This is a genomic window from Marivibrio halodurans, from assembly GCF_017963645.1.
Lineage (GTDB): Bacteria > Pseudomonadota > Alphaproteobacteria > UBA8366 > Aestuariispiraceae > Marivibrio > Marivibrio halodurans.
In genome coordinates this window covers 112,948-169,141 of the sequence record NZ_JAGMWN010000003.1, presented here as the reverse complement: position 1 = coordinate 169,141, position 56,194 = coordinate 112,948, and the positions used below count along the sequence as shown (strand labels likewise).

Genomic DNA, 56,194 nt, shown 5'->3' with positions numbered 1-56,194 from the left:
GACCGATTTCCCGCAGGGCTACGAGAAGCGTGATTTCCGCGTCGTCGGGAAGCGGCCGGTCCGCCCCGACGGTATCGACAAGGTGACGGGCCGCGCGCGCTTCGGCGCGGATACGGTGGCGCCGGGCATGCTGCACGGCGCGATCCTGCGCAGCCCGCACGCCCACGCCCGGATCAAGTCGATCGATACCGCCAAGGCCGAGGCGCTGGAGGGCGTGAAGGCCGTGGTCACGCGCGACGATTTCCCGATCCACGACGCGGTGAAGGAGGATCGGGGGCTGCTCGACATCCTCGTCAACTGCATGGCGCGGGAAAAGGCGCTTTATGACGGCCATGCCGTCGCCGCCGTCGCCGCGACCGACAAGATCACGGCCCGCAAGGCGCTGAAGCTGATCGAGGTGGAGTACGAGGTGCTGGGTCATGTGATCGACGAGGATCTGGCCATGGCGCCGGACGCGCCGATCCTGCATGACGACCTCGGCTACGACTATGGCAAGGGCAAGCCGTCGAACGTCGCCGGCCGGACGGAGATCGGCCATGGCGACGTGGACGCCGGATTCGCCGCCGCCGACCGGGTCGTCGAGCGGTCCTTCAAGACCGGCGCCGCGCACCAGGGCTATATCGAGCCGCATGCCTGCCTGGCCAATATCGGCGCCGACGGGCGGGGGGAACTGTGGTGCTGCACCCAGGGCCATTTCATGGTTCGGGATACGGTGACGCAGCTTCTCGGCATGGATGTCTCCAATCTCCGCGTCACGGCGAGCGAGATCGGCGGCGGCTTCGGCGGAAAGACGGCGGTCTTCATCGAGCCCGTGGCGGTCGCGCTCTCGCGCAAGGCCGGCAAGCCGGTGAAGATCGTCATGGACCGGCACGAGGTCTTCCGCGCGACCGGGCCGACGGCGTCGGCCAGCCTGTGGGTCAAGGTCGGGGCCAAGGCGGACGGGACCATCACCGCCGCCGACGCGCTTCTGAAGTACCAGGGCGGCGCCTTCCAGGGCAGCCCGGTGGATATGGGCGCCATGGCGGCCTTCGCCTGCTATAACCTGGAGAATGTGCGCGCCGTCGGCTACGACATCGTCACCAACCGGCCGAAGCAGGCGGCCTATCGCGCGCCGGGGGCGCCGATGGCGGCCTTCGCGGTGGAAAGCGTGATGACGGAGCTTGCCGACGCGCTCGGCATCGATCCGATCGACTTCCGCCTGAAGAACGCCGCGCGCGACCACAGCAAGAGTTCCTACGGTCCGACCTATAACGAGATCGGCCTGGTGGAGACGCTGGAGGCCGCCAAGGCGACGGAGCATTACAACAGCCCCCTCGGCCCCAATCAGGGACGCGGCGTCGCCTGTGGTTTCTGGTTCAATTTCGGCGGTCAGACGGCGGTGACGCTCAACGTCAATCTGGACGGCACGGCCGCGTTGTCGGTCGGCACGCCGGATATCGGCGGCAGCCGGGCTTCCATGTGCGCCATGGCGGCGGAGGAACTCGGCATCGATTATGACGATATCTACGCCATCATCGGGGACACGGCCTCGCTCGGCTATAACGACGTGACCGACGGCAGCCGGGCCACCTTCGCCAGCGGTCTGGCCACCATCCAGGCGGCCCGTCAGGTGAAGGAGCGGATGTGCGCCCGCGCCGCCCGGATCTGGGGTATTCCCGAGGACGCGGTGAAGTGGGAGGGCGGCGCGGCCGTTCCCTCCGGCCCGAATGCCGGCGACCACGCGCCCTTGAGCTTCCGCGACATCGCCAAGATGGCGGGGGAGACCGGCGGCCCCATCGCCGGCCACCACGAAATCTCCGCCGAAGGGGCGGGCCCCAGCTTCGCCACACATATCGTGGATGCGGAGATCGACCGGGAAACCGGCCGGATCGACGTGAAGCGCTATACCGTCGTCCAGGACGCGGGCAAGGCGGTTCACCCCGCCTATGTCGAGGGGCAGTTCCAGGGCGGCGCCGTGCAGGGTATCGGCTGGGCGCTCAACGAGGAATATATCTATAGCGACAAGGGCGTTCTGGAGAATGCGGGCTTCCTGGACTATCGGGTGCCCGTCGCCTCCGACCTGCCGATGATCGAGACGGTGATCGTGGAGAAGCCCAATCCCGGCCATCCCTATGGCGTGCGTGGGGTCGGCGAGACCTCGATCGTGCCGCCGATGGGGGCGATCGCCAATGCCGTCTCGGCGGCGGCGAAGGTCCGGGCGACGGAGATTCCGATGTCCCCGCCGCGCATGTTGAAGCTCCTGCGTGAGAACGAGAGCGCGGCCAAGGCGGCGGAATAGCGCACATTATCCCCTCCTCCCCCCTTCATGGGGGGAGGACCGGGGGGGATTTAGAGCGAGCGACCATGGTTCAAGTCACCCTTTGGGGCAGTCTGCGCGACTATACCGACGGCCGGAACGAGGTCGAGGTGGCGGGGGATAACATCTATCAAATCCTCCAGAATCTGGGGCAGGCCGAACCAAGGTTGAAACCGATCCTGGAGAAGGGAGTCACCGTCTCCCTCGACGGGCAGATTTACCGCCAGAACCTGATGCAGACGGTAAGGCCCGATTCCGAGGTCTTCATCCTGCCCAAGATGGCGGGGGGATGAACCGCCTTTGGTCGGGGACGCCTTAGCGCCTCCTTAACGAATCGCTGCACATTATGGGTTCCTATCCCAAAATCCGCTGCGGGAGACGCCCCATGACCAAATATCTCGTATCCGAGGAAAACCCGGACGGCCTGCGCCTGGAGGCAATGTTGCGGGTCTTGCGGGGAGAGGTGCTGACGCGCTGCACGCTCATCACCGATGATACCCGCGCGGAAGCGCAGCAGGTGCTCGCCAACAACATCAAGGTGTTGGAGCTTCTGTCGGAAGCGATCCAACTCGCGGAAAGTTCGACCCACACCCTCGACAAGGCTTTCGGGCCCAGCCACAAGGGCGGGTTGCCGAGGATCGGGACGTAGGGCGCCCGTAGCCCCCTCTATCGGAACAGCATCACCGGGATGCGGCAGGAGCGCAGCATCTCCTCCGTCGTGGAGCCGAGGATGAGCGCGCGCAGGCGCGAATGACCATAGGCGCCCATGACCAGAAGGTCGGCGCCGCCTTCCTCGACGATCCTGGCGATTTCCGTTTCCGGTTGGCCCGGCAGGACCTCCACGCTCGTCTCCATCCCCGAATGACGGAGATGGTAGGCCGCTTCTTCGAGCGCGCGGCGGCTGTCCTTCGTCTCCGCTCCGACCATCAGAAGCCGGCAGGCCAGCCCCCGGAACAGCGGGCTATCGGCGACATGGGCGGCGGCCTTACGGCTGCTGGGGCCGCCGTCGAAGGCGATCAGCACGGTCTCGATCGGCTTGAAGGCGCGGGCCGCGACCAGGATCGGCTTATGGCTGGCGCGCGCGATCCGCTCCAGATTGGAGCCGAGATGGCCGGCCGCGAAATCCGCCGCCTCGCCCCGCTTGCCGATCACGAGGATATCGGCTTCGGCCTCGATATCCGCCAGCGTTTCCAGCAGGTCGCCGAGACGCAGACGGCTCGTCACCGCCTCCACCCCGGCGCCGCGCAGGATCGCCTCCCCATCCTCCAGGATCGCGCGGCCGCGCTTCCGGGCGAGCTTCGCGCGCTCCTCGTCGAGGGCGGATAGCTCCGCCAGCAGGCTCGACCGCGCGCCGAGCTTGATGGCCCCGCTCATGTCGGAGGGGGCGCTCTGCGTCTCCCGCCGGCCGAGGACATGGAGCAGCGTCACCGGCGTATCGTCCCCCAGCCGTCCGGCCAGCCAGGCCACGTGCTCGCACACGCTGGCGGCATAGATGGAGCCGTCCACGAGGGCGATTAGCTTGGTCATGCGGCGTCCTCCGTCAGTGGCCCGTAAGCCGGTCGAGGGCGTCCGGCTCGTCATGCATGGCGAGCTTGTCGACGATCGTCTCGCTCGCTTCGTTCATGCCGACGATCTCCACCTGAGCGCCTTCGCGCCGGAACTTCAAGACAACCATGTCGAGGGCGGCGACGCTTGAGATATCCCAGATATGCGCGCGACCGACATCGATCGTCACATGGTCCAGCGCTTCCTTGAAATCGAAGGCGTTCGAGAAGGTGCTGGCGGAGGCGAAGAAGATCTGCCCCTCCACCCTGTAGGTGCGCGCGCGGCCGTCCGCCGACAGGGTCGAGGTGACGCGCAGCAATTGCGCGATCTTCCAGGCGAAGAACAGGCCGGAGAGCAGTACCCCCACCAGCACGCCGATCGCCAGATTGTGGGTCGCCACCACGCAGACGACGGTCGCCAGCATGACGATGGAGGAGCTTCGCGGATGGCGGCGCAGATCCTTGATCGAGGACCAACTGAAAGTTCCGATCGAAACCATGATCATGATCGCGACCAGGGCCGCCATGGGAATCTGTTTCACCCAATCGCCCAGGACCACGATCAGGAACAACAGGAATATCCCGGCGCAGAAGCAGGACAGGCGACCCCGTCCGCCGGATTTCACATTGATGATCGACTGGCCGATCATGGCGCAGCCGGCCATGCCGCCGATGAAGCCGGTCGCCGTGTTGGCGAGGCCTTGGCCAATGCATTCCTGGTTCTTGTCGCTGGGCCGGTCGGTCAGTTCGTCCACGATGGTCGCCGTCATCAGCGATTCCAGAAGCCCGACCGCCGCCACGCCGGCCGAATAGGGGAAGATGATCCGCAAGGTTTCGAAGGTGAGCGGGATATCCGGCAGCAGGAAGACCGGCAGCGTATCCGGCAACTCGCCCATATCGCCGACCGTGCGCAATTCCAGCCCCAGCGCGAGCGAGACCGTCGTCAGCGTGACGATGCAGATGAGCGGGGAGGGGATCGCCTTCGTCAGATAGGGGAAGAGGTAGATGATCGCCAGACCGGCCGCCACCATGACATAGGTGAGCCAGGGTACGCCGATCAGTTCCGGCAATTGCGCCATCAGAATCAGGATGGCCAGCGCGTTGACGAACCCCGTCATGACGGAGCGCGAGACGAAGCGCATCAGATCGCCGAGGCGCAGCAGCCCCGCGCCGATCTGCAACACGCCCGCCAGCACCGTCGCGGCCAGCAGATATTCCAGCCCATGCTGTTTCACCAGCGTGACCATCAGCACGGCCGTCGCCGCCGTCGCGGCCGAGATCATCCCCGGGCGTCCCCCGGTGATCGCCACCACGACCGCGATCGAGAAGGAGGCATAAAGCCCGACCTTCGGATCGACCCCGGCGATGATGGAGAAGGCGATGGCCTCCGGGATGAGGGCGAGCGCGACCACCAGCCCGGCGAGCAGGTCGCCCCGGATATTGCCGAACCATTGCTCGCGATAGGCGGAGAGAGAGGGCATGCGTCTGACCGATTAATGCGGCTCACGGGTACCATCCCGGTGGGAGGTGGCCCGTCTCGTCGTCGTCGATTGGCGGAAAGCGTTCGCACGGGCGACGGTGCCGAACGGATCGCGCTGGAGGGCGGGTGCTAGCGCGAATTATGCTGCGGTGCAACAAAAAGCCGCGCCCTCGATGGCACGACGGCCGGGCATGCCCGGGAAAGAAGAAAGCCTTCCCCCGTTTCCAGGGGAAGGCTTCCGTGAACGATACCGCGGAACCTGCCTGGGGCAGGCCCGTTCGGAGGGGCGGGCTTACTGCCAGCCGCTGATCGCCTTGACTTCCAGATAGTCCTCGATACCCCAGCGGCCGCCTTCGCGGCCGTTGCCGGACATCTTGTAGCCGCCGAAGGGGCTGCCGCCCGGACGCTGGGCGCCGTTCATCTGGACCATGCCGGCGCGAAGCTGCTTGGAGACACGGCGCATACGCTCCACATCGTCCGTCTGCAGATAGGAGGTGAGGCCGTAGGGCGTGTCATTGGCGATGCGGATCGCCTCCTCCTCGTCCGAGAAGGGCATGATCGAGAGCACCGGGCCGAAGATTTCCTCCCGCGCGATGGTCATCTCGTTGTTCACGTCGGCAAAGATCGTCGGGCGGGCGTAATAGCCGCGATTGAAGCCCTCCGGACGGCCGACGCCGCCGGCGACGAGCTTCGCGCCCTCGTCGATGCCGACCTGGATCAGTTCCTGCACCTTCTCGAACTGCTGGGCGGAGGAAAGCGGGCCGATATGGTTGCCGTCCTCCTCCGGGTCGCCCACCTGGCACTTGGCGGCGGTGGCGATCGCGGCCTCGACCGCGTCGTCATAGACCGACCGCTCGACCAGCATGCGGGTCGGTGCGTTGCAGCTCTGGCCGGAATTGTTGAAGCAATGGATCGTGCCGCGCTTCACCGCCTTGGCCACGTCCGTATCGGCGAAGATCAGGTTCGGGCCCTTGCCGCCGAGTTCCAGCGTGACGCGCTTCACCGTGTCGGCGGCCGCCTTCTGGACGGCCGTGCCGGCGCGGGTGGAGCCGGTGAAGGACATCATGTCTATGTCCGGATGGCTGGACATGGCGGCGCCGACGGTCGGCCCGTCGCCGTTCACCAGATTGAACACGCCCTTGGGGAAGCCGGCTTCGTCGATCATCTCCGCGAACAGCATGGCGGAAAGCGGCGAAACCTCGGACGGCTTCAAGACCACCGTGCAGCCGACGCCCAGCGCCGGAATGACCTTCAGCGTCACCTGGTTCATCGGCCAGTTCCACGGCGTGATCAGGCCGCAGACGCCGATCGGCTCGTGCACGATGTGCTCTTCCGTGACGTCGGGATAGAGCGGATGCTCGAACTCGAATTCCTTCAGGTCGCGGATGAAGGCCTTGATATGGCCGAGGCCGGCGGCGGCCTGCGCCTGGGTGGCGAGCTTCATCGGCGCGCCCATCTCCTTGGAGATGGTCTCGGCCATCTCGCCCATGCGGCGCTTATAAACCTCGTAGAGCTTCTCCAGCAGCGCGATTCGCTCGCCATGCGGCATCGCCGCGAAGCCCGGGAAGGCCGCGCGCGCGGCGGCGACGGCCTTGTCGACATCGGCTTGGCCGCCCAGCGAAATGGTGGCGAAGCCCTGCTCGTCGGCGGGATTGATGACCTCGAAATCGTTCGGCGCGCTCGGCGCGACCCAGGAACCGTCGATATAGAAGTCCGTCTTGCGCATGGGGGGTATGCTCCCTTCGTGGATGGGAAAAGCCAACCGCCGAGGCCGGGATCGGCGCTCGGCGGACTATCCACCCCGCTATATCGGTCATGGAAGGGCGGAACGCAACCGGCGCCGCGCGCTTTCAAGGGGCGGCAGTATCGGCGGAGCCTGTCGGCGTCGAGGGAGGGGCCGCCCGAGAAGATTGGCGGCGGACGGCCCCTCCGGTGTCCGACGGCGGCGAAGCCCGCGAAATTGGGGGGAGACGCGGGACGCCTTGACGAAGCCGGCGGACCGTGGTGGCGGGGTGGATACCCCGACCTGGGTAAAGCGTAATGGAGGTCGCCCGATCGCGTCATGACATAGGTTACGGGTGCCGAAATTTTTCTGCCGCCACCGACCACGACGGGCGATCGCCTCTCGTGCCCTTGGGGCCGTGCCCTCGGAGCCATGTTCTCGGAGCCATGCCCTCGGAGCCGGGGGGCTGGTATATTTGCGCACTTCGCGGTCGGCCCTTATAGTTTCCAGCGCGAACATGAGGGGGATTCTCGCGCATGGATACGGTCGGTGGTCACGCCACCTCTTCACCGATGGGGGTCGATCGGCCGCTTGAGCGTAAGTTGGCCCAGTATCTGGATCTGGACACCTCGGAACGCGCGTTGCTGGATGGGATGAGCGGATCGGAGTTGCGTTTCGCCCGCGCCGCCGCGATCGCCTCCGACGGGGCGGAGCAAAACCACGTCTATGTCATCAAGAGCGGCTGGTGCAGTTGTGCCCGGCATTTGAGCGACGGCCGTCGGCAGATCACGCGCTTCGCCATCCCCGGTGATTTCTTGTGCTTCGATTCCATCGTCACCTCGGTTTCGACGCAGGATGTCGTCGCGATCACCGACGTCACCTTGCTCCAACTCCGGATCGAGAAATTGGGCGAGGTGGCGGCGAAGCAGCCACGTCTCGCGGTCGCCATGCTGTGGATGGCGGCCCAGGACGATTCGGCGCTGGCCGAGCGGGTGACGAGCCTGGGGCGCCGCTTCGCGCTGGAGCGGCTCGCCCATCTTTTCGTGGAGACTTACGTGCGCCTGGATGCCCTGGGCCTCGCGGGTGGGCGGCGCATGCATTTTCCGATTACCAAGGAACAACTCGCCGATGCGATGGGGCTGACGACAATCCATATCTACCGCACACTGCGCCGTCTGACGGAATCGGGCTTGATCCGTCTCGACGGGCCGTGGCTGGAGATTCTCGATCTAGACGGGTTGAAGGAGCAGGGAAAATTCGACCCGCTCTATATCGAAGCCTCCGAGATTCCCGCCGCCACCAATCGCGCCTTGCGCGGCGCGTCCCTGGCGATGGAGTAGGGGCGGCGGCTTCTCTCCACCTGATCTTGTCGGTCGGCGGTCCTTCAATCCATCTCCGCGTTTAGATGGCCGAACAAGGGGCCGGGCGCTGTTCCAGCGTTGGCCTGTTGGCATCCATGCAAGTGGACTGGGCGGTCGCGGTGACGGTATTCCGTGGAAGACGCACGCGATCGAAGCTCAATCGAAATAGAAGCCGCCATTGACCTCCAGGACCTCCCCGCTCACGAAGCGGGCTTTGTCGGACGCGAGGAAGCAGGCGACGTCCGCCACGTCGTCGGATCGTGCGATGCGGCCGAGCGGGGTACGCTCGATGGTCTGTTCAATGATGGCGCGCGGCCAGGAACGGGTCATCGGTGTATCGACGACGCCGGGGTTCACGGCATTCACCCTGATACCGTCGGGCCCGAGGGCGCGCGCCAACGACCGGGTGAGGGCGATCACGCCGCCTTTCGACGAGGCATAGGCGGGGCCTCCGGCGACGCCGCCTACCCGCGCGGAATCGGAGGCGGTCAGCACGATGCCGCCCCCTCCGCCGCGGCGCATGTGCGATGCGGCGGCCTTTGCCAGGAAGAACGTCCCTGTCAGGTTGACCGACAGGATCGCGTCCCATTCGTCCTTTTCGGACTCCTCCCACTTGGTGCCCGACCAGATCGCGGCGCAATGGATCAAGGTGTCCAGGCCGCCCAACTCGGCCACCGCCTCGTCGATCGACTCCCGGCAACTCTCGGTCGATCCGGCATCGAGCCGGTGGATCGAGACACCCTCGTCCCCGCGATACAGTTCATCCAGCGCGTCCACCGCGATGTCGAGGGCGGCAATTCTTCGTCCCGTCGCGCGCAGGGCGAGCACGCAGGCATGTCCAATTCCGCTCGCCGCGCCAGTTACGATTATCTTCTTCAAGGCTTGGGTCTCTCCTGCTCGGGGGTAGTCGACTTGGGCCCCATGCGCGCCGGATATCCGGTCGCCGGCGGGGCGGCCGAGGGGTTAGGAGGCGTCCCTTTCCTCGGTCTCGCTTCGCATCGTTTCCGCCGCGGACAGTACCGCGTCGACGATGAACTGATAGCCGGTGCAGCGGCAGATATTTCCACTCAACCAATCGCGAACCTGACCTTCCGTCGGGTCCTGGGTCTCCTCCAGCATCGCCGCGGCGGTCACGAGAAAGCCCGGCGTGCAGTAGCCGCACTGAAGCGCGTGGTGTTCCTTGAAGGCGGCTTGGATGGGGTGCAGCCCATTCGGACCGGAAAGCCCCTCGACCGTGCGGATCTCGCAGCCGTCCATCTGGCTCGCGAGTGTCAGGCACGACCGGGCCAGCATGCCATCGACCGTCACCGTGCAGGCGCCACAGGCGCCGTGCTCGCATCCGATATGCGTGCCGGTGAGGCCGAGATCCTCGCGCAGGAAATCGGCCAGCGTTCGACGCGCCTCGACGTCGCGGCTGTAGGTCTTGCCGTTGACGGTAATGCTGATCTGCGTTCGCTTAGAGGGCGTGTTCACGGGTCAAATCCTTCCTGGCTCGGGAAGCCGCGTCGGCCAGAACGCGGGTCATGAGTTCTTCCGAAATCCGGCGTCGATAATCGGCGCTGGCATGGAGGTCCGATTCCGGTTCGAGCCTGTCGCAGACCTCCCGGGCGATCTCACGGAGCGGGGCCTCTTCGATGCGGCGGCCGGACAGGGCGGTCTCGGTCAGCGGGAAACGTTCGGGCCGTCCCGACGCCCCGCCGATGGCGATGTCCGCCGAGGTGACGAGGCCGTCGTCGGATAGTCCGACCGCGGCCGCGACCGCGACCAGCGCGAAATCGCCCCGGCGGCGCGATACCTCGTCGAAGGCATAGCCCACGCCCGGCATGGCGGTCGGCAGGTGGACACCGGTAACGATTTCTTCGGGTTCGAGCGTCGTCATCAAGGCATCGAGGAAAAAGGAGTCGGCATCTATTGTCCTGGTTCCCCCCTTGGAGGCGACGGCGAATTCCGCGCCGAGCAGCGTCGCGCAGACCGGAAGCTCCGCTGCGGGGTCCGCGTGGCACATGGACCCTACGATCGTGCCGCGGCTGCGGGTGGCCACATGGCCGATCAGGCCGACGGCCTCCGCGAGCAAGGGAACGCGCGCGCGCAGGTCGGTGTTCGTTTCCATGACGCGTTGCCGCACCATCGGTCCGACCCGGACGGTCCTATCCTCGATCCGCAGGGCATGGAAATCCGGGACCCTGGCGATGTCGATCACGACGGCGGGGGCCGCCATGCGCAGGTTGAGCAGCGGCATGAGGCTCTGCCCGCCGGCGATCGGCTTTGCCTCGTCGCCGTAGCGTTCGAGGAGATCCAGGCAATGCTCGAGCGAGTCGGGCGCGGCGAATTCGAAGACGGGTGGTTTCATGCCGACTTCCTCGTGCTCTTGGAATCATCGTTCCGAAGGTTTTGGAACAGGTCGCTTTCACTGAAGGGGACCGCGCACAGATGAACCCCGAAGGGCTCCAGCGCATTCTCGACCGCCGAACTGATCACCGCGGGAACGGGAATCGTGCCCCCCTGGCCGGCGCCCTTCATTCCCAGTGGGTTGAGCGGGCTGGGCGTCGAGAGATGGTCGATTTCCACGCGTGGCACGTCCATCGATGTTGCGACGAGATAGTCCATGAAGGTGCCGGTGAGAATCTGTCCCTCGGAATCATAGACGGCCTTCTCGAAGAAGGTGTTTCCGACGCCCAGCGACACCCCGCCGATCACCTGACCATCGACGATCAGGGGGTTGATGAGGTTCCCGAAATCCTCGACCGCGATATAGCGCAGGATTTCAACCTTGCAGGTCGCCGGGTCCACCTCGACGAGTGCGGCATGGCAGCCGGTCGCGAAGGTGTTGGTCGGCGGGCTGAAGGAGGCCGTCGTGCTCATGCCCGGACCGAAATCGGGCAAGGGAAGCGGGTTGCCGGATTCGCCGAGGGACGTATGGACGATCTGGGCGAGATCGATGCTTCGCGTTTCGTCGGCTTTGAGCACCACCTTGCCGTCCTTCAGGTCGAGTTCCTCGGGGGACGTCTGAAGCAGCACGGCTCCGATCGCGCAGGCCCGTTCCTTCAACTGGTTCGCCGCGATACTGACCGCCGAGCCGGTGACGACGCCGGCGCGGCTGGCGAAGGTTCCGATGCTGTAGCGGACGAGATCGGTGTTGCCGGTGAGAACCTTCACCTTGTCGAAGGGCACGCCCAGTATGTCGGCGGCGACTTGCGCGAAGGAGGTTTTCTGTCCCTGCCCCTGGCTCGGCGTTCCCATTCGGACGGTCACGGAGCCGTCGGCTTCGATCGACATGCCTACTTCCTCGAAGGGACCGAGGCCCGTGTCCTCGACGCAGCAGGCAATTCCGATTCCGCGATAACGCCCTTCCGTTCGCAGTTTGGCGCAATCGGCCAGAGTATTGTCGTAGTCCAGTATCTCCAGCGCGCGGTCCAGCAATGCCGGAACGTTCCCGCTGTCATAGGTTCGCCGTGTTCCGTCGCGGGAAATGAAGCCGACGTCATAGGGATATTCCTCGGCGGTGATCAGGTTGCGTTTGCGCAACGCCGCCGGGTCGATCCCGAGTTCCTTGCCGACGCGGTCGAGCAATCGCTCGGTCACGTAGCAGGCCTGCGGACGTCCCGCCCCTCGAACCGGCGCCACCGGGGTCGTGTTGGTGTAGACGATATCGCATTGCACCGCGTAGTTCGGAACGCGATACGGCCCGGGAATGTTGACGGCCGTCAGCAGGGGGACGACGGGGCCCCAGGGCGTGTAGGCGCCGGTATCGTGATAGAAGCGGCCGCGTATCCCGAGGATCGTCCCATCCTCGGTGGTGGCCATCTCCAATTCATGAATCTGCGTGCGTTCGTGATAGGACGCGATCAGGTGTTCGCGCCGATCCTCGATCCATTTCACCGGGCGGTCCAATTGGCGCGCGACGACCGGGACCAGGATGTCCTCGGTGTAGGTCAGCCCCTTATATCCGAAGCCTCCCCCGACATCGGGGTTCTGGACCTGAACCTGCCGCTCCGGCAGGCCCAGCGCATTGGCGATCGCGGTGCGATGCACATACGGAACCTGCGAGACGTTCCAGACCACCATGCGGTCCTCGAAACGGTTCCAATGGGCGACGACGCCCCGTGTCTCCATCGCTTGTCCGGCGCCCCGCTGTATCTCCAGGCGCTCCTTGACGACACAATGGGCCTTGGCGAAGGCGCTGTCGGCATTTCCCGTGGCGATGTTGATCAATGCGGCGAGATTGGAGGGCAGGTCTTCGTGAACACGCGCCGATTGCTTGGTCAGGGCCTTTTCCAGATCGATCACGGCGGCCTCGGTCTCATAGTCGACCTGGACCAATTCCGCCGCGTCCTCGGCGATATATCGGTTCTCGGCGACGATCGCCGCGATCGGTTCTCCGACATAGCGCACGAGCCCATTGGCGAGCACGGAGGGCCCCCGGGGGTTCGTCAGCGCCGGATTGGGGTGGCAATCCGGGAGAATTCGGGCCGCTTCGGGCAGATCCTCGGCCGTGAAGACCGCGATCACCCCGTCAAGCGCACGGGCGTCCGATGTGTCCACGGTAATCCGCGCGTGCGCGGCCTGGCTTCGGACAACGACAATATGGGCCATGTTGGGAAGCGTGATGTCGTCGATATAGCATCCACGTCCCGTGATAAGCCGGTCATCCTCGGCGCGGACTTGGCGTTTGCCGAATTGTCCCATTCAGATTGCTCCGATTCCCGCACCCCGGGCGGCGGCATGGCGGCCGCGCCGTACGGGGTGGATCAGTGGTTGGTGACGAAGTCGAGAACGATCCGGGAGGCTTCCCGCGGCTTCTCGACGAAGGGGATGTGACCGCCGTCGGGCATGACGACGAGGTCCGCCCCGGGGATGTTCTCCGCGATGATTTCGCTGAGGCGAAGCGGAATCAGATGATCGTTCGCGGATCCCACGACGAGCGTGGGGGCCGTGATGCCGCCTAGGCGGGCGGTGAATTTGGGCTCGTCCTTCTGTTCCGGCAATTCCCGGCCCCAGGCGAGCACGGAACGCACGAACTCCAGATACCGTTCCGGGGAGTTGTTTCGGATGATCTTCTGGTTGGCCTGCATCTGCGCATAGCCTTCATCGCTGTTGATGAATTCGCGCGTCATGGTCCAGAGGCCCATGTAATCCGCCACCTCGGCGCTGAAGCCCAGCTTCTCGATCAACCGCTTGCGGAGGTCGAAGTTCAGCACGGCGGCGCGATCCAGTTCGCTGAAGGCGCCAACCACCGTCAGGCTGCGAACCATATCCGGGGCGGCTTCGGCCAGGGCCAGCGCCATCGCGCCGCCGAGCGACGTCCCGAGCACGTGAACCGGTCCGACCCCCAGCTGCGGGATCATCTCCGCCAAATCGGCCGCCCATTCCTCGACCGTGAAGGGGCGATCGCCCGCGTCGGATTGGCCGATCCCCCGTGGGTCGACCGCGTGAACGGACAGAGACTCCGCCAGAAACGGAGTTGCCAGACGATAATACTGATGGTCGAGCCCCAGTCCCGGAATGAGAAGGATGGGCGCGCCGCCCCCCTCCTGATGGCAGAAGAGCTTCGCGCCCCGCGATGTCCAGAACGGCATGATTTCCTCCCGTCTTGTTGATTGAGCGAGATAGGACACGAAAATGTATCATTGTCAACAATCCATATTCTCATAATACGAAGTTCTTCGGAAAAAACGCCGTAAAAGTGGGGATATATGGAAATACACGGGCGAATAAATTGTCATACAAGCATATTGTATGTTGACGTGGTTTCGCACTTCGGCGTAGAAGGGCGGAGCGGTGCGTCGGATGGCCGGCTGCGGGAGGGGATGGTGAAGGACATGTTGAATTGTCATTCGATCGGGGGCGGGGTGCCGCTGGTGCTCTTGCATGCGATCGGCCTGGATCATGAGTCCTGGCGGGACGTGCAGGAGGCGCTTGCGCCCGGGCATCGCGTGATCGCGGTCGACCAGCGTGGTCACGGCGGGTCTCCCGGTGTCGTGGGGGAGCCGTCGCTCGCAGATTATGCCGATGACACCGCGCGGTTGATCGAAAGCCTCGATCTCGGGCCCGTCATCGTCGTCGGCCTGTCCTTTGGCGGCATGATCGCGCAGCACCTGACGATACGGCGGCCCGATCTGGTCAGCCGTTTGGTCCTGTGCGGTTGTCCGGGCCGGTTTCCCGACGATATCCGCCCTGCCTTGGCGGCGCGTGGCGAGGATGCGCGCCGTGGCGGCATGGGGGGCGTCGTCGAGCCGACGCTCGAACGGTGGTTCACGCCGGAATTCCTGGCATCCGGCGGCGCGGAGCGGGTTCGACGCCGTCTTCTTTCCGACGATGTGAGCGGTTGGGCGGCCGGGTGGCGGGCGATCTCGAACCATGATGCCCAAGAGGCCTTGATGGGTGTCGGATGCGAAACGCTGTGCGTCGCCGGCGCGCTCGATAAAGCGACGCCGCCCGCGATGGTTCGCGCGTTGGCCGATGCGATTCCGCGTGCCCGATATGCCGAGATTCCTGGCGCGCCGCACATCATGCATTTGGAGCGTCACGACGCTTTCGTGCGGGTGATCGGTGATTTTGTCGACAAAGGCTGACGAGACGGTCGCTCGACGGGTGGCCGGGGAAAACAAAACAATAGGGAAGGAGCGGTTCCGAAATGGCGTTGGAAATGTCGGGCAGTATCGTGCTTCCGGCGGAGCGTCGGGTCGTCTGGGAGGCTCTCAACGATCCGGAGGTTCTAAAGGCCTGCATCCCGGGCTGCGAGGCGTTGGAGAAGGTGGACGAAACCTCCTTCGAGGCCCGCGCGCGGCTGAAGATCGGCCCGATCCGCGCATCCTTCAAAGGGCATGTGGAGTTGTCCGAAATCGTTCCGCCGAGCGGTTATGTCATTACCGGATCCGGTGACGGCGGTGTTGCCGGCCATGCGTCTGGCTCCGCGCGGGTCGATCTGCACGAAGCGGAGGACGGAACCCAGCTCGTATATTCGGTGGAATCCCGCGTCGGCGGCAAGATCGCTCAACTCGGCGCTCGGTTGATCAACGGCGTGGCGAAGCGCTACGCCGACGAGTTCTTCACCTGCTTCGCCAAACAGATCGGCTGAGGGCGAGGCAAGGGACTCAAGGTAGGAGTCAAGGCAATGACGGATCGGAAAGCGCCTTCGGAAGACGCGCATGACAGTGATGCTCTGTTCGAGAAGGGGCTCGCCATAAGACGCCAGGTGCTTGGCGCGGAGTACGTGGACCGCTCGCTCGGATCGACGAACGCCTTCACCGAATCCTTCCAGCGCATGCTGACGGCGTGGTGCTGGGGGTACACTTGGGGGCGCGACGGCCTCGACGCGAAGACGCGCAGCATGCTCAACCTCGCCATGTTGACGGCCTTGAATCGGTCGTCGGAATTGAAACTGCACGTGCGCGGCGCCCTGAACAATGGCGTGACGCCCGAGGAAATCAAGGAAGTCCTGCTTCACGCCACCGTTTATTGTGGGGTGCCGGCTGGGCTGGACGCCTTCAAGTCGGCCAATCAGGTGCTTGAGGATGCGGGACTCGTGGACCGCAAGGAGGAGCCCTCCTAGCGCCCTTCCGATGTCCATCGGACTGTCGCCCGATGGGGCCCGGCCATCGACTGGGCCAATGGGTATCTCGCGACAGCAACCCAATCGAGAATGAAGGAACAGGAGGAAATGGTCATGTTGATGGAAAAGTGTCTCTCAAGGGTCGGACGCGTGGGGCTCCTGGCGTTCGCTCTGTCCGCCGCCGGCGTCGCGAGCGCGCCGGCCGAGGAGTTGAAGTTTCTTTCGTCGTGGGACAAGAGCTTCGATGCGCGGGTTTATGTCGCCGAGCGCTATGCCGAACTCGTCACGGAGAAGTCGGGCGGCGATCTGACCTTTACCTTCCGGGGGCCGGAGACGGTACCGCCCTTCAAGCAGTTGGAGCCGGTCAAGGCCGGCGTATTCGATCTGCTGTTCACCCACGGCTCCTATCATCTCGGTGACAAGGGTCTGGCGACGATGCTCGACGCGTTGGAGAACTGGGATCCCGAACGCGCGCGGGAGGTCGGGATCTTCGATCTCGTCGACCAATATTATCAGGAACAGAACAACCTGAAGGTCATCGCGCTGAACTCGGCCGGCGTCGACGGGTATCAGGTCGTCCTGAAGGAGCCGCTCGACGAGAACGGCGGATGGGAAGGACGCAAGATCCGCGGCACGAAGTCGTATCAGAACGTCATCGAGGCTCTCGGCGGTTCCGGTGTGGTCCTGCCGGTGGGCGAGACTTATTCCGCCCTGGAGAAGGGCGTCGTCGACGGTGCCGCGTGGCCTTCGACGGGGGTCGTCAATTTCAAGTGGCACGAGGTGGCGGGTTATCGAGTGCGGCCGACATTCGGGGTGGGGATCTTCCCGATCCTGATGAACCTGGATTCGTTCAATGGGTTATCCGCGGAACAGCAGGAAATCATGGTCGAGGCAGGAAAGGCGATCGAGAAGGAAGCGATCGAGTCCGGGCGTCAGGTCGAGCAGGCGGAATATGCGAAGCTCGAGGACTTGGGGATGACGACGGCCGACCTCTCCGAGGAGAACGCGCGCAAGGTGACGGAAGCCTGGGCCAGCGCGATGTGGTCGCAGGGCGAGGAGTGTTGCGGCGAGACCGCGAAGAAGCTTCGCGCCCTCGCCATCGAGCATGACTTCGTCGCAGAATGACGATACGGACTGCGGATAAGGTGCGCTCCGTGGCGGCTTCCGCGGCGTGGGTCCACGACTGGCTTACATGGGTCAGTCGTGGGCTCAGCGCCGTCGCCTTGATGCTCATCGTGGCAAGCTTCTGCTTCGAGGTCGTGGCGCGATATCTCTTTCAGTCTCCGACGAGTTGGGCGCAGGAGGTCGTCTCCTACGGTTTCTGCATCAGCATCTTCTCGATGCTGCCCCATCTCACGCGGACGAAGGCGCATGTCGGCGTCACGATCCTGGTCGACGGGCTGGCCCCGGGAAGACGGTTCTGGGCGGGTAGGGCGATCGCGTTCGCCGGTTTCGTCGTATGCGGTTTCGTCGCCTGGATCGGTTTCGACGAATGCGTGCGCCAGTATACGCGTAACGTCTTCATCGCCGGAATCCATTCGGTGCCGCAATGGTGGCTGACCGCCTTCATCGTCTATGGGTTCGCCCTGTCGGCGATTCATTTCCTCCGTGAAGCGATCACCGGGGATTTCGACCTTCGGTCCGAGCGGGGAGTGCTGTAACGTGGAATGGTGGGTAACGCTCGGCGGCACGTTGGCGCTGCTTCTCGGCCTCTTCCTGACCGGGGTGCCAATCTTCGTCGCCTTCCTCATCGTCAATGTGGGCGGCGTGTTGCTGCTCATGGGGCCATCCGGTTTCGGCATGTTCACGAACAGTGTGTTCGAGACCGCGACGACATCCTCCCTCGCGACGATCGCGCTGTTCATCCTGATGGGGGAATTGCTCTTCCGGTCGGGGACGATCGACGTCGTCTTCGACTCCGTGGATAAGCTGGTTGGGCGTTTGAAAGGGCGCCAGTATCTCCTGTCGGTTTCATTGTCGACGATTCTGGGCGCTCTGTCGGGATCGGCCCTCGGGGTCAGCGCGATGATGGCGCGCACGCTTTACCGAACGATGGTGGGGCGCGGATATGACGGGCGCCTTTCCTGTGGGACGATCCTGGCCGGGGCGAGCCTCGCGCCGATCATCCCGCCCAGTCTTCTGGTGATCATCATCGGGACGCTCGCGAACGTCTCGATCGCGAAACTGCTGCTGGCGGGCTTGTTGCCCGGGCTGCTGCTGGCCGCGGTGTTCGCGGCCTATGCCCTGTTTCGGGTCCATCTGAATCCTGACCTCGCACCGCCGGATACGGGGGGCGCGTCCGTCGTCAGCTTCCGGGAAAAGCTCCGCGCGGCGCTTCGGCTGGGGCCTTTCAGCGTGATCATGTTTTCGGTCATGGGGTTCATTCTGCTGGGGATCGCGACGCCGTCCGAGGCGGCCGCGACCGGCGTGGCCGGGACACTTCTCACGGCGGCTTACTATCGCAAGCTCAATTGGCGGATGGTGTGGAACTCGCTCGTTTCGGCGGCGGGGATTTCCTCCATGATCCTTCTGATCATGGCAAGTTCGGCGATGTTCAGCCAGTTGCTCGCTTTCACGGGCACCACGACGAATCTGGTGGAGTTCGTCGCCGCGCTGGACCTGCCGGGTCCGGTGATGCTGTTCGTGCTGATGTTGGTCCCCTTTCTCTTGTGCATGTTCATCGATCAGATCGCGTTGCTCCTCATCTTGATCCCGATCTATCAGCCGATCCTGACCTCCTATGGTTTCGATCCGATCTGGTTCTGGACCCTGATGCTGATCAACGTCACGATCGGTGGGATGACGCCGCCATTCGGCTACACCATGTTCGCCTTCAAGGGCGGCGCCGGAAGCGATATCTCGATCAACGCGATCTACCGCGCGTCCTGGCCCTTCGTCGGGCTTTTCGTTCTGACATTGATCCTACTGGCGGCGCTGCCCGGATTGGTGTTGTTCCTGCCGGCGATGCTCTAAATTGAGGCGACCGGAGGCCGATACCGTTTCGGCGGCGGATGGGCATCCGGCAGGGAGGCGGGAGGGTGGCAGCACCTGAATGCGGGGCTATCTGGAGGAAGTGGCTTGAGTGACCATCAAACGATGCGCGTGACGACGGTTTCCGCGCCGATACGCCATCAAGTCGTCGAGGCTTTTCGCTCGGCGATCGTGTCGGGTCGGTTCGTTCCGGGCGAACGCCTTGTCGAGCGCGAACTCTGCGATCTGACGGGGGCCAGTCGCACATCGGTGCGCGAGGCGCTGCGCCAGCTCGAAAGCGAGGGGCTGGTGGAGATGGTCGCCAATCGCGGTGCGATCGTCGCGATGATCTCCGCCGAACAGGCCCGTGAAATCTACGAAGTGCGCGAGGCGCTGGAAACCTATGCGGGCGTTCTGTTCGTTCAGAAGGCGACGGCGGCGCAGGTCGCCACCTTGCGTCGCTCCGTCGACAAGATCGCCGACGCCTATGCGAGCCGCGAACTGACGCGGATACTCGAAGCCAAGGACGCATTCTACAAGATCTTGTTCAAGGGGGCCGGAAACGAAATGATCGCCTCGATTCTGACCACCATGAATGCCAGGGTCAGTTTGTTGCGCCGTCTCTCGCTGGACAGTGGCACGCGCTCCGAGCAAAGTCTGCGGGAGTTGAAGGATATCCTTGCCGGCGTGGAGGCCCGTGACGAGGCGGCGACCCACGACGCATGCCGAAAACATGTCCAAGGCGCCGCGGCGGCGGCATTGTCGCGGCTGGTTCGCTAAGACGGGGGCTTATTCGCGGGCTTATAAATGACACGGCCATAGCTTGAGCGCGATGGGCTCGGGCGTGGTGGGGACGTGCTCCGCTGCGTGTCTTTCTCGCCCTATACGCAAGGCCGAAACCGGAGGGACGGCGTCCGTCTTTCGGGGCAGGCCCACGGCGCCGAGCTTCCTGGCTGGCGCGAAAACGGTCTCTGCCGGCTCCCTTCCGAGGGGCGCTGATCACCGCACCGATTTTCCACGGCAAGACGCCACAAAATGCGGCGCATCCCGATTCGTTCCGACACGGGAAGCGCGCGCAGAAAACGCATCCAGACAGCAAAAAGCCCCGGTTTCCCGGGGCTTTTCGATGGTCGGAGCGGCTGGATTTGAACCAACGACCCCTGCCTCCCGAAGACAGTGCTCTACCAGGCTGAGCTACGCTCCGACATGGCCGGCGGGCGGGTTCGCCCGACGGCGGAAGGGCTTATAACGTCTCGCCCGTGGGCACGCAAGCCCGCCCGAGAGCGTTCGGTTCGAATTGTTTCCTCGGCCCGCATTCCCTAGGTTTGGGGTGGCGTGGGGCTGGGTTGGGCGATTGGACGTGGTGCGACCGGGGGCCGGCACGGCGCATGGCAAAGCAGCCTCGGACCCAACGGAATAGAGCGAGGAACGATGACGCAGGAAAAGGGTGCGGCGCCGGAAGCCGGGGGCGCGGATGCGACGGATGATGACCTCGACCGGCCGGTTGGGGCGGATCAGGAGGTTCTGGGTGTCGTGGGACCGGATGACGATGCCCAGGCCGTGCTGGAGTTCTGGTTCGGCGACCTGACACCGCGCCAGTGGTTCACCCGGGACGAGGAGGTGGATCACGCGATATCGGAGCGATTCGGTACGCTGGCCGCCCGGGTCGCCATGGGCGGATTGCCGCATTGGGCGGCGAGCGCGGGCGGCCTGCTGGCCGCCGTTATCGTGCTCGACCAGTTTCCGCGCAATCTCTATCGTGACGATCCGCGTGCCTATGAGTCCGATCCCCAGGCCCGTGCGCTCGCCGACGAGGCGATCCGGATCGGCGCGGACGCCGAGATGGGGCGCTATGGCCGCCAGTTCCTCTACATGCCCTTCATGCATTCGGAGGAATTGCTGGATCAGGAACGGGCGGTCAGCCTGTTCGAGGGGCTGGGCATCGAGGAGGCCTACCAATCAGCCCTGCGCCATCGTGAGATCATCGCCCGTTTCGGCCGGTTTCCGCACCGCAACGTCACCCTGGGCCGTGAGACGACGGCGGAGGAAGCGGCCTTCCTGGAGGAGCCGAACTCCTCCTTCTAGGCTCTTGATATCCTGGGATCTTGGGGTTCTGTGCCCCTCGGCGGCCTATGCCGCGCCGCCTTCCGCCGACCCTGCTCGCCGTGCGTGTGCATCAGCCTGTTTCGCGTCTTTCGCTTCGCGCCTATACTGTCGGGCCGACGGGGCGGTCAAGGACCCCGTTCGCGCGGCCTCGCCCCGATCGCGGGGGCGCGTGGGAGAAAAGGGGAAATACCCCGACGGACGAGGAAACGACCCCAAGGAGGCGAGCCTGACATGAGTGTAGCATCCATCCTTTCGGGTAAGGACGGCGACGTCCTGACGGTCACGCCGGATCAGACGATCGACGCGGCCTCGAAGATCCTGGCGGAACGCAAGGTCGGCGCGGTCATCGTCGTCAGCCCGGCGCGCAAGGTCGCCGGCATCCTGTCGGAACGCGATATCGTGCGTGGTCTCGCCGCCCATGGCGCCGATGTGCTGAAGCAGCCGGTCAGCCGCCTCATGACGGAGGCGGTGACGGTCTGCGACCGCGCGGAATCGATCGACAATGTCATGCGCAAGATGACCGACGGCCGCTTCCGGCACATGCCGGTGGTGGAGGACGGTGAACTCGTCGGCGTCGTGTCGATCGGCGATGTGGTGAAGCACAAGATCGCCAACCTTCAGCACGAGGCGGAAGCGCTGCGCGACTATGTCATGAGTTGAGGGCGTGGCCCGGGGCGGCGAAGGGGCCGTTCATTCCCGGATCAACCCCGCCAGCGGCGTGATATCGCGCGCATCGGGCAGGACCGTCGTGTCGAGCTGCCCCTTGCCGAGCCCCCAGTGATCGCCCAGGACGCGCTTGAAGACCGCGCGGTGATCGACCGTGGGCGCGATGCCGCCATTGGCGGCGCGCTTGTCGGGGGCGAGGCCGGGCCACCCGCCCTTGATACCGCCGATCACCGCCCCGCCGAGCAGCAGCATCGGGCCGGCCAGCCCGTGATCGGTGCCGCCGTCGGCATTGGGCGCGACGGCGCGGCCGAACTCGCTCGTCACCAGGATGACGCTGCGCGCGTAGGCGGGGCCCAGCGCAACGGCCAATGTGTCGAGCCCACCCGCCAGCGCGGCGATCCGGCGTTGCAGCGCGCCTTCGCCGCCATAATGACTGTCGAAGCCCGATATCTCGATCGCCGCCGCGACGGGACCGTCCGCCGCGGCGATCCGCGCGCCGGCAAGCGCGGCGGCGGCGGGGAAGTCGAAGGCCGGCCGTGCGCCCCCTTGCGCGGCGGCCGCATGGTCGGCGCCGAGGGTTTCGGCGGGTAAGTCCCGGCGCTTCACCGCCCGGGCCAGGGCCGGGGCGAAAAGCGTATCATCGATATAGAGGCCGGCGGCCTTCTCCGTCAGCCCCGCGACCGGCGTGCCCAGCAGGGGGGGCGGCGCGACCTCGACAGGGGCCGGACCGGCGAGGATATGGGGCGGATGCTCCCCGGTATCGCTGTCGGACCCGTCCACGTGGCCGAGGGAGAGTGCTGGGCGTCTTCCGGCCCGAGCGTCCGCCCGGGCCGCGAGCGCGCGGTTGAGCCAGCCGCTGCGGAAGGCGGGGCTTCGCAGATCGGTCGTGCCGGTCGCCAGTGTCTGTTGGGCGGCACCGTGATCCATCCGCCCATCGCGACCGCGATAGGGGCCGGCGGCAGCGGGGACGATGGCGAGCCGCCCATCGAGCCAATAGGGCAGCAGGGCGCCCGCCGCCGGGGAGAGCGAGAACCGTTCGTCCAGGGCGATCGGAGTCTCGCCAAGAGCGGCGGAATAGGGCGCGCGCGCGCCCGGTCCCTCCCGCGTTGGCAATAGGGCGAGCCCGTCCAGACCGCCATGCAGCAGCACCAGGATCAGCGGCCGCCGCGAACCGCCGTCCGCATTGCCCGATTGCGCGTCCGATTGAGCGAAGGCCACGCGGCTCGCCAGGAAGGGTGCCGTCCCGGCGGCACCGAGGAGGCGGAGGGCGCGGCGGCGGTCGATATCGCGGGCACCGGTCGTCATCGTGTCTGGAACTCCGGGCTGGCGAAGAGCAGGGCGGCGGCCTCTCGGATATCGAGCGCCACGGCGAGGCGGCGATAGCTGTGCGGCGAGAGTTTCGGCCCCAACGCGTCGAAACCGAGATCGAGCGCCGCCTCCGGCCCGCGCGGATCGGATTGCAGCGCCCGGATCGCGGTGCCCGCGCACCAGTCCAACCGGTCGGCGAAACGCGTCGGCGCCAGCCAGTGATCGGCCGTATCCGGCACCGCCAGGGGCGCGCCGTAGGCGGCGGGTCCCATTCCCAGCATCGCGATATCCCGGATCGCGGCGCCGCCGTCCGTCGGCCGCAGGCCGAGCGCGCGATAGACCGAAATCACCAGATCGTCCGGTCGCTTGACCTTGCGAAGCGCGGGTTCGAAGGCGGCGTTGCTGGTCGCGAGCGTCGCGGCGAGGCCGCCGAGACTGCCGCCCCCCGCCGCATAGCCATCCGCGACCGCCTCGACCAGCGGCTCCGGCGGGTCGTCGGTCACGACCGCGCGGACCAGCAGCCGCGCCAGGCGCCGCCCCACCGCCGGCATGCGGGTGAGGGTGTCGAGCGCGGCCTCCCCCTCCAGCACGCCAGCCGCCTGATAGTCCCGGTCCAGCATGAATTTCGGCCCGTCCGCATGCGCCCGTGGGTCGAAGGCGAAGGGCGCGGGCAGCAGCGGCGCGCGCCGCACGGCGGGCGCGGTCTCCGGCCGGTCGGGCACGTCGCGCAGGCCCCAGCCGGTCAGCATGTTGGCGAGCGCGCGGACGTCTGTTTCGCGCCAGAGGCCCGTCGTGCCGCCGACGGGGCCGATGGTGAAATCCTCCAGGATCGCGCGGGCGAGGCCGGTTTCCAGATTCTCCCGCCGGTCGCGGCCGATCGCGGAGCGGCGGGCGAAGGAGAGGTGGTTGCGGTATTTCAGGATCAATGCCGGATGGCGCACCGCCGCCAGCATCATGTCGTAATAGCGCCGGGTCAGGTTGGGGCGGATGACCTCGCGCTCGAAGGCGAAGGCGAAGGGTGCCGTCGCCGGATCGTCCAGGCCGATACCGAAGAACTCCGCCCAGAAACGGACCAGCCGCTCGCGGAACGGGTTCGGTCCGGTGATGGCGGCGAGCACGTGACGCGCCGCCTCCACCCGCCCGCGCGCCTGCACCTCCTGACGGTAACGGGTCACCGTGGCGCCGCCCGCCGCCTCGGCCGCGCGCATCTCGCGCAGGATCACGGGCGTGCGCGGCAGGTCGTGGATCGCTTCCGGTTCCGGGTCGTCGCGCAGTTGCGCGATCAGCCACCCGCCCGGATCCTCCGCGATGAAGGCGAGCTCCCCGGGGCGCGGGCCATAGCCGAAACGCGTCGCCGCGATCGCCGCGGCGATGTCGGCCTTCGCGAAGCTCTCGGGATAGGCATTCACCATGGTCCGGACGATAGCGCGATTCTGGCGCGGCGAAACGGTCTCTCAAGAAGAGGTACGACGACGATCTTCGCGGCTCCGCCCGCTGATTGTGGCGCGCGCCCGCGCTCTGTATAGTCCGCGCTCCGAAACATATTCCTACCTTGTAACGAAGGGTCAGACGATCATGGATATCCGCAACCCGTACCTGATGTTCCTGGGCGACGCGCCGGACGATCTGGCGGCGAAGGTGGCCGACGGCGTGTCGAAATGGCGCCCGGACTGGTGCAAGGGGCAATTGCGGCTCGACGGCTGCAAGGCGGATCTGGGCCTGCCCGACATGGATCTGGAACAGGGGCGCGAGGCGGGTTGCCAGACGTTGGTCGTCGGCGTCGCGAACCGGGGCGGCAAGATTCCGCCGAACTGGCGGGAGACGCTGGAGAAGGCGCTGGCCATGGGCTACGATATCGCGTCGGGCCTGCACAACAAGCTGGCCGACATCGACTCTCTGGCCGCGTTGGCCAAGGAACATGGCCGCCAGCTCTTCGACGTGCGCCACCCGACCCAGGATTTTGACGTCGCCAAGGGCTCCAAGCGCCGGGGCAAGCGTCTTCTGACGGTCGGCACCGATTGCTCGGTCGGCAAGATGTTCACCTCGCTCGCGATCCACAAGACGATGCAGGAACGCGGGGTCAAGTCCTCCTTCCGCGCCACCGGCCAGACCGGCATCTTCATCGCCGGCGGCGGCGTTTCCGTGGATGCGGTGATCGCGGACTTCATCTCGGGCGCCACCGAATGGCTCTGCCCGGAGAACGACGCGGACCATTGGGACGTGGTGGAGGGGCAGGGCAGCCTGTTCCATGCCAGCTTCGCGGGTGTCAGCCTGGGCTTGTTGCATGGCAGTCAGCCGGATGCGCTCGTCCTCTGCCATGAGCCGACGCGGAGCCATCTGCGCGGCCTGCCGGATTTTCCGGTGCCGGATATCAAGGAATGCATCCGGGTCAATGAGATGATGGCGCGCATGGTCAATCCCGACGCGCGCGTGATCGGCGTCTCCGTCAACACCTCGAAGGTGGAGAAGGCGAAGCAGGATTCGGTGCTGGAGGAGATCGAGCGGGAGACCGGCCTGCCGACCGTCGATGCCTTCCGTCAGGGGGCCGGGCGACTGGTCGACGCGCTTTGAGTGGGATGGTCGCGCTTACCGTCGCACGGGAATCCTGGCCGATCGAAGGCGGCTTCACCATCTCGCGCGGGACCAAGACGCATGCGGAGGTGCTGGTCGTAACCTTACTCGACGATACCTGGCGTGACGGCGGGGTGTTCGGGCGCGGGGAATGCGTGCCCTATGCCCGCTATGGCGAGAGCCTGGAGAGCGTCGAGGCGGAGATCGAGGCGCTGCGCGGCGACCTCGAATCCGGTCTCGACCGCGCGGCCTTGCAGGGGCGGTTGAAGCCGGGGGCGGCGCGCAACGCGGTCGATTGCGCGTTGGCCGATCTGGAGGCGAAGCGGACGCGCGTCCCGGTCTGGCAAATCCTGGGCCTGGAGGCCGCGCCGGGACCGGTGACGACGGCCTATACGCTCAGCCTCGACACGCCGGAGAATATGGCGGCGAAGGCCCGGGCGAACGCGAACCGGCCGCTCTTCAAGCTGAAGCTGACGGGGGAGGGCGATCTCGACCGCGTCGCCGCCGTGCGGGAGGCCGCGCCCCGTACCCGGCTGATCGTCGATGCGAACGAGGGATGGGCACCGGAGATGGTGGAGCCCTATTCGCGCGAACTGGCGGCCCTCGGCGTGGAGATGATCGAACAGCCACTGCCCGCCGGCGCGGACGCGATGCTGGCCGATATCGACCATCCCGTGACGCTTTGCGCGGACGAGAGCGCGCATGCGCGCGACGGGCTCGACGCGCTGGTCGGTCGTTACGACATGATCAACATCAAGCTCGACAAGACCGGCGGCGTGACGGAGGCCCTGGCCCTGAAACACGCGGCCGAGGCGGCGGGGCTGGAGATCATGGTCGGCTGCATGCTGGCCACCTCGCTCGCCATGGCGCCGGCGGTGCTGGTGGGGCAGGGCGCGCGGGTCGTCGACCTCGACGGGCCGTTGCTGCTGTCGAAGGATCGCGATCCGGCGTTACGCTTCGAGGGCAGCACGATCCATCCGCCGGAGCCCGCGCTCTGGGGATAGGCTGGGGCTAAGCCAAGGATAGGTACCGGACTGGCCGGGCCTTCCGAGACTCGAAGGGATTTGAGCGGCCATGAAATACTCGGTCGGCTGCACGCTCGAATATGCCGTTCCCTCGCCCTCCGTGTTCGTCTTCAATCTGGCGCCCGCGGACACGCCCTATCAAAGCGTCGATTACGAGAATTTCACGGTTCTGCCGGAAATGCCGGTGGAAACCTATATCGAGCCGACGCTTGGCACGCGGTATCATCGGCTCAACGTCACGGCGCCCTCGCTCACCGTGCGTTATCACGCGACCGTGACGGTGACCCCCGAGGTCCGGACGCCCGGGGACGTGCATACGATTCCGCCGGCGGAACTTCCCTTGGTGGATTTTCCGTTCGTCCTGCCAAGCCGTTATTGTCAGTCCGATCAACTCATGCGGCTGGCCAACCGGGAATTCGGGTCCCTGCCCTTCGATTTCGCGCGGCCGTTGGCGGTGGCGGATTGGATCCATCGCAATGTCGACTATTTGGTGGGCACGACGACGCCGCTGACCAGCGCCTTCGACATCGCGACCAGCCGGGCGGGTGTGTGCCGGGATTTCGCGCATCTGGGGATCGCCTTTTGCCGGGCGCTCAACATTCCCGCGCGGTTCGTCAGTTGTTATGCCTATGATCTCTGGCCGCGCGATTTCCACGCGATTTTCGAAGCCAGGCTGGGCGATCAATGGTATCTGTTCGATCCGACGCGCCAAGCCTCGACCGGGGGATTGGTGCGGATCGGGACCGGCCGCGATGCGGCCGATGTCAGTTTCGCCTCCATTTTCGGCCCGGCGCGGATGACCCATATGGATGTCTATGCCGACGCCGGCGACGCGGAAAGCGAACGGCAGCCCAAGCAATGGAAGGATCACGCGGTCTCCAGCGCGAGGGCCGCGTGAGGTTTGTTGGACGATGTCACGTCTCTCGATTACCCATGTCACCACCTACCGCTACAGCCAGCCCGTTCGGTTCGGAGAGCACCGGCTGCTGTTCCGCCCGCGCGACAGCCATGATCTTCGCCTCGTCACCTCGGGGCTGAAGATCACGCCGACGGCGAAACTGCGCTGGCTGCACGACCCGTTCGGCAACTCCGTCGCCATCGCCACCTTCGAGCAGGAGAGCGATTTCCTACGCTTCGAGAGCGACATCACGATCGACCATTATGGTCTGTCCGAGCCGGATTTCCGGATCGAGGATTATGCGCGCACGACGCCCTTCGTCTACGCGCCGGAGGAGCAACCGGACCTCCTGGCCGACATGATGCGCCATACCGGCGATCCCCAGAAACGCGTCGCCAATTGGGCGCGCAGCTTCCTCGACGAGGCCGGACACATGGACACGGCCGAGGGGCTGAAGGCCATGAACGCCGCGATCAAGCGCGACTTCGCCTATAATCGCCGGGACGAGCACGGCGTGCAGAGTGCCTACCGTACGCTGGAGCTGGGCAGCGGGTCGTGCCGCGATTTCGCGCTGTTGATGATGGAGGGTGCGCGCTCCCTCGGCATGGCGGCGCGCTTCGTCACGGGCTATCTCTACGATCCCGCGCTCGACGGCGGGGTCGCGAACGGCACGGTCGGGGCGGGTACGACCCACGCCTGGTGCCAGATCTACCTGCCGGGCAGCGGCTGGACGGAATTCGATCCGACCAACGGACGCTATGGCGGCAGCAACCTGATCCGTATCGGCGCCGGCCGCACGCCGGAACAGGTGAAGCCGATCGAGGGCAGCTATTTCGGTCCGGCCGACGCCGCCGGCCCGATGGAGGTGTCGGTCAGTGTCCGGCGGGTACGTACGGGCGGGTGACGGCCTCCGGGTTAGGTCAGGGCCGCGGCGAGTACGTCAGCCATCCGCCACGACCGCCAACAGGCGGTCGACCTCCTCCTCCGTGTTGTAGGCGTGGACGGAGGCGCGCACCATCACGTCGATCCCGGCGTCCAGCAGGTCATGGCGGGTGAGCTGGCTCTTGGAGGCGGAGACGTTGATGCCGGCGGTCGCGAGGCGCGCGCGGGTCTCGACGGCGCTTTCCCCGGCCTTGGTGAAGGTGACGAGGCCACTTTTCTCCCGGCCCGTATCGTGCAGCGAGACGCCGTCGATGGCGGCGAGGCCGTCGCGCAGCCGCGTGGCGAGCGCGCGGATCCGCGCCCAGATCGCCGGCATGCCGATATCCGCCATCCGGTCGAGTGCGACGGCGAGGCCGATCTTGCCGGCGACATTGAACTCCCAATTCTCGAAACGCCGGGCGTCGGGTTGGATGCGATAGTCCTCGACCGCCGTCCAACTGGCCGCGCGGTTATCGAGGAAGGGCGGCTCCAGCCGCTCCACCCAATCCTCCCGCACCCACAGGAACCCGGTGCCGCGCGGTCCCCGGATATATTTCCGGCCCGTGGTGGACAGCATGGTGCAGCCGATCTCCGCGACATCGATCGGCAGATGGCCGACCGACTGACAGGCATCGAGGAGATAGGGAACCCCCGCCGCCCGGGCGATGCGCCCGACCGCCGCGGCGGGATTGATCAACCCGTCATTGGTCGGGATATGGGTCAGCGCGATCAACCGCGTACGCTCGTCCACCGCGTTTTCCAGCGCGCGGGTATCGATGGCGCCGCTTTCGTCGTTGTCGATCAACAGGATGTCGACACCGAAACGCCGCGCCACCTGGCGATAGGCGATCATGTTGGAGTTATACTCCGAGCGTGCCGTCAGCACCCGGTCCCCTGGCTTCCAGTCGAAGGCGTAAAAGGCCATGTCCCAGGCGCGCGTCGCGTTCTCGACGAAGGCGATCTCATGCGGTTTACCGGCGACGGCGCGGGCGGCGGCGGCGTAGAAGCGGTCGATCGCCGCCTTGGCGAGACCCGCCGCCTCATAGCCGCCGATGCGGGATTCCAGCGTCAGATGGTCGGTGACGGCCTGGAGAACGGGCGCGGTCATCAGCGAGGATCCGGCATTGTTGAAATGGGCGACCTCCAACGTCCCCGGCGTTTCGGCGCGCAGCCGCGCGATATCGAGGGTCATGGCGGGTTATTCATCCCGTTTCTGTCCGGCACCGCGATCGGCCGGGAAGGTTAGGGTGATACTGGTTCCCTCGCCGGGCGTGCTTGCGATCGTCAGCGAACCGCCATGCAGCTCGATCAGGCTTTCGACCAGCGGCAAGCCGAGGCCGGTGCCCTGATAGCGCCGCGCATGCGCGGAATCGATCTGCCGGAAGGGGGCGAGCGCCACGGGAATATCCTCCGGCTTCATGCCGATACCCGTATCCTCGACCGTCAGCCAATGGGTGCCGCCGTCTTCCGGTCGGTGTCCGGCGCTGATCCGCACATGCCCACCCTTCGGCGTGAACTTGATCGCGTTGGAGAGCAGATTGATCAACATCTGGCGCACCGCCTTGTCCTCGGCATGCAGCGGCGGCAGGCTATCCGGCAGGATCCGTTCCAGCCGGACGCCGGCCTCCGACGCGCGTTGGCGCACCATGCGGACCACTGCCTCGACGAGCGCGGAGAGATCCACATCCTCGTAGGCAAGGTCGCGCCGCCCGGCCTCGATCTTCGAGAGGTCGAGGATGTCGTTGATCATCGACAACAGATGCTGACCGCCCTGATGGATATCATTGGCGAAGTCGCCATATTGCTTGGCGCCCAGCGGGCCGTAGAGTTCCTCGCGGAGCACCTCCGCGAAGCCGATGATGGCGTTGAGCGGGGTGCGCAGTTCATGCGTCATGCTGGCCAGGAACTGTGACTTCGCGTGGTTCGCGACCTCCGCCTCCTCCTTCGCCTTCAATAGGCTCCGTTCGGCCTCGCGGCGCTCGGAAATGTCGGTGTAGATGACCACCAGCCCGCCGGCATCGTCCGGTTGAACCTGTATCTCGATCGTCAGGCCGTCCTCGGCGGTCACTTCCTCCCGGTGATAGCGACGCGCCTCATAGAGCGCCATGCGCCGGGTGACCTTATCCTCCAGATCGTCGCCGGGGATATCCATCCATCCGCGTTGAATGTTGTGGCGCGCGATCGCTTCCACCGGCGTGCCGGGGACCGTCAATTCCCGCGGCAAATCGAAAAGTTCGATCAGGCGGTTGTTGCAGGCGCGCATCCGTAGGTCGGCGTCCAGGACGATGATCGCCTGGACCATGGCGTTAAAGGTCGCCATCAGCAGTTGCGATTGCGCTTCCGCCCGTTCCGCGGTGTCGTGCAAGACGGTCACGTCGTTATGGATGACCAGACGCCCGCCGTCCGGCAGCCGGTGACTGCGGACCTGAAGCCATGCATCGCCTATCTTTCGTTCCGAACGCTCATTGTCGCCGGCGCGGTGGCGGGCGATGTCCCGGGCGAGCCAGGTTTCCGGATCGGGGATAGCCTGCTCGATCGTGCCGGCTTCGACGGCGGCGCGCAGGACGTCGGCATAGCCGGCGCCCTTCGCGATCTCCTTGGCGGCGGATGCGTAGAGATGAACGAAGCGCGCATTGTGTAGAACCAGCCGATCCTGCCCGTCATAGAGCTCGATCGCGGATATCATGGCCTCGACGGCGGAGGCGAGGCGTTTCTCGGCCGTCTCCAGGGCGTTGCTTTCCGGCCGGTCGGTTTCGGATTCGGACGGGGCGGTGGGCACGTCCGGACCGCGGCGGCGGTGGCCGAGGAGTCCGAATGCGGACAGCCCGGCCGATAGCGCGCCGGCTCCGGCCAGCAAGGCGCCGACCGTGCCGTCGGCGCTGACCACCCGCGTGACCATAAGGACTGCGCCCAGCCCCGCCAGTGCCGCCCCCAGCGCGGCGAGCGCCGCCAGGGTCGCCCGGCGACGGTCCATGGACCCAGCGTGCGTCGTCCTGTCCCCCGTCTTTTCGCTCCCCGTCTTTTCGCTCCCCGTCTTTTCGCTCCCCGTCTTTTCGCCTCCCGTCGTCCCGCTCTGCCCAGGTCGGATCGCTGTCGGATTCTGCCCGGCGGCGTCACCCCCGATGGGCTCAATCCCGATGGGGTCGCCCATGACGGCGGTATCGGCCGGGACGCCCTCCCGCCTGGCACGGCTCATCGGTTGTCGTCTCCCCCTAGGCGGGGCCCGCGATCGGACAGGAACTCCGTGCATGGCCCATCAGGGATTCAAGACGAAACCGCCCTTGGGCGCAACAGGCGGCGCGTGCATAAGGGGGGGACGATTGGGGTGGCGCGGAAAATCATGGGGAAAGGAAGGAGACCAGCGGCGCGGTCCGACCCATGAATCAGTCCGATGAATCAGCGTTGGACCGACATAACCCGCGCACGCATGATGGTTTCCAGGCGCTTTTGCTCGCTGTAGCTGCGTGGCGGCCAATTGACGGAGGAGGGGCTGATTCCACCGGGCTGGCTCTTCTTCCCGTCCGCGCCCGGCATCGTGGGGGACGCGGGAACGGCGACCCGGCCGTGGCGCAGGGCCTCCCACTCCTCGTAGACGCGGGCGCGATAGGTGAACTGACGCTCCCGGTCGCGCGAATGATATTGCTTGATGGCGCGGGTCCAGGAATTCGCCTTGCGCCTCAGATCGAGCAGGAAGGCCGTCGCATAGGCCACATTGTGAACCGGGTCGAACGCTTCCTCCAAGCTGGCGAAGGCGTCCCCGTGATAGTGCAGATTGACCTGCATGCAGCCGACGTCGATGTTGCCGACACCACGTGCCCGCAGGCCTTCCACCGCCGCGATGGCGGCGTCCTTGCTGGGATAGTAGCGGCCTTTTCCTTCCGCCATCACGGTCCAGGGCCAGGCGACCCGGCGCCCGTGCGCCTCGCTGATATAGCCGGATTCGGTATAGGCGATCGCCTGCATCAGATAGCGTGGCATGTCGCGCGCCCGCTCCGCCGCCGCGATCGCCAGTTCGCACAGCATCGGCGGCGTATCGCCCGCGGGGTCGGTCGCGCCGCCGGCCGCGCCCTTCGTCTCCTCCGACATGCCGTTACTGGCCCACGCGGCAGGGGCCGCAAGGGCGATCAGAACGGCAATGAGCGTCAGGCGAAGGACCGTCCGGATCGAATGCCGTATGGGGGCGGGCGCGGGGGCGATCGCATCGCCCTGGGCGGTATGCACGGTCATCGGAACAGGGCCTCCTCTCTCACCACTCGGATATGAAGCAAGGGGCATGCCAGGGGAGGGGGCGACGATCTTGCAGGAAGTATGTTTCAAGGACTTGCCATGCCCCCATGCCGGTGCTAAGTCCCGCTCCCGCCGACGGGGAATGCCGTCGGGGCCCGGGCGCGTAGCTCAGCGGGAGAGCACTGTGTTGACATCGCAGGGGTCGCTGGTTCAATCCCAGCCGCGCCCACCATCGAAACCCCCGGGGAAACCCGGGGGTTTCGTCGTTTCGGGGCTTCTTGACTCTATTCGTCCGGTGATTTCGGCGTTAATCTCGCTTTCCTCCTTGCGCGCGGCCTAGGGTTGGCTACGTTAAGTGCTGATATGATGGCGATTTCCACTCTCATGCCCCGTGCATCGGTCCGGCTTCTGGCGGGCGCGCTTCTGTGCGCCGCCACGTTGGTCGGGTGCGGCGTCGGCAGCGGTCCCGGGCCGGAGGCGCGCAGCGCCGCCGAGAAGCTTGAGGAAACCATCGTCGCGATGCGCCGCGACGCGGGCGCGACGGTCGGGGAGTTGCCCGATACCGCGCTGTTCGCCCAAGCCTATGAATATGTGCGCGTTTCCTATGTTCGTCAGACGGAGGAGCGCGATCTGATCGAGGCCGCGACCGGTGGCATGCGGGAGGGCATCACGGACCCGCGCGCGGCCGGGACCGAGGCCTTCGTCGAGGCGGCGACGCAGGCGATGCTGCATTCGCTCGACGATTATTCCGGCTATCTCGACCGGGAGAACTTCCAGCGCCTGCAGGAGGAGACGCGCGGGCGCTTTGGGGGCCTCGGCATCGAGATCAAGAAGGACCCGCTCGGGCTGGAGGTTATCTCGCCGATCGAGGGGACGCCCGCGGACGCGGCCGGCGTGCGGCCCGGCGACCGGATCACGGCGGCCGACGGTGTCTCGCTCGCCCGGATGAGCCTGCGCGAGGCGGTCGACCTGCTGCGCGGCGATGTGGGGACCAGCGTCACCCTGACCCTTAAGCGGGGCGAGCGGGAGCCCTTCGATGTCACCATCACGCGCGACATCATCCGCATTCAGCCGGTAAAGGCGCGGCTGGAGGGCGATGTCGGCTATCTGCGTGTCTCGCACTTCGTCAGCCGCACGGGCGAGGCCGTGCGCGAGGCGCTGGAACATCTGGATGAGCAGGCCGGCCCCGGCGGCGTGCGCGGCTATGTCGTCGATCTGCGCAACAATCCGGGGGGGCTGCTGGACGAGGCGATCGCCGTTTCCGGTGCCTTCCTGTCCGGTGGGCCGGTGGTCTCCGTGCGCTCGCGCAGCCAGTCGGAACAATTCGCCGCCGATCCGGGCGACCCCAGCGGGGGCAAGCCGATCGCGGTGCTGCTGAACGAGGGCTCCGCCTCCGCCTCGGAGATCGTGGCCGGCGCGCTCAAGGACCGCAACCGCGCGGTGATCGTGGGCCAGAAGAGTTTCGGCAAGGGGTCCGTCCAGACCATCCTGCCGCTACCCGGCCGGCGGGGGATCAAGCTGACCACGGCACTTTATTTCACACCCTCCGGCCGTACGGTGGAGGGCGGCATTCCGCCCGACGTGGAGGTCGCGCGCGATCCGGATGCGGAGCCCGCCGCCGATACGCTCGAAAATGACGAGGACGAGCAGCTGGAACGCGCGCTGACCCTCGTCATCGACATGGCGGGCGGTCATTCGGTCTATTGGAACGCGGGCTCCGTTCAGCGTTGATCTTCGGCGGCGTCGCGCTCAGGCCAGCCGGCGCGAGTCGGGCAGGCGGGGCAGGGCGTCCTCGACCGCCTCGCGCTCCGGCATGGATGCCTGGGTCCCGGGCTTCAGGCAACTGAGCCCGGCGGCCGTGCTGGCGAAGCGCATGGAATCGGGGATCGTTTCGCCACGCGACACGGCACTCGCCAGCGCGCCGACGAAGACGTCGCCGGCCCCGGCCGTATCGACCGGCGATATCGGCAGGCCCGGCACGGCCCAGCCCCCGTCCGGGCCGAAGCAGATCAACCCCGCCCCGCCCAATGTCAGGATGCAGGTCAGGGCATAGCGCTGGGCGAGCGCCCGGGGAATACGGCTCGGCGCGCCGTCCTCTATTCCCACCTCGCGCGCGACATGGCCGCCCTCCACCTCGTTGGCGACCAGGACGTCGATCGACTTCAGCACATCCTGCGGCACCATCGCCGCCGGGGCGGCATTCAGGATGATGCGCGCCCCGCGCTTGCGGGCGCGTTCGATCAGGTGCCAATTCTCGCTGGCCGTCACTTCCATTTGGATCAGTAGAACGGTCTCCGGTGTCAGGACCGAATCGGGCACCTGCGCGGCGCGGGCCTCCAGATTGGCGCCGGCGCCGACGGTGATGCAGTTCTCGCCCGACGGCTCGACCAGAATCGTCGCGCAGCCGGTATGCGAGGCGGCGGCGCTGACCACTCCGGCCAGATCGACCTCGGCCGCCTTGAGATATTCCAGGGCGGAGTCGGCGAAGCTGTCGTCGCCGACCTTGCCGTAGAGGCGCACATCCGCGCCCGTGCGCGCCGCCGCGCAGGCTTGGTTCGCCCCCTTGCCGCCGGGAGAGAGCAAATAATCGCGGCACAGCAGCGTTTCGCCGGATTGCGGCAGCCGCTCCACCTGCATCTCGATATCGATATTGATCGATCCGAAGACGACGATCACGCTTCGGTCCTCCCCCGTTCGGTCTTTTTCTGGCGCGCGGTTATAGCATGCTCCCCCGATAATCGGGCAGGAGAATGACGGAAACCGTCGGTGGCGTGGCGGAGCCGGGCGTCGCTTGCCGCGTTCGCGTGCGCGGGTGTAGCGTCGCCCGAAGTCACCCGGCGCCGGTGCTGCGTCGCGGCGATGCGTGACGGTGATGCGCAGAGGAGCCCGAAAACCAATGGCCGACCCAGAAAGCCCCACCGACGGCACCGTCGCGGACGGCCCGACGCGCGGCAATTCCCCGGCGGCGAAGGACGTCGCCCATATCCTTCATCCCTATACGAATGCCGTCGCGCATGGGACGCGCGGTCCCACCATCATGCGGGGCGGCGGTGGCATTCGGGTGACCGACGATGCCGGCAAGGACTATATCGAGGGCATGTCGGGCCTCTGGTGCGCGGCGCTGGGGTTCGGGGAGGAACGCCTGATCGAGGCGGCGACGCGCCAGATGCGCGAACTGCCCTTCTATCACTTGTTTTCGCATAAGAGCCACGATCCGGCGATCGACCTGGCCGAGCGGCTGATCGCCATGGCGCCGTCCGCGCCCGGCGGGCCGATGGATAAGGTGTTCTTCGCCAATTCCGGCTCGGAGGCGAACGATACCGCCATCAAGCTGATCTGGTACTATAACAACGCCCGCGGCCGGCCGGAGAAACGGAAGATCATTTCCCGCCTCAAGGGCTATCACGGGGTGACGGTGGCGACGGCGAGCCTAACGGGACTTCCCTATAACCACCGCGACTTCAACCTGCCGATCGCGGATATCCTGCATACCGGATCGCCGCACCACTATGCCGAGGCCGAGGCGGGAGAAAGCGCGGAGGATTTCGCCACGCGGCGTGCCGAGGAACTCGACGCCCTGATCGAATCCGAAGGGCCGGAAACGGTCGCCGCCATGTTCGTGGAACCGGTGATGGGGGCAGGCGGCGTTCTGGTTCCGCCACCGACTTATTTCGAGAAGATTCAGAAGGTTTTGCGCAAGCACGATGTCCTGCTCGTCGCGGACGAGGTGATCTGTGGCTTCGGCCGCACGGGCGCCATGTTCGGCTGCGAGACCTTCGACATCCGGCCCGATATGGTCAGTGTCGCGAAGGCCTTGTCGGCGGCATACATGCCGATCTCGGCCGTGATGATATCGGGCGAGATCGCCGATATGGTCGCGCGCAACACGGGTAAGATCGGCACCTTCGGGCATGGCTATACCTATTCCGGGCATCCGGTCGCGGCGGCGGTGGCGCTGGAGACGCTCAAGATCTACGAGGAGCGCGATATCCTGGGGCATGTACGCGCCGTCGCGCCCGCGCTTCAGGAGGGGCTGCGTCGGCGGTTCCTGGACCATCCGCTGGTCGGGGAGGTGCGGGGCGTCGGTCTCCTCGGCGCGGTGCAGATGGTGGCCGACAAGGCGAATGGCACGCCGTTCGATCCCGCGCGCGGCGTCGGCGTCCATTGCGCGGAGCGCGCGCACGAGCACGGCCTCATCATCCGGCCGGTGCCGGGGGACGGGATCGCCTTCTGCCCGCCGCTGATCATCACGGAAGCGGAGATCGGGGAGATGCTGGATCGCTTCGCCCGGGCGCTCGACGACACGGCCCGATGGCTTGAGCGCGCGGCCGCTTGAAGGAGGCGCCCGCGGCGCGGCGCGGCCAAATGCCCCAGATGGGCGTGGCCGAGGATGACGCGGCCGGAATAGCGGGATAGTCTGCGGGCTATCGCGATAGCCGGGACACCACGCGCGGAAGCGAGGGGATGGATTACGAGAAGTTCTTTACCGAACGCTTGGATGCGCTGAAGCGCGTCGGCGATTATCGGGTTTTCGCGGAGCTTGAGCGTTGCGCCGGGGACTTCCCCCGCGCGCGCCGCCATGTGGGCGACGCGGTCGAGGATGTGACGGTCTGGTGCTCCAACGATTACATGGGCATGGGCCAGCATCCCGAGGTGCTCTATGCCATGCAGGAGGCGATCGCCCAGCATGGCGCGGGCGCCGGCGGCACGCGCAATATCTCCGGTACGAATCATCTCCATGTGTTGTTGGAGCGCGAACTGGCCGATCTGCACGGCAAGGAGGCGGCACTCATCTTCACCTCCGGCTATGTCGCGAATATGACCGCGCTTGCCACGCTGGCCTCGCGCCTGCCGGGCTGCATCGTCTATTCCGACGCCCTCAACCACAATTCCATGATCGAGGGGCTGCGCCACAGCCGGGCGGAGAAGCGGATATTCAAGCACAACGATCCGGCCGATCTTGATCGTTTGCTCGCCGCCGACGACCCGGAACGCCCGAAGCTCGTCATGTTCGAGAGCGTCTATTCCATGGATGGCGACGTGGCGCCGCTCGACGCCCTGCTGACGGTCTGCGAATCGCACGGCGCCTTCAGCTATCTGGACGAGGTGCATGCCGTCGGCATGTATGGCGCGCGGGGCGGCGGTATCGCGGAGCGCGACGGGGTCATGGACCGCGTCGGCGTGATCCAGGGCACGCTCGCCAAGGGGTTCGGGGTGATCGGAGGCTATGTGGCGGCATCGGCCGCGACGGTCGATTTCATCCGCAGCTTCGGCAACGGTTTCATCTTCACGACGGCGTTGCCGCCGGCGATCGCGGCGGGCGCGCTCACCAGCGTGCGGATCATCAAGAACGAGCCCGGCCTGCGCGCGCGCCATCAGGAACGCGCGGCGACGCTTAAGGCGAAATTGCGCGCCGCCGGATTGCCGGTAATGCCCTCGGAAAGCCATGTCGTGCCTGTCCTGGTCGGCGATCCGGTGGCCTGTCGGCGCGCATCCGACCTGTTGATGGAGCGGCACGCGATTTATGTCCAGCCGATCAACTATCCGACCGTGCCGCATGGGACGGAGCGTTTGCGGCTGACACCGACCCCATATCACACGGACGCACAGATGGACCGGCTGATCGAGGGGTTGCTGGATGTCTGGCGGCTGCTTGATCTCTCCGCAGCCGCGTAGGGCGCGCCCGAATGCCGCCGCTGTCGCATTTGTTGCTATCTGTGACGGAATTGTGAAGATCGATTGGATTTTAACCTTCACATTATAGCTTCCAACGGGTTAGGCTGCATCTAACCAAGGCCGAAGAGGCGCGCCCACGACGCGCGGACAATAAAAATCTCGATAAGGCCACAATGAGCAGGATCGGGCAGGCAATCTTCAAGGCACGACAAGGACTCGTCGCCGGCAAGGGCCCAGGAGGAAACGAATGGCGCGGCTCGTCATCGATGCCGCACATGGGGCCCTGTTTGTCGTAGTCGGCGACATATAGGCGCTCGTTCGTCTCCGGGGCGACCGGAGGCTTGGGCGCGTGCATTGGTTTCCGAAGGCCAATGCGACGGAAAGAGAGGAGAGGCACGCGATCCGGGCATCCGGGTTCCGTGTTTGGGGGTAACCGTGCAGCCGCGACGCTGGCATCGATCATGTCGATGGGGCCGGCTCGGCGGGAGACATAAGGGGGCGAGCGGAGCGCATGTCCAATGACGCCTCGGGCGATTACATCGTCCGTTTCGAGAATGTTCAGAAGAGTTACGACGGCGAGACGCTGGTCGTTAAGAACCTCAACCTGAACGTCGATACCGGTGAGTTCCTGACGATGTTGGGGCCGTCCGGGTCGGGCAAGACCACCTGCCTGATGATGCTGGCCGGGTTCGAGCCGGCCACCAACGGGGAAATTTATCTCAAGAACACACCGATCAACCGGGTGCCGCCGCATAAGCGCGGGATTGGCATGGTGTTCCAGAATTACGCGCTGTTCCCGCACATGACGGTGGCCGAGAACCTTGCCTTTCCGCTCGAAGTGCGCGGCATGGGCAAGGCCGATATCGAGGCCAAGGTGACCCGTGCCCTGGAGATGGTGCGTCTGCCGCAGATGGCGGGGCGCCGCCCCGGGCAACTTTCGGGTGGCCAGCAGCAGCGCGTCGCGGTTGCCCGCGCGCTGGTCTTCGAGCCGGATCTGGTGCTGATGGACGAGCCGCTCGGCGCGCTCGACAAGAATCTCCGCGAGGAGATGCAGTACGAGATCAAGCATATCCACGAGCAACTCGGCGTGTCCGTCGTCTATGTGACGCACGACCAGAGCGAGGCGCTGACCATGTCGAACCGCATCGCGGTCTTCGACGACGGCATCATTCAGCAGTTGGATACGCCCGACGGCCTCTATGAGAAGCCCAAGAACGCCTTCGTCGCCGGCTTCATCGGCGAGAACAACCGGCTTTTCGGGACGGTCAAGGCGATCAACGGCGATATCTGCGACGTCGAACTCGACAATGACGGCGGCATGGTGAAGGCGCTGCGCGTCAATGTGGAGCAGGTGGGTGACCGGACCACGCTGTCCTTGCGTCCGGAACGGGTGACGATCAATCCCGGCGAGGGAGCCTATGAAAACACCCGCAAGGCGCGCGTCGAGGAGCTCATCTATCTGGGCGATCATATCCGGACCCGCGTGACCGTCGCGGGGAACGATAGCTTCGTCGTCAAGGTGCCGAACGCTCACGGACATGCGGTCCTGGAGGTCGGCAAGGAAACGACGCTTGGGTGGGCGGCGGAGGACTGCCGCGCGCTCGATCCGTCCGGTGGGCCGGAAACGGTCGGCTGACCGGGCGAGCGTTCTCGTGCCGGCGCGGGGCGTGCGGGGGCCATCCCGCTCTCGCGTGGCACGGAAGAAGAGGAGCCGATGGCGGCGTGGTGACAACCTGCCCGATCGGTTTGATATCCAACCAGCAGGGAGAAGCTTTGCTATGAAGAAGTTGCTTGCAACCAGCGTCCTGGCGGGCGCGGCGGTCTTCGCGGCCGGCGTGGCTCAGGCCCAGGAGACGCAGACGATCGTCTCTTGGGGCGGCGCCTACGAGGCGAGCCAGCAGAAGGCCTATGTCGATCCGTGGGAAGAGAAAAATCCCGACGTCGACATGATCTTCGAGAACAAGGCGCAGACCGCGCTGGCCGGCCTGCGGGCGCAGGTCCAGGCGGATAACGTCGTCTGGGATCTGGTCGACATGCTGCCGTCGGAGGCGATCATCGCCTGCGCCGAAGGCTTGGTCGAGCCGATCGATCACGATGCGGTCCTGGCCGCGGCTCCGGACGGCACGCCGCCGACCGAGGATTTCGTCCAGGGCTCGCTCTCGGACTGCTTCGTGCCGCAGATCGTCTATTCCAACATCATCGCCTTCAACACGGCGATGTTCCCGGAGGACAAGCAGCCGACGAGCATGGAAGCCGTGTTCGACGTCGAGAACTATCCGGGTAAGCGCGCGCTGCAGCGTAAGCCGATCAACAATCTCGAGTGGGCGCTGATCGCCGACGGCGTCGCGCCGGAGGACGTCTACGACACGCTCGAGACCGAGGAGGGCGTCGCGCGCGCCTTCGCCAAGCTCGACACGATCAAGGATCACGTGATCTGGTGGGAAGAGGGCGCGCAGGCGCCGCAGCTTCTGGCCGACCAGGAGGTCGCCTTCGCGTCCGCCTATAACGGCCGTATCTTCAACGCCCAGGTCAGCGAGGATCAGCCGTTCGAGATTATCTGGGACGGTCAGGTGTTCGAGCTCGACGGTTGGGTCGTGCCGAAGGGCAAGCTGGACAAGATGGCCGACTTCCTGAAGTTCGCCACCGACACGCAGCGTCTCGCGGACCAGGCCAAGTACATTTCCTACGGCCCGGCTCGTAAGTCCTCGGCGCCGCTGGTTTCGACCCATGCCGAGACCGGCATCGACATGAAGCCGCACATGCCGACCTATGGCCCGAACTTCGAGACGGCCCTGCCGAAGAACGACGAGTTCTGGGCGGACTATCTCGACGAGCTGACCGAGCGCTTCAACGCGTGGCTGGCCAGCTGATCGGCGCCTTGCGCTGATACGGGAATGGCGGGGGCGGCACTATCTGATCGGTGCCGTCCCCGACCCCCGGTATCATCTGAACCGGGTGATTTTCTAGTTATTGACTTTACGTAGGCGGACCATGCCAACGCCCCCATGAGAGGGTCGACGGTCCCGCGGACGGAATGCCTTGAGGGGAGAGGTCGTCGGGCCGGACAGAGGGCGCCCTGGTGCGTTTCCGCCGATATCCCGCATGGGGTGATCGATCGATGGGCGGCGGGCGACGCGTGGCGAACGGACGGACCGTAGCGAATTGGTAATTTGGGGATGGCGCCGGTCGGGCGCGGGGCGGCATGACTTGTGGTCCCGGCATTGATCGGGACGCGTTGAAATGGGGGGCCATAGCGAGCCATGGCGACGACGAACGAGGTATTGAAGACCGTAGACGGCGAACCGCTCAAGGTTAGCCTTGCCCGGGCCCAGCGGCGCAGCCGGATGCGCGCGGTCGGGCTTGTCGCGCCGCTGCTGCTCTTCCTGCTTATCACCTTCCTTTTCCCGATCGGGGAGATGCTGTTCCGCAGCGTCCAGAACCCGGAGATCAACGAGAATCTTCCGCGCACGGTCGCCGCGCTTGAGGAATGGGACGATCAAGGACTTCCTCCCGAGGAAGTCTACGCCGCCGCCGCCGCTGATCTCGCGGAAGGCGCGAAGAACCGGACCATCGGTCGCGTCGGCACCCGCCTCAATTACGAGATCAGTGGTGGACGCAGCCTGATCACGCGATCCGCCCGCCGCGCCGCGGGTTGGGAGCCACCCTACAAGGAAGCGATGATCGATGCCGACGAGGATTGGGGCGATCCGGCGGTCTGGCTGACGATCAAGCGGGAATCCGATCCCTACACGCTGTCCTACTATCTCGACGCCCTCGACATGAAATACACGCCCGAGGGCGATATCGTCGAGAAGGCGGACTACTATCAGATTCACGTCGATCTGTTCTGGAAGACGATCTGGATGAGCATCCTGATCACCTTCCTGACGCTGCTCCTGGGCTATCCGGTCGCCTATTTGATGGCGACCTTGCCGTTGCGCTATTCGAATCTGTTGATGATCCTGGTGCTGCTGCCCTTCTGGACCAGTCTGCTGGTGCGCACCACCACGTGGATCGCGATCCTGCAATCGCAGGGCGTGCTCAACGACCTCTTGGTTTGGGTGGGCGTCATCGGCGACGATGGGCGATTGCAGATGATCTATAACGAGATCGGCACGGTCGTGGCGATGACGCATATCCTGCTGCCCTTCATGATCCTGCCGCTCTATAGCGTGATGAAGACTATTCCGCCTTCCTACATGCGGGCCGCGCGCTCGCTGGGGGCGCCACCGACAAAGGCCTATATCCGGGTCTATGTGCCTCAGACGGTGCCTGGAATCGGGGCGGGTGGCATTCTCGTCTTCATCCTGTCGATCGGCTACTACATCACCCCGGCGCTCGTCGGCGGCGAGAGCGGGCGCTTCATCACGAACTTCATCGCCTACCACATGCAGTCCTCGCTGAATTGGGGGCTGGCGGCGGCCTTGGGCTCGATCCTGCTGGCGCTCGTGCTGATCCTCTATTGGCTCTATAACAAGCTGATCGGCATCGACAGCTTGAAGTTCTCGTAGGAAAGGGAGGGTCAAGCCATGGGTATGCCCCCGCACGCGACCAATGCGGAGAAGGTCTGGATCTGGATCTTTCGGATTTTCTGCACGCTGGTCTTCATCTTCCTGATCGGTCCGCTGTTGGTGATCATCCCGCTCAGCTTCAATGCCGAGCCTTATTTCACCTTCTCCCCGAAGATGCTGGCGTTCGATCCGGAGGGATACTCGCTGCGTTGGTACGCGGACTTCTTCAATTCCGACCGGTGGATGGGGTCGATCTACAACAGTTTCTTTATCGCGATCTGCGCGACGCTGGTGTCCACGGTCCTGGGAACGGTTGCGGCTCTGGGGCTCTCCAGCCGCTACATGCCCTATCGCAGCGTGGTGATGGGCTTGTTGATCTCGCCGATGATCGTGCCGCTCATCATCTCGGCGGCGGCTATGTTTTTCTTCTACTCGAAGATCAATCTGGTGCAGACCTATATCGGTGTGATCCTGGCCCATGCGGCCCTGGGCACGCCCTTCGTCGTGATCACGGTGACCTCGACCCTCATGGGGTTCGACCATTCCTTGACGCGGGCCGCGGCCAATCTGGGCGCGCCGCCGATCCGGACCTTCTTCAAGGTGATCCTGCCGCTGGTGACGCCGGGGGTGATCTCGGGCGCGCTCTTCGCCTTCATCACTTCCTTCGACGAGATCGTGGTCGTGCTCTTCATCTCCGGGCCGGAGCAGCGCACGGCGCCGATCCAGATGTGGTCGGGTATCCGTGAGCAGATCAGTCCGACGATCCTTGCCGTGGCGACACTCCTGGTCTGTCTGTCGATCGTGCTGTTGACCACGTTGGAGTTGCTGCGTCGGCGCAACGAGAGGCTGCGCGGGCTCTCGCCCGGTTGATTTTCGCGGTGGAGGAATATCCTCGAACGGCGCGCGGAGGGAACTTCGCGCGCCGTTTCTCTATATGAGACAGGGGCGCGGGATGCGCGCGGTTGTGCCTCTGGTCAGGGCGGGCGTGCCCGCATAGAGTGGCCGGCACGAGGCAGGATCAAGTAGCAGGGAGCCGTCCCCGATGTATCGCGATCGTTCGTTGGTGCCGACCGAAGCCGTCCGACTGGCCGCCCTCGGCGGGCTGATGGAAGGGGGGCGCCATTACGATGCGCTGGCCGACGAAATCCGCTTCTTTACCGCGCGGGTCGTCGGGCCGTCGCTCGATCTTCTCGGGTCTTCCCTGGAACTTCTGTTGATCGAGGGGCTGGCGGAGGAAACGGGTGGGGCCGGCAGCGGTTCCCCCAGCCGGGAAATCGCGATCACCGATGCCGGATGCCGCACTTTCCACCAGTTGATGGCGGCGGCCGTTCGCGCGCCGCTCAACGATATCAGCCGGCTCGTCCTGCTGCTGAAGCTTCGTTTCCTGCCGCTCCAGGATGCGGAGACGCAGGAGGAACAACTCGATATGATCGCCGATCTCGTGCGTACCGAACGCGCGCGCATCGCCGAGCTCGCGACGGAATACGAGACCCGTCCCATGGCCGAATGGCTGGCCTTCGACATAGAGCAGGCCGACCGCCGCCTCGCTTGGCTGGAAGCGCGAATGGACGCGCTGGCGTTGGGGTGAGGATTCTTTCGGAAGCGAGGGGCGGAAGTTCCCGCCACCGGATCAGGTGAACTTCCTGGCGATGAGTTGGCGGAGGGCCTGCTTGGAAAACTTGGGGGCGGCACGGTAGTTGAGATAGGCGTCTATCTGACGCTCGCTCCCCGCAGCCTTGCAAAGTTCCGAGAAATCGGAGTCGAATCTTTCGCGTGCTGCATCGTACATCCGATTATCATATCGGATGTGTTCATCCAGGATTTCCCGGATTTTGGATGGCATTTCGATATCGCCAGCGCCACTATTGCGCGCATGCGGTATGACGCTCGGTGCCGGCAGTCCGAGGTTCCAGGCAAAGAGCCGCAATGAGTCATGAAGGCGTTCCGTGAGGCCGACGGCGTGGAACTTCGGAATGGCTTCGGGCGCTCTTTCCGGCTCGTTGGAATCCGGGGAGATGTATTGCGCCTGCATGCCGCCCCGGGTCTCGATCAACTCACGCGCGACGGTGACCAAGCCTCTTTCGGACTCCGGAGATATTTCATCGACCAGTAAACGATGTTCCCTATCTTCCTTAGCCTGGGATGCGATGTGCCAGAGCACGCTCATGGTCTGCGCCGAGGGCTCTCGGATGATGGTCAGCATCGTCCTGTCCAGATGCATGACGTCTTGAAAGCGTATATGGCCGCGCAGCAAGGGCGTATCGAGATAGTCATCGGGAGCCAGCGCGAATGTCGTCGAATCCGGAGGCGCGGACGACTCCGGATAATGCTCAAGGAGCCAATCGGAGGCACTCGTGCCACCGCCCTTAAAGATATGGATGAATACCGCCGGCCGCATTGGAAAGGCACTAGCAGTAATTATTTCCTGTCGCAATTCGTTTTAGGGAATCTGGATGATAATACTCAGTTTTCTCTCGGTCACGGGCCGATTTTCTGCCTATTGACGGTGAATATATAGAAAAATAAATTTTGTTGGTTGTATGAGAGCGAGTCGTTTGAACCGTGCCTCTCGATATCGAGGCATACTTTCGGCTGCCCAGGATCAATCAATATAGATGCTGTCCCCCCGTCACGAAGATTTCCGTGCCGGTGACATAGCCGAAATCGCTGTTGCAGAGTTGGTAGACGGCGCCCGCGACCTCTTCCGGCGTGCCCATGCGCAGCATCGGGATCCGGGGGATGAGGGGTTCGTATTCCGGGCCGATCATGCCGGTCTCGATCTCTCCCGGTGCGACGGCGTTGACGCGCACGCCGAGTTGCGCGAATTCGACCGACAATTCACGGGTAAGCGCCGAGAGCGCGGCCTTGGAGGTCGAATAGGCCGATCCCGCGAAGGGGTGGATCGCATGGCCCGCGATGGAGGTGATGTTGACGATCGCCGCACCCGGGCGTTTTCCCGCCGTATCCTCCACCTTGCCGGCGCGGCCGAGCGCGGCGGCGAAGCCCCGGCAGAGCGCCAACGGTGTGAACAGGTTCAACTCATAGACCCGCCGCCATTGATCGATATCGCCATTGAGGCAGCCGAGGCGCTCACGCGAGCCGCTCTTCGGCGAAACGGCGGCGTTGTTGACCAAGGCATGGACGGGGGCGCTTCCGATGATTTCGTTCGCCTGCTCGATGAAGGCGGCGACGGAGGCGGGATCGAACAGATCCGTCGGGATGTGATGCGTCCAGTTCGGGTCGGCCTTGCAATGGGCGGGGATATCGTCGCGCGAACAGGTGATGATGCGCCAATTCTCCGCGCTGAAGCGCTGCACGGTAGCATGCCCGATGCCCCGGCTGGCGCCGGTCAGGATCAAGGTCTTGGCCGTCTCGTCGGTCATTCGTCCTCGCTTTGTGGAGTCTTTCCGGCTGGGGTGGGGGGACCGGCGCGAAGGCCGGCCCTGTCCCGCTGCGATGCCTCGGAGGAATCCGGGACGACCTTCGGTGTCACCGGGTCCTCGTGGACCAGCACCTCGGCGCCCGGGAAATGTTCCATCACGCCCTTTTCCACCGCGTCGGCGATGGCATGCGCGCGGTTCAGGCTGAGCGCGCCGTTCAGATCGAGGTGCATCTGGATGAAGATATCGGGGCCGGAGCGGCGGGTCCGCAGGTCGTGCACCCCCAGCACCCCGGAATAGCCGAGCGCGATCCGCTTGATCCGCTCCCGGTCTTCCTCGGGCAGTTCATGATCCATCAGCATTTGGAAGGCGTCGGCGCCGATGTCCCACGCGCTCTTCGCGATATAGCCGGCGATCGCCATGCCGAACAGCGGGTCGACCAGTCCGATATCCAGATAGCCGCTGAGGATCAGGGCCGCGATGACCCCCAGATTGGCGAGGAGATCCGCCTTGTAATGGATGCTGTCCGCCTTGACCGCGACCGAGTCCGACCGCCGCAACACATAGGTCTGGAACGCGACGAGGCCGATCGTCGCCCCGATGGACAACCCCATCACGCCGATTCCGAGCGTCGTCTGGCTCACCGCTTGCGGGGTGATCAGACGATCGACCGCCTCGATGAAAAGCAGCACGGCGGAGCCCGCGATGAAGCCCGATTGCGCCATCGCGGCCAGCGGTTCCGCCTTGCCATGGCCGAAGCGGTGCTCCTCGTCCGCCGGTTCCTGGGCATGGCGTACCGCGATCAGCGTGATCAGCGAGGCGAAGCTGTCGAGCAGGGAATCGATAAGGCTTGCCAGCATCGCGACGGAGCCGGTCTGGAACCAGGCGCCGGTCTTGATCAGGGCGAGCGTCAGCGCGGTGCCGGTCGAGGCATAGGTCGCCCATCGCATCAACCTGTCCCGCCGGCCGCGTAATCCACGCAGGCGCTTTATCGGATCAACCATGATGTCGAGTGTGGGGCCGCGCGGCACGGAAGGGAAGGGGCGCGCCGGGCGTGATCGGTGCCGACGCCGTCACGGATAGAGCCGCTCCACCGTCCAATCGGGCTGGTCGGGATCGGGCCGGCTGAACAGGAAACGGTCGTGCAGGCGGAAGGCGCCGTCCTTCCAGAACTCGATACGCAGTGGCCGCACGCGGAAGCCGGACCAGTGTGGCGGCCGCGGCACCGCGCCGACGGCATGTTTGGCGCCGATCCGTGCCACCTTTTTCTCCAGCGCGAACCGGGATTCGAGGGGGCGCGACTGATCGCTCGCCCAGGCGCCGATCTGGCTGCCGCGCGCGCGGGTCGCGAAATAGGCGTCCGCTTCCTCCGCCGCTACGGGCTCGACCGGGCCTTCCACGCGCACCTGCCGGCGCAGGCTCTTCCAATGGAACAGCAGGGCGGCGGCCGGGTTTTCCGCCAATTGCACGCCCTTGCGGCTTTCCAGGTTGGTGTAGAAGACGAAGCCGCCCGGATCGAACCCCTTCAACAGCACCATGCGCAGCGACGGCCGTCCCGCCGCGTCCGCCGTCGCGAGCGCCATGGCATTGGGATCGTTGGGTTCGCTTGCCTCGGCCTCGCTTAGCCATTCCTGGAACAGATCGAAGGGGGCGCGTGCGCTCGGGTCGGTCATGATATCGGGTCCGTTTCTGAAGTCATGGGCGGCGGCCGGCCGGTTCGGTTGGGAATATCCCCGGAAAGCCGTGGGAAAACCCTTCCGCCGGGGCCATTCAATCGCCATATTCACCAGCCAGAGCTAGATATACGACTCTCGTCGGGTTGCGAAAGGGGCGGTTCGGCGGCTCTTGCCGCTGGCACGAGGATTGCTGGCCTGTGGCTGGCGCGGATGGGACGATCCGGAGGGTGATATCCGAATCGAATGGGGTCGAGGGCGCGGTAACGCGTCGATCCGCGAAACGAAGGACGGGATGACATCATGACGACGACCACGGGAAAGACCACGGGCATTTTCGGCAAGGCTGCGGTTCTTGTGGTGGCGGCGGGGCTGGGCCTCGCCGGCTGCTCGCAGAATACCGGCACGAACGAGACCATCGGCGGGCTTGGCGGCGCGGTTCTGGGTGGTTTGCTGGGCTCCCAGTTCGGCAGCGGCTCCGGCCGGTTGATCGCGACGGGCGCGGGCGTCATGCTGGGTGCGATCGCGGGCTCCTCGATCGGGCGCACGATGGACGAGGTTTCGAAGCAGAAGATGAACCGCACCACCCAGGCGACGCTTGAACATGTCGCCGACAACAATACCTCCAGCTGGCAGAATCCGAATAACCAGACACGCGGGACGGTCACGCCGGTGGAAACCTATCAACAGAATGATGGCCGTTATTGCCGGGAGTTCCAGCAGACGGTCACGATCGGCGGCGAGACCGAGGAAGCCTACGGCACGGCTTGCCGCCAGCCGGACGGAAGCTGGGAAATCCAGTCCTGACCCGGCCCGAGGGGCAATCACGAGAAGAAAATGGCGACCGGAACAACGATGAAGGATCCCTATGAAGTCCTGGGCGTGAAGAAGAACGCGAGCGCCCAGGACATCAAATCCGCCTATCGCAAGCTGGCGAAGGAATTCCACCCGGACCTCAACCCCAACGACCCGATCGTGGAGCAGCGCTTCAAGGAGATCGGGCAGGCCTATGGGCTGCTCTCCGATCCGGAGAAGCGGGCCGCCTTCGATCGGGGCGAGATCAACGCCGACGGCAGCCAGCGCGGCTTCGCCGGTGGCGGGGGTGGATTCCGTGGCGGCTTCGGTGATGGAGGGTTCGGCGGCTTCGGCGACGGCGGGGCGGCGGAAGATATCTTCGCCGACCTGTTCGGCGGCGCGCAGCGTCGGGCGCGCACGCGCACGGTGCGCATGAAGGGCAAGGACGTGAACTATTCCGTTCGCGTTTCCTTCCTCGACGCCGCCAAGGGCGCGAAACGGCGTGTCACCCTCTATGACGGGAAGACGATCGATATCACCGTCCCCCCGGGGACGGAGGACGGGCAAACCCTGCGCCTGAAGGGGCAGGGCATGCCCGGCATGGGTGGGGGCGAGCATGGCGACGCCTTCATCGAGGTTCAGGTCGATTCCCACCGCTTCCTGGAGCGCGACGGCAACGACATCTTCGTCGATGTGCCGGTCACCCTGTCGGAAGCGGTCCTGGGCGCCAAGATCACGGTGCCGACGATCCACGGCCAGGTGGCGGTCACGGTGCCCACGGGCGCCAATACCGGCACCACGCTGCGTCTTCGCGGCAAGGGCATCGCGCCGCGCGGCGGCACGGCAGGCGATCAGTTCGTGCGGCTCAAGGTCATGCTGCCGGAAAAGCCGGACAAGGAATTGATCGATTTCGTGAAGGAGTGGTCGAAGGATTTCGACTATGACGTCCGCAACCGCGCGGGCCTGGATAAGCTGTAGGTGGCGGCGGCCTGCCTGTGGCCGCCAGAGCCTCGGCCTTCGTCACTCACCGGATCTTGCGCAAGCTCCAGGTGCCGTCGCATTCCTCGGAAGTCCAGTGACCCTCGGCCTCCATCTCCTCGAACCGTCCGGTCAGCGAGGCGGTGTCCTTGTCGAATTCCGCGTCGATCGTGGTGGAGGAGAGGGTCCCGTCCTCCTGCACCAAGCCCTCGATGCGTCGATTGCCGCCGGATTGCCGGACATTGCCCTGCATATAGCCGCCGTCGATCGTCAGGCGGATACCGCCGCGCGTCATGATGCAGGTGCGCGTCCGGCTGACCACGTTCATCTGGCCGACCCAGGCGCCGTCAAAAGCCTCGGAGGTGCTGCCGAACGACTTGAGCGCGCCCGTGCAGCCCGTAAGGGCGGCGCAGGCCGCAAGCGACAGCGAGGCGGCGGCGAGAAGAGGCCTGATCCGGGCCATGGTCGTACCTCCCGTGACGGCGGCGGTCAGCGTTTGGGCGCAAAGGGGTTCTTACCCTGGCGGACGCCGAGTCGCAACGGCACGCCGTTCAGGCCGAAATCCTCGCGCAGGCCATTCACCAGATAGCGCTGATAGCTATCGGGCAGTTCGGCCGCCTGACTGGCGAAGAGCGCGAAGGTCGGCGGGCGGATGCGTGCCTGCGTCATGTAGCGCAGCTTGATCCGCCGCCCCTTCGCCAGCGGTGGCGGGTGTGTCGCCGTCCGGTCGGCGAGCCATCGGTTCAACGCCGAGGTCGGTATCCGCCGGTTCCAAGTGTCGTAGACATCGAAAGCCGCCTGGATCAATTGATCCAGATTGCGCCCGGTCTTGGCCGATATCGTGACGATGCGCGCGCCGCGCGCCTGCGGCAGGGAAATCTCGAACCGGTCGCGCAGCTTCTGCATCGCCGCCTTCTTGTCGGCGATCGTGTCCCATTTGTTGGCGGCGATGACCAGCGCGCGGCCTTCCTCCAGAACCTGCCGGGCGATGGTCAGATCCTGCTTCTCCAACATGTCGTTGGCATCGAGCAAGAGAACGACGACATGGGCGAAATCGATCGACCGCCGCGTGTCGAGGGCGGATAGCTTCTCCACCTTGTCCGTGACGCGCGCTTTCTTACGCAGGCCGGCGGTGTCGATCAGCTTCAACGGCCGGTCGCCATCCGCCTCGCGCCAGGCCCAGTCCAGGGCGATGGAATCCCGGGTTATCCCGGCCTCCGGGCCGGTCAGCAGCCGATCCTCGCCGATCAGCTTGTTGACCAGGGTCGATTTCCCGACATTCGGCCGCCCGACGATGGCGAGCTGCATCGGCTTGGCGCGCAACGCGTCCTCTGCCGCCGCGACCTCCTCCGCGAGGCGGTCGGCCTCTTCCGGCACGGCGAAGACCTCGTCCGTGTCGTCGCCGACCTGCTCCCCCTCTTCCTCGATCGCGGCCCCTTCGGGCAGGATGGCGGTCGGGGCGCTGCCGGGCTCGACCGCTTCCAGCGTCCCCTCGCGCACGCCGCCGCTCCGCGCCGCCGCGTCCGCGCTTCGCTTGGCCGCGATGCCCTCGGCGATCAGATCATAGAGGTCCGATATCCCCTCGCCGTGCTCCGCGGAGAGGGGCAGGGGATCGCCCAAGCCGAGCGAATAGGCCTCCATCAGGCCGGCTTCGGCGGCCGTTCCCTCGCATTTGTTGGCGGCGAGCGCGACGGGGCCGCCGGCGCGGCGCAGCACCTCCGCGAACCGCTCGTCCAGGGGAACGACGCCCGCGCGTGCGTCGATCATCATCAGGCAAAGATCGGCCTCGCGGATCGCGCGCTCCGTCTGCTCGCGCATGCGCGCTTCCAGGCTTTGGTCGTGCGCGTCCTCATAGCCGGCGGTGTCGATCACCCGGAAGATCAGATCGCCGAGTTGCCCCTCGCCCTCGCGCCGGTCGCGGGTGACGCCAGGCGTGTCGTCGACGATCGCGAGGCGTTTGCCGACCAGACGGTTGAAGAGCGTGGACTTGCCGACATTCGGCCGCCCCACGATGGCGAGCGTGAAGGAACCGGCCGGCGCGCTCTCCAGCCCGGCCTTGTCGAGTGCCCGGCTTCCCCGGCGGCCCGATCTGTTGCCCGCGCGCGCCATCACTCAGCGATAGGCGAAGAGTCGCCCATCCTCCGTCTGTAGATAAACCGTGCCATTGGCGACGATCGGGGCGATCCGGATGCCGTCGCCGACATCGATCTGGCCGAGCGGCTCGCCGGTATAGGGCGACACGGCCATGAGTTCCCCCAGATTATTGCCGACCAGCAGGCGGTCCTTGACCAGTACGGGGCCGACCCAGCTTATCGGGCCTTCGTGGTCCTCCTGGTCCTCGAAGCGTGGCATGGGCGTTGCCCAACGCACCCGCCCGCCGCGGCGGGTAAGGCAGAGCAGTACCTGGTCATTGGTGAGTTGATAGACGTATTCACCCGCGATCCAAGGTGTCTCCGTGCCCCCGATACGCCGGTCCCAGGCGCGCGAGCCGGTGCGCATATCGATCGCGATCATCCGGCCGGCATGGCTGACCGCGTAGACGAGCCCGCGATCGATTACCGGGCGCCCCCGGATGTCGGCGAGACTCGAGAGCGCGTCCACCCGCCGGGTGGAGGTCAGGTTCTCCTGCCAGCTTACCTGGCCGTTGCCGAGGCGAAGCGCGAACAATTCGCCGGAAGAATAAGGGACGATCACGGAGGACTCGGAGATCGCCGGACTTGCCGCGCCCAGCAGGCCCGCGACCTCGGCGAATCCGGCATGACGCCAGATCGTCGCGCCCGTCTCAAGGTCGAGGGCGGCGGACTGGTTGTCGATGCTGATGGCGACGACCCGGCCCTCGGCGATGGTGGCGGCGGCGCGGATGGGGCCACTCATCTGCTCGCGCCAGATCTCCTGGCCGGTTTCGGCGTTGAGGGCGATCACCTCCGCATAGCCGGTGGTCGCGACCAGGATGCCGTCGGCATAGGCCAGCCCACCGCCGAAGGCCTCGTCATCCTCGTCCGGAACTTCCGCGTCGAAGGTCCACAGACGCTGACCGCTCTCGGCGTCGAAGGCACGGATCTCGAAATCCCGATCCATGGTGAAGAGGCGACCGTTGGCCGCGACCGGGCTGGAGAGCACGCGCTGATCGCCGGCGGAGCCGGAGCCGATGCTGACGTCCCACGCCTCGGCGAGATCGTCACTCGCCATCAGATGGTGCATCGCGTGGTCGGCGAATCCACCCGCCTGCGGCCAGCTTTCATTCAGATAGGGCGGCGGCAGCTTCACCGCCAGGTCGGAAAGGCGCGGATCGGGCTCCACGTCGCTTTCCGACAGCATCACGGAGATGCGATCGCCGGGAAGCGGCGGCGCTTCCTCGTCACCGAACCAGCTGCAGGCGCCGAGCGCGAGCAGGGCCGCCAGCGCAGCGGCGGCGCGCAAGGACCCACGCGCAGGGGCATGCCGGATGGCGGTCGTCATGATCATGATCGGGCCGATGGTCATTCGCCCACCGCACGCAGAATTTCGCCGGCGCGGGAACGGCTCTGTTGCGAGGCTTCCTGGTTGTCGGCGATGGTGCCGAGGAATTCCCGCGCGCGATCCGGCTTGCCCGCCTGAAGCGCGAGGCCGGCGGCGACCTCCAGCGCGATGAAACGCCACGGTGTGCCCTCCACCGTATGCGGGGCGACCTCCTCCAGGAGGGCGGCGGCATCCGCGCCCTCCGTCTGGGCGGCCTGCCCGGCGCCGAGGATGGTGGCGAGGTCGCGGTAAAGCGTTTCGACCGACTGGTCGGCGGCGATCGCGCCATAGATATCGGCCGCCGCCCGGTGCTCGCCCGCCTCGCCGTAGAAACCGGCGGCGCGCAGGAGCGCGATCAGGCGATAGCCCTCGCCCGCCGTGCCGGCGAATTCCTCCAGCCGGGCTGCGGTCTCGGCCGGGGCGCTTTCGCCCCCGCCGGCGAGCGCGGCGGTATACCGGTCGGCCATTTCGAGTTGCTGGGACTGCTCATAGGAACGCCACCAAGTATGGGCGCCGACCGCCAGGATCGCGATCACGGCGACCGCGACGACATAGCGGCCATAGCGTTTCCACAACGCCTTCGCCCGTTCCCGTCTCAGGTCCTCGTCGACTTCGGTGAAGATGTCAGACACGGTTTGATTAGCCCCTTCGCGCGCGTCGCGTTTCCCGCCGGTGGTCCTAGTCATGCATCCGAAGTGGACGCAAGCCCCGTATTTACGGGCTCGCGACCGGCGGGGCAACCGGGTGCGCCTTCCGATCGCACGCATTTCCGACAGGTGCGGCGGCCGTGGCGGGAGAGAGGGCACGAGAGGGGGTGGTGGCCCGCTTCTTGCTTGGCTAACGAAAGGGGGATAGGGCCGGCCGTTGGCCCTCCCGAGGGAATGTCGTCGGCGAAGAGGGGCGAAGAGGGGCAAGGATGATGGCCATGCATGACGGATGCGGAAAAGACGAGGCCGGCGGCGCCCGGCCATCTGCCCGACTTGCGGTGGTGGCCGTCCTGTGCGCGTTGGCGACGGGATTGAGCGGATGCATCGGCGGTGTCTCCGCTCCGGCGGTGGCGGCGGTGGGCGCGACCGCGACGATCGTGTTGGAGGACAAGCTGCCGACCGACTATCTGGCGGAGGCCGTGACGGGGCAGGATTGCAGCTATATCCGCCATGTCGAGGATAAGGGACCACTCTGCCGGCCGCCGCGCCGCGAGGTGGTGGAGCGCCCCCTTTATTGCTATCGCACATTGGCCGATATCGAATGTTTCGAGGAACGCGACCCCTATGGCATCGGCCAGCGCACGGTGAACTGACCGGCGCGTGGAGAACCAACGCCGCCGGCGCGCGTGGCGAACCGTCCTGGCATCGCTTTCCACATTGCGTTACGCTTTCGTGAAACGGAGGGAATCTCTGGCGAAAGGACTTGGGCGCGCATGTCGGAACTGGTGGATTTCGCCGATTACCGTCGTCGCGGAAGCGGCAAGTCCCGGGTTCGGTTCGAGCGTGATGAGTTCCGGCGCCTGATGGAATGCTATTCCCGGCGCGTGATGACGGGGGAGTGGAAGGATTATGCCCTCGATATCTACGGATCGATCGCCGTCTTTTCGATTTTCCGCCACAGCCTGGAAGCCCCCGCCTTCGCGATCGCCAAGCGCCGTAACGGCAAGCAGGATGAGTTCATCCTGCGCAGCGGCCGCCGTACCCTGAAACGTGCCCGTGCCCTCGACGATGTGTTGAGCGTGCTCGACAAGCCCCTGCGCGTGGTCGAGGGGTAGGGGCCGGATCGCTTTCCTAGACCGTCAGATCAGGTCCTAGGCTAGGAATGTTCGCTTCTTGTTCTCTTTTGGCGCCGTCTTGTATGGTGCCGGCATGGGACGGCTTAAACATCGGGCGTTCGAGGCGGAGGAGGCGAAGCGGCGGCGCACGCGGCTTGGCGATCTGACAGCCCATGGCGCCGACATCTTCTGCCGGTGCAATCGCTGTGGCCATAGCGCGGTGCTCGGCCTCGACATGTTGCTGGCCCGATTCGGGCCGCAACAGGATGTGCCGGGGCTGGGCCTCTTCCTGCGGTGCCGGGGATGCGGGTCGAAGGACGTGGCGACGCGGCCCGATTGGCCATGCTTCGATGCGACCGGATATCATCCGACCGCGGATGTCGAGGTGATGGAGTAACCGTCGCGCACCCGATTCGACATGATTCGGCGCGGAATTCCGGGGTTTCCCGCCTTTCCCATCCTGAAATCCCTATGTGCCGGGCCGGAATCCGCGCAAGGCGCGGCCGTGGCCCGGCTTGACCCTATCGGCGGAATCGCGGCTGTAAGCTGGGGAAATCAGGCGATCCGGCGCGACTCCGCAGAAAAGCGCTTGAGACTCGAAAAACCGCCGTATATTGTGTCCACCAGATCAAGCCCTACTAGATGTTGGAGCGCGGGAGGACTCCGCGAACAGGCGATCTGTGCCTGATCGTGGGGGTGCGGGCCGAAAGGCGGCTCGTTGACGGGGCGCTTCGGGATGATCGACCGGCGGGATCCGTCGGGTCCCATGGATATCTGCCTGCGAGGCGCCAAGCCACGCGCCCGGAGGCGTCAATGGACGGCGAGGTGGTCGAACGATGGAATGGACGGACGAACGCGTTGCGACGCTGAAGGGCATGTGGCTGAGCGGTTATACCGCCCGGCAGATCGCGGAACGTCTCGGCGGCGTCACGCGCAACGCGGTGATCGGGAAGGCGCATCGCCTTGGCCTGTCGACCCGGCCGTCGCCGATCCGCCGGCATGAGCCGGTCTCCATGCCGCGCGTGGTGGAGCGAACCTGCCAATGGCCGATCGGCCACCCGGGCAGCCCCGAGTTTCACTTTTGTGGCGAGGAAGCGGTCTCCGGCAAACCCTATTGCGATAAGCACTGCGGCGTCGCCTATCGGCGGAGCAGCCAGGACAGCGGTTCTTGATCGTCATCGCCGTCGGGGGGTGAGGGCCGGTTTTCGGGAAGACCGACGGCGGACCGCGCCGACAATCGGTGATACCCGGCACCGGCCGCCAGAGGGGGACG

General features: G+C 65.6%; 53 protein-coding genes and 2 tRNA genes (1 of these 55 cut by a window edge). 32 read left to right on the top strand and 23 right to left on the bottom strand.

Annotated features, from left to right (window positions below; genetic code table 11):
• The 3 genes from KAJ83_RS07550 to KAJ83_RS07540 all read left to right on the top strand — a co-directional run.
• Positions 1-2,278, top strand: the 3' portion of a protein-coding gene (locus KAJ83_RS07550) for a xanthine dehydrogenase family protein molybdopterin-binding subunit (protein ID WP_210681443.1). 11 nt of this gene lie to the left of the window's left edge; the window shows 2,278 of its 2,289 coding nt (coding positions 12-2,289); the start codon falls outside the window, past its left edge; the stop codon is at positions 2,276-2,278.
• Positions 2,279-2,343: 65 nt separating this feature from the next.
• Positions 2,344-2,589, top strand: a complete 246-nt coding sequence (locus KAJ83_RS07545) for a MoaD/ThiS family protein (protein WP_210681442.1) — start codon at positions 2,344-2,346, stop codon at positions 2,587-2,589.
• Positions 2,590-2,681: 92 nt separating this feature from the next.
• Positions 2,682-2,945, top strand: coding sequence for a hypothetical protein (locus tag KAJ83_RS07540; RefSeq protein ID WP_210681441.1), 264 nt, complete (start codon positions 2,682-2,684; stop codon positions 2,943-2,945).
• Positions 2,946-2,962: 17 nt separating this feature from the next.
• Here KAJ83_RS07540 and KAJ83_RS07535 read toward each other — a convergent pair whose 3' ends face one another.
• The 3 genes from KAJ83_RS07535 to KAJ83_RS07525 all read right to left on the bottom strand — a co-directional run bounded on the left by KAJ83_RS07535 (position 2,963) and on the right by KAJ83_RS07525 (position 7,046).
• Positions 2,963-3,823, bottom strand: coding sequence for a universal stress protein (locus KAJ83_RS07535; RefSeq protein WP_210681440.1), 861 nt, complete (start codon positions 3,821-3,823; stop codon positions 2,963-2,965).
• Positions 3,824-3,836: 13 nt separating this feature from the next.
• Positions 3,837-5,321, bottom strand: coding sequence for a SulP family inorganic anion transporter (locus KAJ83_RS07530; protein WP_210681439.1), 1,485 nt, complete (start codon positions 5,319-5,321; stop codon positions 3,837-3,839).
• Between the two features lie 291 nt (positions 5,322-5,612).
• Complete coding sequence (locus KAJ83_RS07525; protein ID WP_210681438.1) at positions 5,613-7,046, bottom strand: aldehyde dehydrogenase family protein; 1,434 nt, start codon at positions 7,044-7,046, stop codon at positions 5,613-5,615.
• A 533-nt stretch (positions 7,047-7,579) separates the two neighbouring features.
• Between KAJ83_RS07525 and KAJ83_RS07520 the strand changes: the two genes are divergently transcribed.
• A complete protein-coding gene (locus KAJ83_RS07520) occupies positions 7,580-8,383 on the top strand; it encodes a Crp/Fnr family transcriptional regulator (protein WP_210681437.1) in 804 nt (267 codons plus the stop codon).
• A 177-nt stretch (positions 8,384-8,560) separates the two neighbouring features.
• Here the strand turns inward: KAJ83_RS07520 and KAJ83_RS07515 are convergent, their stop codons facing one another.
• From KAJ83_RS07515 to KAJ83_RS07495, 5 genes are all read right to left on the bottom strand, one after another.
• Complete coding sequence (locus KAJ83_RS07515; RefSeq protein WP_210681436.1) at positions 8,561-9,283, bottom strand: SDR family NAD(P)-dependent oxidoreductase; 723 nt, start codon at positions 9,281-9,283, stop codon at positions 8,561-8,563.
• 84 nt (positions 9,284-9,367) lie between these two features.
• On the bottom strand, positions 9,368-9,877 hold the full coding sequence (locus KAJ83_RS07510) for a (2Fe-2S)-binding protein (protein WP_343221970.1): 510 nt from the start codon (positions 9,875-9,877) through the stop codon (positions 9,368-9,370).
• Positions 9,861-10,754, bottom strand: coding sequence for an FAD binding domain-containing protein (locus KAJ83_RS07505; RefSeq protein ID WP_210681435.1), 894 nt, complete (start codon positions 10,752-10,754; stop codon positions 9,861-9,863). The genes KAJ83_RS07510 and KAJ83_RS07505 overlap by 17 nt, the downstream gene beginning before the upstream one ends.
• On the bottom strand, positions 10,751-13,090 hold the full coding sequence (locus KAJ83_RS07500) for a xanthine dehydrogenase family protein molybdopterin-binding subunit (protein ID WP_210681434.1): 2,340 nt from the start codon (positions 13,088-13,090) through the stop codon (positions 10,751-10,753). Before KAJ83_RS07500 ends, KAJ83_RS07505 begins: the two co-directional genes overlap by 4 nt.
• 62 nt (positions 13,091-13,152) lie before the next feature.
• Positions 13,153-13,980 (bottom strand): alpha/beta fold hydrolase, encoded by an 828-nt coding sequence (locus KAJ83_RS07495; protein WP_210681433.1) that lies wholly within the window; start codon positions 13,978-13,980, stop codon positions 13,153-13,155.
• A 243-nt stretch (positions 13,981-14,223) separates the two neighbouring features.
• On the opposite strand from KAJ83_RS07495, the gene KAJ83_RS07490 reads away from it, so the two are divergent.
• The 7 genes from KAJ83_RS07490 to KAJ83_RS07460 all read left to right on the top strand — a co-directional run bounded on the left by KAJ83_RS07490 (position 14,224) and on the right by KAJ83_RS07460 (position 19,706).
• Entirely contained in the window at positions 14,224-14,976 is a 753-nt protein-coding gene (locus KAJ83_RS07490) for an alpha/beta fold hydrolase (RefSeq protein WP_210681432.1), read from the top strand.
• Positions 14,977-15,038: 62 nt separating this feature from the next.
• A complete protein-coding gene (locus KAJ83_RS07485; protein ID WP_210681431.1) occupies positions 15,039-15,482 on the top strand; it encodes an SRPBCC family protein in 444 nt (147 codons plus the stop codon).
• A gap of 36 nt (positions 15,483-15,518) precedes the next feature.
• Positions 15,519-15,956, top strand: coding sequence for a carboxymuconolactone decarboxylase family protein (locus KAJ83_RS07480; RefSeq protein WP_210681430.1), 438 nt, complete (start codon positions 15,519-15,521; stop codon positions 15,954-15,956).
• Between the two features lie 114 nt (positions 15,957-16,070).
• Positions 16,071-17,081 (top strand): TRAP transporter substrate-binding protein DctP, encoded by a 1,011-nt coding sequence (dctP, locus tag KAJ83_RS07475; protein ID WP_210681429.1) that lies wholly within the window; start codon positions 16,071-16,073, stop codon positions 17,079-17,081.
• 29 nt (positions 17,082-17,110) lie between these two features.
• Positions 17,111-17,617 carry a TRAP transporter small permease gene (locus tag KAJ83_RS07470; RefSeq protein WP_210681428.1) on the top strand — a complete coding sequence of 169 codons (507 nt, stop codon included), beginning with the start codon at positions 17,111-17,113 and terminating at the stop codon, positions 17,615-17,617.
• Position 17,618: 1 nt separating this feature from the next.
• Positions 17,619-18,929 carry a TRAP transporter large permease gene (locus tag KAJ83_RS07465; RefSeq protein WP_343221969.1) on the top strand — a complete coding sequence of 437 codons (1,311 nt, stop codon included), beginning with the start codon at positions 17,619-17,621 and terminating at the stop codon, positions 18,927-18,929.
• A gap of 105 nt (positions 18,930-19,034) precedes the next feature.
• Positions 19,035-19,706, top strand: a complete 672-nt coding sequence (locus tag KAJ83_RS07460; RefSeq protein ID WP_210681426.1) for a GntR family transcriptional regulator — start codon at positions 19,035-19,037, stop codon at positions 19,704-19,706.
• 347 nt (positions 19,707-20,053) lie between these two features.
• Here KAJ83_RS07460 and KAJ83_RS07455 read toward each other — a convergent pair.
• Positions 20,054-20,130: transfer RNA gene (locus tag KAJ83_RS07455), tRNA-Pro, on the bottom strand.
• 227 nt (positions 20,131-20,357) lie between these two features.
• Here KAJ83_RS07455 and KAJ83_RS07450 point away from each other — a divergent pair.
• The gene (locus KAJ83_RS07450) at positions 20,358-21,011 is read left to right on the top strand and encodes a DUF924 family protein (protein ID WP_210681425.1); all 654 of its coding nucleotides are present in this window, start codon (positions 20,358-20,360) and stop codon (positions 21,009-21,011) included.
• Between the two features lie 252 nt (positions 21,012-21,263).
• Positions 21,264-21,692 carry a CBS domain-containing protein gene (locus tag KAJ83_RS07445; protein ID WP_210681424.1) on the top strand — a complete coding sequence of 143 codons (429 nt, stop codon included), beginning with the start codon at positions 21,264-21,266 and terminating at the stop codon, positions 21,690-21,692.
• Between the two features lie 30 nt (positions 21,693-21,722).
• Here the strand turns inward: KAJ83_RS07445 and KAJ83_RS07440 are convergent, their stop codons facing one another.
• Complete coding sequence (locus tag KAJ83_RS07440) at positions 21,723-23,003, bottom strand: DUF1501 domain-containing protein (RefSeq protein WP_210681423.1); 1,281 nt, start codon at positions 23,001-23,003, stop codon at positions 21,723-21,725.
• Positions 23,000-24,418 carry a DUF1800 family protein gene (locus tag KAJ83_RS07435; protein ID WP_210681422.1) on the bottom strand — a complete coding sequence of 473 codons (1,419 nt, stop codon included), beginning with the start codon at positions 24,416-24,418 and terminating at the stop codon, positions 23,000-23,002. The genes KAJ83_RS07440 and KAJ83_RS07435 overlap by 4 nt, the downstream gene beginning before the upstream one ends.
• Before the next feature lie 163 nt (positions 24,419-24,581).
• Between KAJ83_RS07435 and dgcN the strand changes: the two genes are divergently transcribed.
• The 4 genes from dgcN to KAJ83_RS07415 all read left to right on the top strand — a co-directional run bounded on the left by dgcN (position 24,582) and on the right by KAJ83_RS07415 (position 28,404).
• Complete coding sequence (gene dgcN, locus KAJ83_RS07430; RefSeq protein ID WP_210681421.1) at positions 24,582-25,577, top strand: N-acetyltransferase DgcN; 996 nt, start codon at positions 24,582-24,584, stop codon at positions 25,575-25,577.
• 5 nt (positions 25,578-25,582) lie between these two features.
• Complete coding sequence (gene dgcA, locus KAJ83_RS07425) at positions 25,583-26,581, top strand: N-acetyl-D-Glu racemase DgcA (RefSeq protein WP_210681420.1); 999 nt, start codon at positions 25,583-25,585, stop codon at positions 26,579-26,581.
• 70 nt (positions 26,582-26,651) lie between these two features.
• Positions 26,652-27,500: a transglutaminase-like domain-containing protein gene (locus KAJ83_RS07420; RefSeq protein WP_210681419.1), complete on the top strand. Its 849-nt coding sequence runs from the start codon at positions 26,652-26,654 to the stop codon at positions 27,498-27,500.
• Between the two features lie 13 nt (positions 27,501-27,513).
• Entirely contained in the window at positions 27,514-28,404 is an 891-nt protein-coding gene (locus KAJ83_RS07415) for a transglutaminase family protein (RefSeq protein ID WP_210681418.1), read from the top strand.
• A gap of 36 nt (positions 28,405-28,440) precedes the next feature.
• Here KAJ83_RS07415 and KAJ83_RS07410 read toward each other — a convergent pair whose 3' ends face one another.
• The 3 genes from KAJ83_RS07410 to KAJ83_RS07400 form a co-directional block, all read right to left on the bottom strand.
• Positions 28,441-29,613 carry an aminotransferase class V-fold PLP-dependent enzyme gene (locus KAJ83_RS07410; protein ID WP_210681417.1) on the bottom strand — a complete coding sequence of 391 codons (1,173 nt, stop codon included), beginning with the start codon at positions 29,611-29,613 and terminating at the stop codon, positions 28,441-28,443.
• A gap of 6 nt (positions 29,614-29,619) precedes the next feature.
• The gene (locus KAJ83_RS07405) at positions 29,620-31,395 is read right to left on the bottom strand and encodes a sensor histidine kinase (protein ID WP_210681416.1); all 1,776 of its coding nucleotides are present in this window, start codon (positions 31,393-31,395) and stop codon (positions 29,620-29,622) included.
• A gap of 422 nt (positions 31,396-31,817) precedes the next feature.
• Complete coding sequence (locus KAJ83_RS07400; RefSeq protein WP_246484311.1) at positions 31,818-32,648, bottom strand: transglycosylase SLT domain-containing protein; 831 nt, start codon at positions 32,646-32,648, stop codon at positions 31,818-31,820.
• Positions 32,649-32,805: 157 nt separating this feature from the next.
• Here KAJ83_RS07400 and KAJ83_RS07395 point away from each other — a divergent pair.
• Both KAJ83_RS07395 and KAJ83_RS07390 read left to right on the top strand, forming a co-directional pair.
• Positions 32,806-32,880, top strand: a tRNA-Val gene (locus tag KAJ83_RS07395).
• A 152-nt stretch (positions 32,881-33,032) separates the two neighbouring features.
• On the top strand, positions 33,033-34,379 hold the full coding sequence (locus KAJ83_RS07390) for a S41 family peptidase (RefSeq protein WP_210681415.1): 1,347 nt from the start codon (positions 33,033-33,035) through the stop codon (positions 34,377-34,379).
• Between the two features lie 18 nt (positions 34,380-34,397).
• Here KAJ83_RS07390 and KAJ83_RS07385 read toward each other — a convergent pair whose 3' ends face one another.
• On the bottom strand, positions 34,398-35,324 hold the full coding sequence (locus tag KAJ83_RS07385) for a ribokinase (RefSeq protein ID WP_210681414.1): 927 nt from the start codon (positions 35,322-35,324) through the stop codon (positions 34,398-34,400).
• 220 nt (positions 35,325-35,544) lie between these two features.
• Here KAJ83_RS07385 and KAJ83_RS07380 point away from each other — a divergent pair, with 220 nt between their 5' ends.
• The 7 genes from KAJ83_RS07380 (at position 35,545) to KAJ83_RS07350 (ending at position 44,423) form a co-directional block, all read left to right on the top strand.
• A complete protein-coding gene (locus KAJ83_RS07380; protein ID WP_210681413.1) occupies positions 35,545-36,984 on the top strand; it encodes an aspartate aminotransferase family protein in 1,440 nt (479 codons plus the stop codon).
• Positions 36,985-37,112: 128 nt separating this feature from the next.
• Positions 37,113-38,324 (top strand): 5-aminolevulinate synthase, encoded by a 1,212-nt coding sequence (gene hemA, locus KAJ83_RS07375; protein ID WP_210681412.1) that lies wholly within the window; start codon positions 37,113-37,115, stop codon positions 38,322-38,324.
• Positions 38,325-38,835: 511 nt separating this feature from the next.
• On the top strand, positions 38,836-39,960 hold the full coding sequence (locus KAJ83_RS07370; protein WP_210681411.1) for an ABC transporter ATP-binding protein: 1,125 nt from the start codon (positions 38,836-38,838) through the stop codon (positions 39,958-39,960).
• A gap of 142 nt (positions 39,961-40,102) precedes the next feature.
• Positions 40,103-41,194, top strand: a complete 1,092-nt coding sequence (locus KAJ83_RS07365; protein ID WP_210681410.1) for an extracellular solute-binding protein — start codon at positions 40,103-40,105, stop codon at positions 41,192-41,194.
• Positions 41,195-41,584: 390 nt separating this feature from the next.
• Complete coding sequence (locus tag KAJ83_RS07360; protein WP_210681409.1) at positions 41,585-42,835, top strand: ABC transporter permease; 1,251 nt, start codon at positions 41,585-41,587, stop codon at positions 42,833-42,835.
• An 18-nt stretch (positions 42,836-42,853) separates the two neighbouring features.
• A complete protein-coding gene (locus KAJ83_RS07355; protein WP_210681408.1) occupies positions 42,854-43,705 on the top strand; it encodes an ABC transporter permease in 852 nt (283 codons plus the stop codon).
• 172 nt (positions 43,706-43,877) lie between these two features.
• The gene (locus tag KAJ83_RS07350; protein WP_210681407.1) at positions 43,878-44,423 is read left to right on the top strand and encodes a hypothetical protein; all 546 of its coding nucleotides are present in this window, start codon (positions 43,878-43,880) and stop codon (positions 44,421-44,423) included.
• Positions 44,424-44,465: 42 nt separating this feature from the next.
• Here KAJ83_RS07350 and KAJ83_RS07345 read toward each other — a convergent pair whose 3' ends face one another.
• From KAJ83_RS07345 to pdxH, 4 genes are all read right to left on the bottom strand, one after another.
• Positions 44,466-45,233 carry a hypothetical protein gene (locus KAJ83_RS07345; RefSeq protein ID WP_210681406.1) on the bottom strand — a complete coding sequence of 256 codons (768 nt, stop codon included), beginning with the start codon at positions 45,231-45,233 and terminating at the stop codon, positions 44,466-44,468.
• Positions 45,234-45,441: 208 nt separating this feature from the next.
• On the bottom strand, positions 45,442-46,218 hold the full coding sequence (locus KAJ83_RS07340; protein WP_210681405.1) for an SDR family NAD(P)-dependent oxidoreductase: 777 nt from the start codon (positions 46,216-46,218) through the stop codon (positions 45,442-45,444).
• A complete protein-coding gene (locus tag KAJ83_RS07335; RefSeq protein ID WP_246484310.1) occupies positions 46,215-47,165 on the bottom strand; it encodes a cation diffusion facilitator family transporter in 951 nt (316 codons plus the stop codon). The genes KAJ83_RS07340 and KAJ83_RS07335 overlap by 4 nt, the downstream gene beginning before the upstream one ends.
• A 123-nt stretch (positions 47,166-47,288) precedes the next feature.
• Positions 47,289-47,888: a pyridoxamine 5'-phosphate oxidase gene (gene pdxH, locus KAJ83_RS07330; protein WP_210681403.1), complete on the bottom strand. Its 600-nt coding sequence runs from the start codon at positions 47,886-47,888 to the stop codon at positions 47,289-47,291.
• A 303-nt stretch (positions 47,889-48,191) separates the two neighbouring features.
• Here pdxH and KAJ83_RS07325 point away from each other — a divergent pair, with 303 nt between their 5' ends.
• Together KAJ83_RS07325 and KAJ83_RS07320 are read left to right on the top strand one after the other, a co-directional pair.
• Complete coding sequence (locus tag KAJ83_RS07325; protein WP_210681402.1) at positions 48,192-48,695, top strand: RT0821/Lpp0805 family surface protein; 504 nt, start codon at positions 48,192-48,194, stop codon at positions 48,693-48,695.
• Positions 48,696-48,725: 30 nt separating this feature from the next.
• The gene (locus KAJ83_RS07320) at positions 48,726-49,661 is read left to right on the top strand and encodes a DnaJ C-terminal domain-containing protein (protein WP_246484309.1); all 936 of its coding nucleotides are present in this window, start codon (positions 48,726-48,728) and stop codon (positions 49,659-49,661) included.
• Positions 49,662-49,707: 46 nt separating this feature from the next.
• Here KAJ83_RS07320 and KAJ83_RS07315 read toward each other — a convergent pair whose 3' ends face one another.
• From KAJ83_RS07315 to KAJ83_RS07300, 4 genes are read right to left on the bottom strand one after another with little or no spacing between them, the layout of a single operon-like run.
• Positions 49,708-50,124: a hypothetical protein gene (locus KAJ83_RS07315; RefSeq protein ID WP_210681401.1), complete on the bottom strand. Its 417-nt coding sequence runs from the start codon at positions 50,122-50,124 to the stop codon at positions 49,708-49,710.
• 26 nt (positions 50,125-50,150) lie between these two features.
• Entirely contained in the window at positions 50,151-51,770 is a 1,620-nt protein-coding gene (gene der / locus KAJ83_RS07310; protein ID WP_210681742.1) for a ribosome biogenesis GTPase Der, read from the bottom strand.
• Between the two features lie 3 nt (positions 51,771-51,773).
• Positions 51,774-53,126, bottom strand: coding sequence for an outer membrane protein assembly factor BamB family protein (locus KAJ83_RS07305; protein WP_246484308.1), 1,353 nt, complete (start codon positions 53,124-53,126; stop codon positions 51,774-51,776).
• A 14-nt stretch (positions 53,127-53,140) separates the two neighbouring features.
• Positions 53,141-53,791 carry a tetratricopeptide repeat protein gene (locus tag KAJ83_RS07300; protein WP_210681400.1) on the bottom strand — a complete coding sequence of 217 codons (651 nt, stop codon included), beginning with the start codon at positions 53,789-53,791 and terminating at the stop codon, positions 53,141-53,143.
• Between the two features lie 293 nt (positions 53,792-54,084).
• On the opposite strand from KAJ83_RS07300, the gene KAJ83_RS07295 reads away from it, so the two are divergent.
• The 4 genes from KAJ83_RS07295 to KAJ83_RS07280 all read left to right on the top strand — a co-directional run bounded on the left by KAJ83_RS07295 (position 54,085) and on the right by KAJ83_RS07280 (position 56,093).
• Positions 54,085-54,459 (top strand): hypothetical protein, encoded by a 375-nt coding sequence (locus KAJ83_RS07295; protein WP_210681399.1) that lies wholly within the window; start codon positions 54,085-54,087, stop codon positions 54,457-54,459.
• A 120-nt stretch (positions 54,460-54,579) separates the two neighbouring features.
• Complete coding sequence (locus KAJ83_RS07290) at positions 54,580-54,921, top strand: DUF2794 domain-containing protein (RefSeq protein ID WP_210681398.1); 342 nt, start codon at positions 54,580-54,582, stop codon at positions 54,919-54,921.
• 94 nt (positions 54,922-55,015) lie between these two features.
• Positions 55,016-55,318, top strand: coding sequence for a hypothetical protein (locus tag KAJ83_RS07285; protein WP_210681397.1), 303 nt, complete (start codon positions 55,016-55,018; stop codon positions 55,316-55,318).
• A gap of 439 nt (positions 55,319-55,757) precedes the next feature.
• Positions 55,758-56,093, top strand: coding sequence for a GcrA family cell cycle regulator (locus KAJ83_RS07280; RefSeq protein WP_210681396.1), 336 nt, complete (start codon positions 55,758-55,760; stop codon positions 56,091-56,093).
• The last annotated feature ends 101 nt before the right edge of the window (positions 56,094-56,194 follow it).

Bases quoted from the DNA above. Each gene is read 5' to 3' on its own strand.
- KAJ83_RS07545 (WP_210681442.1), top strand. From the start codon at position 2,344: ATGGTTCAAGTCACCCTTTGGGGCAGTCTGCGCGACTATACCGACGGC.
- KAJ83_RS07540 (WP_210681441.1), top strand. From the start codon at position 2,682: ATGACCAAATATCTCGTATCCGAGGAAAACCCGGACGGCCTGCGCCTG.
- KAJ83_RS07535 (WP_210681440.1), bottom strand. From the start codon at position 3,823: ATGACCAAGCTAATCGCCCTCGTGGACGGCTCCATCTATGCCGCCAGC.
- KAJ83_RS07530 (WP_210681439.1), bottom strand. From the start codon at position 5,321: ATGCCCTCTCTCTCCGCCTATCGCGAGCAATGGTTCGGCAATATCCGG.
- KAJ83_RS07525 (WP_210681438.1), bottom strand. From the start codon at position 7,046: ATGCGCAAGACGGACTTCTATATCGACGGTTCCTGGGTCGCGCCGAGC.
- KAJ83_RS07520 (WP_210681437.1), top strand. From the start codon at position 7,580: ATGGATACGGTCGGTGGTCACGCCACCTCTTCACCGATGGGGGTCGAT.
- KAJ83_RS07505 (WP_210681435.1), bottom strand. From the start codon at position 10,754: ATGAAACCACCCGTCTTCGAATTCGCCGCGCCCGACTCGCTCGAGCAT.
- KAJ83_RS07500 (WP_210681434.1), bottom strand. From the start codon at position 13,090: ATGGGACAATTCGGCAAACGCCAAGTCCGCGCCGAGGATGACCGGCTT.
- KAJ83_RS07495 (WP_210681433.1), bottom strand. From the start codon at position 13,980: ATGCCGTTCTGGACATCGCGGGGCGCGAAGCTCTTCTGCCATCAGGAG.
- KAJ83_RS07490 (WP_210681432.1), top strand. From the start codon at position 14,224: ATGTTGAATTGTCATTCGATCGGGGGCGGGGTGCCGCTGGTGCTCTTG.
- KAJ83_RS07485 (WP_210681431.1), top strand. From the start codon at position 15,039: ATGGCGTTGGAAATGTCGGGCAGTATCGTGCTTCCGGCGGAGCGTCGG.
- KAJ83_RS07480 (WP_210681430.1), top strand. From the start codon at position 15,519: ATGACGGATCGGAAAGCGCCTTCGGAAGACGCGCATGACAGTGATGCT.
- dctP (WP_210681429.1), top strand. From the start codon at position 16,071: ATGTTGATGGAAAAGTGTCTCTCAAGGGTCGGACGCGTGGGGCTCCTG.
- KAJ83_RS07450 (WP_210681425.1), top strand. From the start codon at position 20,358: ATGACGCAGGAAAAGGGTGCGGCGCCGGAAGCCGGGGGCGCGGATGCG.
- KAJ83_RS07445 (WP_210681424.1), top strand. From the start codon at position 21,264: ATGAGTGTAGCATCCATCCTTTCGGGTAAGGACGGCGACGTCCTGACG.
- KAJ83_RS07440 (WP_210681423.1), bottom strand. From the start codon at position 23,003: ATGACGACCGGTGCCCGCGATATCGACCGCCGCCGCGCCCTCCGCCTC.
- KAJ83_RS07435 (WP_210681422.1), bottom strand. From the start codon at position 24,418: ATGGTGAATGCCTATCCCGAGAGCTTCGCGAAGGCCGACATCGCCGCG.
- dgcN (WP_210681421.1), top strand. From the start codon at position 24,582: ATGGATATCCGCAACCCGTACCTGATGTTCCTGGGCGACGCGCCGGAC.
- dgcA (WP_210681420.1), top strand. From the start codon at position 25,583: ATGGTCGCGCTTACCGTCGCACGGGAATCCTGGCCGATCGAAGGCGGC.
- KAJ83_RS07420 (WP_210681419.1), top strand. From the start codon at position 26,652: ATGAAATACTCGGTCGGCTGCACGCTCGAATATGCCGTTCCCTCGCCC.
- KAJ83_RS07415 (WP_210681418.1), top strand. From the start codon at position 27,514: ATGTCACGTCTCTCGATTACCCATGTCACCACCTACCGCTACAGCCAG.
- KAJ83_RS07410 (WP_210681417.1), bottom strand. From the start codon at position 29,613: ATGACCCTCGATATCGCGCGGCTGCGCGCCGAAACGCCGGGGACGTTG.
- KAJ83_RS07405 (WP_210681416.1), bottom strand. From the start codon at position 31,395: ATGGACCGTCGCCGGGCGACCCTGGCGGCGCTCGCCGCGCTGGGGGCG.
- KAJ83_RS07400 (WP_246484311.1), bottom strand. From the start codon at position 32,648: ATGACCGTGCATACCGCCCAGGGCGATGCGATCGCCCCCGCGCCCGCC.
- KAJ83_RS07390 (WP_210681415.1), top strand. From the start codon at position 33,033: ATGCCCCGTGCATCGGTCCGGCTTCTGGCGGGCGCGCTTCTGTGCGCC.
- KAJ83_RS07380 (WP_210681413.1), top strand. From the start codon at position 35,545: ATGGCCGACCCAGAAAGCCCCACCGACGGCACCGTCGCGGACGGCCCG.
- hemA (WP_210681412.1), top strand. From the start codon at position 37,113: ATGGATTACGAGAAGTTCTTTACCGAACGCTTGGATGCGCTGAAGCGC.
- KAJ83_RS07370 (WP_210681411.1), top strand. From the start codon at position 38,836: ATGTCCAATGACGCCTCGGGCGATTACATCGTCCGTTTCGAGAATGTT.
- KAJ83_RS07365 (WP_210681410.1), top strand. From the start codon at position 40,103: ATGAAGAAGTTGCTTGCAACCAGCGTCCTGGCGGGCGCGGCGGTCTTC.
- KAJ83_RS07360 (WP_210681409.1), top strand. From the start codon at position 41,585: ATGGCGACGACGAACGAGGTATTGAAGACCGTAGACGGCGAACCGCTC.
- KAJ83_RS07355 (WP_210681408.1), top strand. From the start codon at position 42,854: ATGGGTATGCCCCCGCACGCGACCAATGCGGAGAAGGTCTGGATCTGG.
- KAJ83_RS07350 (WP_210681407.1), top strand. From the start codon at position 43,878: ATGTATCGCGATCGTTCGTTGGTGCCGACCGAAGCCGTCCGACTGGCC.
- KAJ83_RS07345 (WP_210681406.1), bottom strand. From the start codon at position 45,233: ATGCGGCCGGCGGTATTCATCCATATCTTTAAGGGCGGTGGCACGAGT.
- KAJ83_RS07340 (WP_210681405.1), bottom strand. From the start codon at position 46,218: ATGACCGACGAGACGGCCAAGACCTTGATCCTGACCGGCGCCAGCCGG.
- KAJ83_RS07335 (WP_246484310.1), bottom strand. From the start codon at position 47,165: ATGCGATGGGCGACCTATGCCTCGACCGGCACCGCGCTGACGCTCGCC.
- pdxH (WP_210681403.1), bottom strand. From the start codon at position 47,888: ATGACCGACCCGAGCGCACGCGCCCCCTTCGATCTGTTCCAGGAATGG.
- KAJ83_RS07325 (WP_210681402.1), top strand. From the start codon at position 48,192: ATGACGACGACCACGGGAAAGACCACGGGCATTTTCGGCAAGGCTGCG.
- KAJ83_RS07320 (WP_246484309.1), top strand. From the start codon at position 48,726: ATGGCGACCGGAACAACGATGAAGGATCCCTATGAAGTCCTGGGCGTG.
- KAJ83_RS07315 (WP_210681401.1), bottom strand. From the start codon at position 50,124: ATGGCCCGGATCAGGCCTCTTCTCGCCGCCGCCTCGCTGTCGCTTGCG.
- der (WP_210681742.1), bottom strand. From the start codon at position 51,770: ATGGCGCGCGCGGGCAACAGATCGGGCCGCCGGGGAAGCCGGGCACTC.
- KAJ83_RS07305 (WP_246484308.1), bottom strand. From the start codon at position 53,126: ATGATCATGACGACCGCCATCCGGCATGCCCCTGCGCGTGGGTCCTTG.
- KAJ83_RS07295 (WP_210681399.1), top strand. From the start codon at position 54,085: ATGCATGACGGATGCGGAAAAGACGAGGCCGGCGGCGCCCGGCCATCT.
- KAJ83_RS07290 (WP_210681398.1), top strand. From the start codon at position 54,580: ATGTCGGAACTGGTGGATTTCGCCGATTACCGTCGTCGCGGAAGCGGC.
- KAJ83_RS07285 (WP_210681397.1), top strand. From the start codon at position 55,016: ATGGGACGGCTTAAACATCGGGCGTTCGAGGCGGAGGAGGCGAAGCGG.
- KAJ83_RS07280 (WP_210681396.1), top strand. From the start codon at position 55,758: ATGGAATGGACGGACGAACGCGTTGCGACGCTGAAGGGCATGTGGCTG.